51 protein-coding genes and 2 pseudogenes are annotated in these 57,671 nt (G+C 61.7%); 30 read left to right on the top strand and 23 right to left on the bottom strand.

Annotated features, from left to right (window positions below; translation table 11 throughout):
- Nucleotides 1–211 precede the first annotated feature (211 nt).
- From BFP89_RS12155 to BFP89_RS12140, 4 genes are all read left to right on the top strand, one after another.
- Entirely contained in the window at nt 212–2,662 is a 2,451-nt protein-coding gene (locus BFP89_RS12155) for a glycogen/starch/alpha-glucan phosphorylase (RefSeq protein WP_065885745.1), read from the top strand.
- 247 nt (nt 2,663–2,909) lie between these two features.
- On the top strand, nt 2,910–3,917 hold the full coding sequence (locus tag BFP89_RS12150; protein ID WP_065885744.1) for a class 1 fructose-bisphosphatase: 1,008 nt from the start codon (nt 2,910–2,912) through the stop codon (nt 3,915–3,917).
- A 207-nt stretch (nt 3,918–4,124) separates the two neighbouring features.
- The gene (locus BFP89_RS12145) at nt 4,125–4,379 is read left to right on the top strand and encodes a lipoprotein (protein ID WP_033897714.1); all 255 of its coding nucleotides are present in this window, start codon (nt 4,125–4,127) and stop codon (nt 4,377–4,379) included.
- A 30-nt stretch (nt 4,380–4,409) separates the two neighbouring features.
- Complete coding sequence (locus BFP89_RS12140; protein WP_065885743.1) at nt 4,410–4,979, top strand: lipocalin family protein; 570 nt, start codon at nt 4,410–4,412, stop codon at nt 4,977–4,979.
- Nucleotides 4,980–5,031: 52 nt separating this feature from the next.
- Here the strand turns inward: BFP89_RS12140 and BFP89_RS12135 are convergent, their stop codons facing one another.
- On the bottom strand, nt 5,032–6,396 hold the full coding sequence (locus BFP89_RS12135) for a formimidoylglutamate deiminase (RefSeq protein WP_065885742.1): 1,365 nt from the start codon (nt 6,394–6,396) through the stop codon (nt 5,032–5,034).
- Between the two features lie 147 nt (nt 6,397–6,543).
- On the opposite strand from BFP89_RS12135, the gene hutC reads away from it, so the two are divergent.
- The 19 genes and pseudogenes from hutC (at nt 6,544) to BFP89_RS12040 (ending at nt 29,642) form a co-directional block, all read left to right on the top strand.
- The gene (hutC, locus tag BFP89_RS12130; protein ID WP_170827588.1) at nt 6,544–7,254 is read left to right on the top strand and encodes a histidine utilization repressor; all 711 of its coding nucleotides are present in this window, start codon (nt 6,544–6,546) and stop codon (nt 7,252–7,254) included.
- Nucleotides 7,251–7,811, top strand: coding sequence for a HutD/Ves family protein (locus BFP89_RS12125; RefSeq protein WP_065885740.1), 561 nt, complete (start codon nt 7,251–7,253; stop codon nt 7,809–7,811). Before hutC ends, BFP89_RS12125 begins: the two co-directional genes overlap by 4 nt.
- Before the next feature lie 392 nt (nt 7,812–8,203).
- The gene (hutU, locus tag BFP89_RS12120) at nt 8,204–9,892 is read left to right on the top strand and encodes a urocanate hydratase (RefSeq protein WP_065885739.1); all 1,689 of its coding nucleotides are present in this window, start codon (nt 8,204–8,206) and stop codon (nt 9,890–9,892) included.
- A gap of 130 nt (nt 9,893–10,022) precedes the next feature.
- Nucleotides 10,023–11,468: a purine-cytosine permease family protein gene (locus BFP89_RS12115; RefSeq protein ID WP_065885738.1), complete on the top strand. Its 1,446-nt coding sequence runs from the start codon at nt 10,023–10,025 to the stop codon at nt 11,466–11,468.
- Nucleotides 11,469–11,536: 68 nt separating this feature from the next.
- Complete coding sequence (locus BFP89_RS12110) at nt 11,537–12,502, top strand: ABC transporter substrate-binding protein (RefSeq protein WP_065885737.1); 966 nt, start codon at nt 11,537–11,539, stop codon at nt 12,500–12,502.
- A gap of 71 nt (nt 12,503–12,573) precedes the next feature.
- Nucleotides 12,574–13,425 carry an ABC transporter permease gene (locus tag BFP89_RS12105; protein ID WP_065885736.1) on the top strand — a complete coding sequence of 284 codons (852 nt, stop codon included), beginning with the start codon at nt 12,574–12,576 and terminating at the stop codon, nt 13,423–13,425.
- The gene (locus tag BFP89_RS12100; protein ID WP_065885735.1) at nt 13,422–14,246 is read left to right on the top strand and encodes a quaternary amine ABC transporter ATP-binding protein; all 825 of its coding nucleotides are present in this window, start codon (nt 13,422–13,424) and stop codon (nt 14,244–14,246) included. The genes BFP89_RS12105 and BFP89_RS12100 overlap by 4 nt, the downstream gene beginning before the upstream one ends.
- Nucleotides 14,247–14,382: 136 nt before the next feature.
- On the top strand, nt 14,383–15,891 hold the full coding sequence (hutH, locus tag BFP89_RS12095; RefSeq protein WP_065885734.1) for a histidine ammonia-lyase: 1,509 nt from the start codon (nt 14,383–14,385) through the stop codon (nt 15,889–15,891).
- Nucleotides 15,892–15,919: 28 nt separating this feature from the next.
- A complete protein-coding gene (gene hutH, locus BFP89_RS12090; protein WP_141689082.1) occupies nt 15,920–17,458 on the top strand; it encodes a histidine ammonia-lyase in 1,539 nt (512 codons plus the stop codon).
- A 245-nt stretch (nt 17,459–17,703) separates the two neighbouring features.
- Nucleotides 17,704–18,909 carry an imidazolonepropionase gene (gene hutI / locus BFP89_RS12085; protein ID WP_065885733.1) on the top strand — a complete coding sequence of 402 codons (1,206 nt, stop codon included), beginning with the start codon at nt 17,704–17,706 and terminating at the stop codon, nt 18,907–18,909.
- An 11-nt stretch (nt 18,910–18,920) separates the two neighbouring features.
- Nucleotides 18,921–19,721 carry an N-formylglutamate deformylase gene (gene hutG / locus BFP89_RS12080; protein ID WP_065885732.1) on the top strand — a complete coding sequence of 267 codons (801 nt, stop codon included), beginning with the start codon at nt 18,921–18,923 and terminating at the stop codon, nt 19,719–19,721.
- A gap of 121 nt (nt 19,722–19,842) precedes the next feature.
- Nucleotides 19,843–20,814, top strand: a complete 972-nt coding sequence (gene pip, locus BFP89_RS12075) for a prolyl aminopeptidase (protein WP_065885731.1) — start codon at nt 19,843–19,845, stop codon at nt 20,812–20,814.
- On the top strand, nt 20,811–21,248 hold the full coding sequence (gene dtd / locus BFP89_RS12070) for a D-aminoacyl-tRNA deacylase (RefSeq protein ID WP_065885730.1): 438 nt from the start codon (nt 20,811–20,813) through the stop codon (nt 21,246–21,248). Before pip ends, dtd begins: the two co-directional genes overlap by 4 nt.
- Nucleotides 21,249–21,515: 267 nt before the next feature.
- Nucleotides 21,516–23,267 (top strand): glucan biosynthesis protein G, encoded by a 1,752-nt coding sequence (locus tag BFP89_RS12065; protein WP_065885770.1) that lies wholly within the window; start codon nt 21,516–21,518, stop codon nt 23,265–23,267.
- Nucleotides 23,260–25,832 (top strand): annotated as a pseudogene (mdoH, locus tag BFP89_RS12060) (glucans biosynthesis glucosyltransferase MdoH); the annotation flags it as partial. The gene BFP89_RS12065 and the pseudogene mdoH, both read left to right, overlap by 8 nt.
- A gap of 183 nt (nt 25,833–26,015) precedes the next feature.
- Nucleotides 26,016–26,816, top strand: a complete 801-nt coding sequence (locus BFP89_RS12055) for a transporter substrate-binding domain-containing protein (RefSeq protein WP_065885728.1) — start codon at nt 26,016–26,018, stop codon at nt 26,814–26,816.
- A gap of 218 nt (nt 26,817–27,034) precedes the next feature.
- Entirely contained in the window at nt 27,035–27,832 is a 798-nt protein-coding gene (locus BFP89_RS12050; RefSeq protein WP_065885769.1) for a transporter substrate-binding domain-containing protein, read from the top strand.
- Nucleotides 27,833–27,955: 123 nt separating this feature from the next.
- The gene (locus tag BFP89_RS12045) at nt 27,956–28,915 is read left to right on the top strand and encodes an amino acid ABC transporter permease (protein ID WP_065885727.1); all 960 of its coding nucleotides are present in this window, start codon (nt 27,956–27,958) and stop codon (nt 28,913–28,915) included.
- Complete coding sequence (locus BFP89_RS12040; RefSeq protein WP_065885726.1) at nt 28,908–29,642, top strand: amino acid ABC transporter ATP-binding protein; 735 nt, start codon at nt 28,908–28,910, stop codon at nt 29,640–29,642. Before BFP89_RS12045 ends, BFP89_RS12040 begins: the two co-directional genes overlap by 8 nt.
- A 113-nt stretch (nt 29,643–29,755) precedes the next feature.
- Here the strand turns inward: BFP89_RS12040 and BFP89_RS12035 are convergent, their stop codons facing one another.
- From BFP89_RS12035 to ubiE, 12 genes and pseudogenes are all read right to left on the bottom strand, one after another.
- Nucleotides 29,756–31,663 carry a methyl-accepting chemotaxis protein gene (locus BFP89_RS12035; protein ID WP_065885725.1) on the bottom strand — a complete coding sequence of 636 codons (1,908 nt, stop codon included), beginning with the start codon at nt 31,661–31,663 and terminating at the stop codon, nt 29,756–29,758.
- Nucleotides 31,664–31,798: 135 nt separating this feature from the next.
- The gene (locus BFP89_RS29715; RefSeq protein WP_370671216.1) at nt 31,799–32,503 is read right to left on the bottom strand and encodes a methyl-accepting chemotaxis protein; all 705 of its coding nucleotides are present in this window, start codon (nt 32,501–32,503) and stop codon (nt 31,799–31,801) included.
- 201 nt (nt 32,504–32,704) lie between these two features.
- Nucleotides 32,705–33,715: pseudogene (locus BFP89_RS29710) on the bottom strand (methyl-accepting chemotaxis protein); the annotation flags it as partial.
- Between the two features lie 174 nt (nt 33,716–33,889).
- Entirely contained in the window at nt 33,890–34,597 is a 708-nt protein-coding gene (locus BFP89_RS12025) for a 16S rRNA (uracil(1498)-N(3))-methyltransferase (RefSeq protein ID WP_065885723.1), read from the bottom strand.
- On the bottom strand, nt 34,594–35,385 hold the full coding sequence (gene tatC / locus BFP89_RS12020) for a twin-arginine translocase subunit TatC (RefSeq protein ID WP_065885722.1): 792 nt from the start codon (nt 35,383–35,385) through the stop codon (nt 34,594–34,596). Before tatC ends, BFP89_RS12025 begins: the two co-directional genes overlap by 4 nt.
- A complete protein-coding gene (tatB, locus tag BFP89_RS12015) occupies nt 35,382–35,786 on the bottom strand; it encodes a Sec-independent protein translocase protein TatB (RefSeq protein ID WP_065885721.1) in 405 nt (134 codons plus the stop codon). The genes tatC and tatB overlap by 4 nt, the downstream gene beginning before the upstream one ends.
- A 10-nt stretch (nt 35,787–35,796) precedes the next feature.
- Complete coding sequence (locus tag BFP89_RS12010; protein ID WP_065885720.1) at nt 35,797–36,075, bottom strand: twin-arginine translocase TatA/TatE family subunit; 279 nt, start codon at nt 36,073–36,075, stop codon at nt 35,797–35,799.
- Between the two features lie 25 nt (nt 36,076–36,100).
- Nucleotides 36,101–36,433, bottom strand: a complete 333-nt coding sequence (locus tag BFP89_RS12005; protein ID WP_057724443.1) for a phosphoribosyl-ATP diphosphatase — start codon at nt 36,431–36,433, stop codon at nt 36,101–36,103.
- 2 nt (nt 36,434–36,435) lie between these two features.
- Nucleotides 36,436–36,828, bottom strand: a complete 393-nt coding sequence (gene hisI, locus BFP89_RS12000) for a phosphoribosyl-AMP cyclohydrolase (RefSeq protein WP_065885719.1) — start codon at nt 36,826–36,828, stop codon at nt 36,436–36,438.
- Between the two features lie 41 nt (nt 36,829–36,869).
- Nucleotides 36,870–38,474 carry a ubiquinone biosynthesis regulatory protein kinase UbiB gene (ubiB, locus tag BFP89_RS11995; RefSeq protein ID WP_065885718.1) on the bottom strand — a complete coding sequence of 535 codons (1,605 nt, stop codon included), beginning with the start codon at nt 38,472–38,474 and terminating at the stop codon, nt 36,870–36,872.
- The gene (locus BFP89_RS11990) at nt 38,471–39,094 is read right to left on the bottom strand and encodes a ubiquinone biosynthesis accessory factor UbiJ (RefSeq protein WP_065885717.1); all 624 of its coding nucleotides are present in this window, start codon (nt 39,092–39,094) and stop codon (nt 38,471–38,473) included. Before BFP89_RS11990 ends, ubiB begins: the two co-directional genes overlap by 4 nt.
- Nucleotides 39,094–39,864, bottom strand: a complete 771-nt coding sequence (ubiE, locus tag BFP89_RS11985) for a bifunctional demethylmenaquinone methyltransferase/2-methoxy-6-polyprenyl-1,4-benzoquinol methylase UbiE (RefSeq protein ID WP_003171186.1) — start codon at nt 39,862–39,864, stop codon at nt 39,094–39,096. The genes BFP89_RS11990 and ubiE overlap by 1 nt, the downstream gene beginning before the upstream one ends.
- Before the next feature lie 144 nt (nt 39,865–40,008).
- Between ubiE and BFP89_RS11980 the strand changes: the two genes are divergently transcribed.
- From BFP89_RS11980 to BFP89_RS11970, 3 genes are all read left to right on the top strand, one after another.
- Complete coding sequence (locus BFP89_RS11980; RefSeq protein WP_065885716.1) at nt 40,009–40,284, top strand: polyhydroxyalkanoic acid system family protein; 276 nt, start codon at nt 40,009–40,011, stop codon at nt 40,282–40,284.
- A 104-nt stretch (nt 40,285–40,388) separates the two neighbouring features.
- Nucleotides 40,389–40,811, top strand: coding sequence for a phasin family protein (locus BFP89_RS11975; protein WP_065885715.1), 423 nt, complete (start codon nt 40,389–40,391; stop codon nt 40,809–40,811).
- Nucleotides 40,812–40,823: 12 nt separating this feature from the next.
- Entirely contained in the window at nt 40,824–41,708 is an 885-nt protein-coding gene (locus BFP89_RS11970) for a phasin family protein (protein ID WP_065885714.1), read from the top strand.
- Between the two features lie 81 nt (nt 41,709–41,789).
- Here the strand turns inward: BFP89_RS11970 and BFP89_RS11965 are convergent, their stop codons facing one another.
- The 9 genes from BFP89_RS11965 to argS all read right to left on the bottom strand — a co-directional run bounded on the left by BFP89_RS11965 (nt 41,790) and on the right by argS (nt 52,258).
- Nucleotides 41,790–42,410, bottom strand: a complete 621-nt coding sequence (locus tag BFP89_RS11965; RefSeq protein WP_065885713.1) for a TetR/AcrR family transcriptional regulator — start codon at nt 42,408–42,410, stop codon at nt 41,790–41,792.
- Between the two features lie 26 nt (nt 42,411–42,436).
- Nucleotides 42,437–44,119, bottom strand: coding sequence for a class II poly(R)-hydroxyalkanoic acid synthase (gene phaC, locus BFP89_RS11960; protein WP_065885712.1), 1,683 nt, complete (start codon nt 44,117–44,119; stop codon nt 42,437–42,439).
- Between the two features lie 89 nt (nt 44,120–44,208).
- Nucleotides 44,209–45,054 carry a poly(3-hydroxyalkanoate) depolymerase gene (phaZ, locus tag BFP89_RS11955; RefSeq protein WP_065885711.1) on the bottom strand — a complete coding sequence of 282 codons (846 nt, stop codon included), beginning with the start codon at nt 45,052–45,054 and terminating at the stop codon, nt 44,209–44,211.
- Nucleotides 45,055–45,201: 147 nt separating this feature from the next.
- A complete protein-coding gene (gene phaC, locus BFP89_RS11950) occupies nt 45,202–46,881 on the bottom strand; it encodes a class II poly(R)-hydroxyalkanoic acid synthase (protein ID WP_065885710.1) in 1,680 nt (559 codons plus the stop codon).
- 247 nt (nt 46,882–47,128) lie between these two features.
- Entirely contained in the window at nt 47,129–47,506 is a 378-nt protein-coding gene (locus BFP89_RS11945; protein ID WP_065885709.1) for a gamma-butyrobetaine hydroxylase-like domain-containing protein, read from the bottom strand.
- Between the two features lie 149 nt (nt 47,507–47,655).
- The gene (gene hslU, locus BFP89_RS11940) at nt 47,656–48,993 is read right to left on the bottom strand and encodes an ATP-dependent protease ATPase subunit HslU (RefSeq protein WP_065885708.1); all 1,338 of its coding nucleotides are present in this window, start codon (nt 48,991–48,993) and stop codon (nt 47,656–47,658) included.
- Nucleotides 48,994–49,030: 37 nt separating this feature from the next.
- Nucleotides 49,031–49,561, bottom strand: a complete 531-nt coding sequence (hslV, locus tag BFP89_RS11935; protein ID WP_065885707.1) for an ATP-dependent protease subunit HslV — start codon at nt 49,559–49,561, stop codon at nt 49,031–49,033.
- Between the two features lie 257 nt (nt 49,562–49,818).
- Nucleotides 49,819–50,520, bottom strand: coding sequence for an SPOR domain-containing protein (locus BFP89_RS11930; RefSeq protein WP_065885706.1), 702 nt, complete (start codon nt 50,518–50,520; stop codon nt 49,819–49,821).
- Between the two features lies 1 nt (nt 50,521).
- Nucleotides 50,522–52,258, bottom strand: a complete 1,737-nt coding sequence (gene argS, locus BFP89_RS11925) for an arginine--tRNA ligase (protein WP_065885705.1) — start codon at nt 52,256–52,258, stop codon at nt 50,522–50,524.
- Between argS and BFP89_RS28495 the strand changes: the two genes are divergently transcribed.
- Complete coding sequence (locus BFP89_RS28495; RefSeq protein ID WP_122463934.1) at nt 52,229–52,426, top strand: hypothetical protein; 198 nt, start codon at nt 52,229–52,231, stop codon at nt 52,424–52,426. The two genes, argS and BFP89_RS28495, sit on opposite strands and share 30 nt — an antisense overlap.
- Nucleotides 52,427–52,477: 51 nt before the next feature.
- Here the strand turns inward: BFP89_RS28495 and BFP89_RS11920 are convergent, their stop codons facing one another.
- Nucleotides 52,478–54,697, bottom strand: coding sequence for a primosomal protein N' (locus BFP89_RS11920; RefSeq protein WP_065885704.1), 2,220 nt, complete (start codon nt 54,695–54,697; stop codon nt 52,478–52,480).
- Between the two features lie 213 nt (nt 54,698–54,910).
- On the opposite strand from BFP89_RS11920, the gene rpmE reads away from it, so the two are divergent.
- The 3 genes from rpmE (at nt 54,911) to BFP89_RS11905 (ending at nt 57,418) form a co-directional block, all read left to right on the top strand.
- Entirely contained in the window at nt 54,911–55,147 is a 237-nt protein-coding gene (rpmE, locus tag BFP89_RS11915) for a 50S ribosomal protein L31 (RefSeq protein WP_003237330.1), read from the top strand.
- A gap of 14 nt (nt 55,148–55,161) precedes the next feature.
- Entirely contained in the window at nt 55,162–55,959 is a 798-nt protein-coding gene (locus tag BFP89_RS11910) for a thermonuclease family protein (RefSeq protein WP_065885703.1), read from the top strand.
- Nucleotides 55,960–56,149: 190 nt separating this feature from the next.
- Nucleotides 56,150–57,418, top strand: a complete 1,269-nt coding sequence (locus tag BFP89_RS11905) for a malic enzyme-like NAD(P)-binding protein (protein WP_014716577.1) — start codon at nt 56,150–56,152, stop codon at nt 57,416–57,418.
- The last annotated feature ends 253 nt before the right edge of the window (nt 57,419–57,671 follow it).

Here is a 57,671-nt window from a genome sequence, read left to right as displayed (position 1 = left end):
GGGCTGTATCCGGGCGCGCGATCATACCGGGATTGGTGGTTTTTTGAACAATCTTTTCAGGGTTTCTGCGCGAACGGCGATCGGGCACGACCTCTGCATCAAATTCACGCAACCGTGAATGAGTTAAAAAATTGACGAACCAGAGCGTCTACCGTCTGTCAGACCGTCTAGGCTCTAGCAACTCCTTCTATCTCGCCCGAGGTCGCAATTGATGTCTCAGGAACCACTTGCACGAGAAGCAGAGGTAGCCGCATTTCGCGATGCCGTCTTGACCAAACTCACCTACGCGGTGGGCAAGGACCCGGACCACGCCTTCGACCATGACTGGTTCGAGGCCATTGCCCTGGCCGCACGCGACCAGATGGTCGACCACTGGATGGACCACACGCGGCGCATCTACCGCAAAGGCCAGAAGCGCGTGTATTACCTCTCGCTGGAATTTCTTATCGGCCGCCTGCTCTACGACAGCCTGAGCAACCTTGGCGTGTTGGAGATCGCTCGCGAAGCCCTGTCCGAGCTTGGCGTCGACCTTGAGCGCATCCGCCTGCTCGAACCCGACGCGGCGCTTGGCAACGGTGGCCTGGGCCGCCTGGCGGCGTGCTTCATGGAAAGTATGTCGACCCTGGGCATTGCCGGTCACGGTTATGGCATTCGTTACGAGCACGGCTTGTTCCGCCAGGCAATTGTCGATGGCTGGCAGCAGGAGCAGACCGAACGCTGGCTGGATTTCGGCAACCCGTGGGAGTTCGAACGCGCCGAAGTGATCTACCCGATCGGTTTCGGCGGCAGCGTGGAAACCCTGGCGGACGCGTCCGGCAAGATGATTCAGGTGTGGTCGCCCAGCGAAACCGTACGCGCAGTGGCCTATGACACCCCGGTAGTCGGCTGGCGTGGCGCCAGCGTCAACACACTGCGCCTGTGGCGTGCCCGCGCGGTGGAAGACCTGCACCTGGAACGCTTCAACGCCGGTGACCACTTGGGCGCCGTGGCCGAGGTGGCCCGCGCCGAAAGCATCTCCCGCGTGCTTTACCCGGCCGACAGCACCGAAGCGGGGCAGGAGCTGCGCCTGCGTCAGGAATACTTCTTCGTGTCCGCCTCGTTGCAAGACTTGCTGCGCCGCCACAAGAACATGCACGGCACGGTGCTGAGCCTGGGCGAACACGCGGCCATCCAGCTCAACGACACCCACCCGTCCATCGCCGTGGCCGAGTTGATGCGCCAATTGGTCGACCTGCACGACATCCCGTGGGAGGCCGCGTGGGACGTCACCGTCGAAACGCTTTCCTACACCAACCACACCTTGTTGCCCGAGGCGTTGGAAACATGGCCTGTCGGCTTGATGGAACGCATGCTGCCGCGGCACATGCAGATCATCTACCTGATCAACGCCCGGCACATCGACTCGCTGCGCGCCAAAGGCATTCATGACTTCGACGTGCTGCGCGCGGTGTCATTGATTGAAGAGGACAACGGCCGTCGGGTACGCATGGGCAACCTGGCGTTCCTCGGTTCCCACAGTGTCAACGGTGTGTCCGGGCTGCACACTCAACTGATGCGCAGCACGGTGTTTTCCGAGCTGCATAAGCTCTACCCGGAGCGCATCAACAACAAAACCAACGGCATCACCTTCCGTCGCTGGCTGTACCAGGCTAATCCCAAGCTCACGTCGATGCTGGTGGACGCGCTGGGCCCGGACATTCTCGACACCATGGAAACGCGCCTGGGCGAGCTGGAAACCTTCGCCGAGAAGCAGACCTTCCGCAAAGCCTTCGCCGACCAACGCCTGCACAGCAAGCGCGCGCTGGCCGACATCATCCATGAGCGCCTGGGTATTTCGGTGAACCCGGCGGCAATGTTCGACGTGCAGGTCAAGCGGATTCACGAATACAAGCGTCAGTTGCTCAACCTGCTGCACACCGTGGCGCTGTACCAGGCGATCCGCGCCGAGCCGGAAGTCGATTGGGTGCCGCGGGTGAAAATCTTCGCCGGCAAGGCGGCGGCGAGTTATCACCAGGCCAAGCTGATCATCAAGCTGACCAACGACATCGCCCGCACCGTCAACAACGACCCGACCGTGCGCGACCTGCTCAAGGTGGTGTTCCTGCCCAACTACAACGTCAGCCTGGCGGAAAGCATCATTCCGGCGGCGGATTTGTCGGAGCAGATTTCCACCGCCGGTTTCGAGGCGTCGGGTACCAGCAACATGAAGTTCGGCCTCAACGGTGCGCTGACCATCGGCACCATGGACGGCGCCAACGTGGAGATGCACGAGCGCGTGGGCGCCGAGCACATGTTCATCTTTGGTCTCAGTGCCCAGCAGGTAGAAGCCCGCAAGCATGCCGGCGAATTCAATGCAGGGCCCGATATTGCCGCGTCCCATCGGTTGAGCGATGTGCTGCAAGCGATCCGTGGCGGGGTGTTCTCGCCGGATGATCCGGGCCGGTATGTGGGGTTGATCGACGGGCTGATCGACTACGACCGCTTCCTGGTGTGTGCCGACTTCGACTCCTACTGGGACGCCCAGGCGCGGGTCGAAGCGCATTGGCACGACTCCAAGGCCTGGTGGCGCTCGGCGGTGTTGAACACGGCGCGGATGGGCTGGTTCAGCTCGGACCGTACCATCCGCGAATACGCCACCGAAATCTGGAAAGCCCTCGACTAGCCAGCGCAATACAACATGTGGGAGGGGGCTTGCCCCCGATTGCGCAGTGTCAGTTTACACAGGTGTCGACTGGCACACCGCTATCGGGGGCAAGCCCCCTCCCACATTGGGTTCTGCGTAAATACAGCGCGGCCCGTTGCGCCAAGCCGTGAACTCTATTGGCGTTAAATCCTCTGATTAGAGGAAATACGCCCCGACTCGCGTTAAACTGCGCGGGTTTTCAGCCCCCCATTCTCCGGAGCCTTCCATGTCCCGCGTTACCTTGAGTCGCTATTTGATCGAGCAGACCCGCAGCAACAACACGCCTGCCGATCTGCGCTTCCTTATCGAAGTGGTGGCGCGTGCCTGTAAGGAAATCAGCCACGCCGTGTCCAAAGGCGCACTGGGTGGTGTCCTGGGCAGCATGGGCACTGAAAACGTGCAGGGCGAAGTGCAGAAGAAGCTCGACGTCATCTCCAACGAGATCCTGCTCGAAGCCAACGAATGGGGCGGTCACCTGGCCGGCATGGCGTCCGAAGAAATGGACAATGCCTACCAGATCCCGGGTAAATATCCTAAAGGCGCGTACCTGCTGGTATTCGACCCACTGGACGGCTCGTCCAACATCGACATCAACGCCCCGGTCGGCACCATCTTCTCGGTACTGCGTTGCCCGAACGAATACCTGAGCCAGAACGAAGCCCTGAACGAAAAGGCCTTCCTGCAGCCCGGCACTGAGCAGGTCGCCGCCGGTTACGCGATCTACGGCCCGCAGACCATGCTGGTCCTGACCCTGGGCGATGGCGTCAAGGGCTTCACCCTGGACCGCGAAATGGGCAGCTTCGTACTCACCCACGAAGATATCTCCATTCCTGCCTCCACCCAGGAATTCGCGATCAACATGTCCAACCAGCGTCACTGGGAAGAGCCGGTGAAACGCTATGTCAACGAATTGATGGAAGGCGAAGAAGGCCCGTTGAAGAAAAACTTCAACATGCGCTGGGTCGCGGCCATGGTGGCCGACGTGCACCGCATCCTGACCCGTGGCGGCCTGTTCATGTACCCACGTGACAGCCGCGAGCCTTCCAAGCCGGGCAAGCTGCGCCTGATGTACGAAGCCAACCCGATGTCGTTCCTGGTTGAGCAGGCGGGCGGTGCGTCCACTGACGGCCACCAGCGCATCCTCGACATCCAGCCCGAAGGCCTGCACCAGCGGGTGGCGGTGTTCCTGGGTTCGAAGGAAGAAGTTGAGCGTGTGACGGCTTATCACAAGTAGGCGCGAGCTTGCTCGCGAAAAGCTGACAGGCAACGCGGGCATCCAGACAGCCCGCGTTATCATTAACGTTCTTCTTGAAAAAGCCCCGAAACGTTTCAGCGTTTTCGGGGCTTTTTTGTTTTCGTTCGTCGGGAACCAGACACCTCTTTTCCCTTCTAAGCTTCTGGCAGATACCCCAGCTGCTTTGTCTCTCCAGGAGCTTTTTCCATGTCTTTACGCCGTCTCGCCCTGCTGGCTTTTTGCGTGCTGTTGGCCGCTTGCAGCAAGGTCAACCAAGAAAATTACCAGAAGCTGTCGGCCGGCATGGCCAAGGCCGAGGTGGAGTCGTTGCTGGGCAAGCCGACCGATTGTTCCGGCGCACTGGGCATGTCCAGTTGCACCTGGGGCGATAAAAACAGCTTTATCAGCGTGCAGTATGCCGGTGACAAGGTTCTGATGTTTTCCGGGCAAGGCCTGAAGTAAACCGGGGCGCGAGCCTACGGGAGAAGAAGAATGATGCGTTTTGTTGTGTTCCTTTGCGCCAGCCTGTTTTTGGCGGGCTGTGCCAGCCATTCTGGCGATGATCTGCAACCCAAGACCGCGAGTCACGTCAATCTCAAGCGTTACCAGGGCACCTGGTATGAGCTGGCCCGCTTGCCAATGTACTTCCAGCGCAACTGTGCGCAGTCCGAAGCGCGCTACACCTTGCTGCCCGATGGCGACATGTCGGTGTTCAACCGCTGCCTGACGCCTGAATGGAAATGGCAGGAAGCCAAAGGCACGGCCACGCCGCAGGTGCCGGGCAAGACCGACAAGCTCTGGGTGGAATTCGACAACTGGTTTACGTCGTTACTGCCCGGCGTCGCCAAGGGCGATTACTGGGTGCTGTATGTCAGCGATGACTACAAGACGGCCATCGTCGGCAGCCCTAGCCGGCGTTACATGTGGATCCTGTCGCGTACGCCGACGGTGAGCGCCGAAACTCGTGAAGACCTGCTGAGCAGGGCGCGGCAGCAGGGGTATGACACGACGCGGTTGATCTTCCGTACTCCAGATAAGCAGATGGCGAAGAGTTCGCAGTAATCAAAATGTGGGAGGGGGCTTGCCCCCTCCCACATTGGTTAGATGGTGGCCTTTAGCTCAACAAATCCCTCAAGACCTGGGTGAATGCCCGGCTGCTGTCTTCTTCGCCAGCATGATGCCCATCGCGCACCACCCACTGGCCGTTGACCAGCACATCACGTACCTGCCGATCACCACCGGCAAACAGCCAGCGATTGAGAATCCCGTCCTCACTGGCCGTGGCCAGGTACGGATCGTTACCGTCCAGCACGATCCAGTCCGCACGCTTGCCCACCTCCAGGCGGCCAACCGGCTGCCCCAGCGCTTGGGCGCCACCGTCCAGTGCCGCATCGAACAGCGTGCGGCCCACCATCGGCTGGTCGTCGCGATACAGACGATTGCGCCGTTGATCGCGCAGGCGCTGGCCGTATTCCAGCCAGCGCAATTCTTCCACCACGCTCAGTGATACATGGCTGTCGGAGCCGATACCCATGCGGCCGCCCTGGGCCAGAAAATCCACTGCCGGGAAAATGCCATCGCCCAGGTTGGCTTCGGTGGTCAGGCACAAACCGGCAATCGCCCGGCTCCTGGCCATGCGCGTCACTTCGTCGGAGTCGGCATGAGTGGCATGAACCAGGCACCAGCGTTCATTCACGTCGACATTGTCATACAGCCACTGCAATGGGCGTTTGCCGCTCCAGGCCAGGCAGTCGTCGACTTCCTTTTGCTGTTCGGCAATGTGGATGTGCACCGGACAAGCCGTGTCGCTGGCGGCCAGCACTTGCTTGATCTGTTCGGGCGTGACTGCCCGCAGGGAGTGGAAACACAGGCCCAGGTGCTGCGCAGGCTGCGCGGCGAGTATCGGCTGCAGGCGCGCCTGCAGGTCGAGATAGTGTTCGGTGCTGTTGATAAACCGGCGCTGCCCGTCGTTGGGGGCCTGGCCACCGAACCCCGAATGCGTATAAAGCACCGGCAGCAGGGTCAGGCCGATCCCGCTGCTGGCGGCTGCCTGGCTGATCTGGCGCGACAGCTCTGTGCGGTCGGCATAGGGCTGGCCGCTGACGTCGTGGTGTACATAGTGAAACTCGGCCACCGAGGTGTAGCCGGCCTTGAGCATTTCGATGTACAGCTGCCGGGCGATGATCTGCAACTGGTCCGGGCTGATTTTGCCGACCATGCGGTACATCAGGTCGCGCCAGGTCCAGAAACTGTCGTTCGGATTGCCTGCCACTTCAGCCAGGCCCGCCATGGCGCGCTGGAAGGCGTGGGAATGCAGGTTCGGCATGCCGGCCAGTACCGGCCCCCTGAGCCGCTCGGCGCCGTCTGCCGTGGCATTGGCCTCTACCTTCGTCAGCCGCCCATCGGCGCTGATTTCAAGACGTACATCATTGGCCCATCCATCAGGCAGCAGCGCGCGTTCGGCGAAGAAAGCAGACATGATCAAGTCACCCCGGTCGTGTGTTTATTTGTATATACATATACAGACGTTTGCCTGCTCGGTAAACTCCGGCAATCTATGCATCTTTTTCCCCTGCAAGGATTCCTCGTGCCGACTCCGCCTGCCAAGTCTTCGCTGGCTGCCCACATGGACGAAAGTCCGGCGCCCTTGTATGCCCGCGTCAAACAGATGATCAGCCAGCAGATCCTCAACGGCAACTGGCCGCCCCATTACCGCGTGCCGTCGGAGAGCGAGCTGGTCAGCCAACTGGGCTTCAGCCGCATGACCATCAACCGCGCGTTGCGTGAGCTGACGGCCGAAGGGTTGCTGGTGCGCATGCAGGGTGTGGGGACGTTCGTCGCCGAGCCCAAGAGTCAGTCGGCGCTGTTTGAAGTGCACAACATTGCCGATGAGATCGCCTCCCGCGGCCATCGCCATACGTGCCAGGTCATTACCCTGGGCGAGGAAGCGGCCGGTTCCGAACGTGCCGTCGCCCTGGAAATGCGCGAAGGCGGGCGGGTGTTTCACTCGTTGATCGTGCATTTCGAAAACGACATTCCGGTGCAGATCGAAGACCGTTTCGTCAACGCGCTGGTCGCCCCGGAATACTTGCAGCAGGATTTCACCCAGCAAACGCCCTACGCCTACCTCAACCAGGTCGCTCCGCTGACCGAAGGCGAGCACGTGGTTGAAGCGATCCTCGCCGATGCCGCCGAATGCAAGCTGCTGCAGATCGAAGCGGGCGAGCCCTGCCTGCTGATTCGCCGGCGCACCTGGTCCGGCCGCCAGCCGGTCACGGCCGCGCGCCTGATTCACCCCGGTTCCCGTCACAGCCTCGAAGGACGCTTCAGTAAATGAGTTCAGTCAACGTCTGGCGCGCCGCCGACTATGTGCGCATGCCGTGGAAGAACGGCGGCGGCAGTACCGAAGAAATCACCCGCGACGCGGGCACCGGCCTTGAGGGTTTCGGCTGGCGCCTGTCGATTGCCGATATTGCCGAGTCGGGCGGGTTTTCCACCTTCGCCGGTTACCAGCGCGTGATTACGGTGATCAAGGGCGCGGGCATGGTGTTGACCGTCGACGGTGAGGAGCAGCGCGGTTTGTTACCGCTGCAGCCGTTCGCCTTCGCCGGCGACAGCCAGGTGTCGTGCCGCTTGATCACCGGGCCGATCCGCGATTTCAACCTGATCTACTCGCCTGAGCGTTACCAGGCGCGCTTGCAGTGGGTGGATGGCGTGCAACGCTTTTTCAGCACGGCCCGGACGGTGCTGGTGTTCAGCGTTGCCGATGAGGTGAAGGTGCTGGGCGAGAAACTCGGCCATCACGATTGCCTGCAAGTGGACGGTAACACCGGCTTGCTGGATATCTCGGTCAGTGGTCGCTGCTGCATCATCGAACTGACACAGCGCGGTTAAAACATGTGGGAGGGGGCTTGCCCCCGATAGCGGTGTATCAGCCAAAGATCTGGTGGCTGACACTCTGCAATCGGGGGCAAGCCCCCTCCCACATTTGTTTCTGCGGCGTTTCCAACCTGTGCACCAATTTGTTACCGAATGCCCCAGCGTGACGCAAAGCCATGCTGTCGTGACTACCTTTCCCCCGTCGTAAATTCCTCTGTAAGAAATTTCATCAAGCCTGGAAGCCTTAATTTCCATGGCTCCCGCGCGCTGTGCAAAAAAATCCAAGCCCCTCTCGCGGAAAGTTGGCCGCTCGATTGCATATGCTTGTACATACAAGTAAAGGTGTGTGCGTAAGACTCTTCTTCGCACCGTCCAAGTCCGCGCATCGATCGCCGAGGAGTCCAGTTGTGACCGATTTTTCGAAAGCAAGGCCTACAAAATACCGTGACGTCGAAATCCGCGCCGCCCGCGGTAACACGCTCACCGCCAAAAGCTGGCTGACCGAAGCGCCGCTGCGCATGTTGATGAACAACCTCGACCCGCAAGTGGCCGAGAACCCCAAGGAACTGGTGGTATACGGCGGTATTGGTCGTGCGGCGCGCAACTGGGAATGCTACGACCAGATCGTCGAGAGCCTCACCCACCTCAATGACGACGAAACCCTGCTGGTGCAATCGGGCAAGCCGGTCGGCGTGTTCAAGACCCACAGCAACGCCCCGCGCGTATTGATCGCCAACTCCAACCTGGTGCCGCACTGGGCCAGTTGGGAACACTTCAACGAACTGGATGCCAAGGGCCTGGCCATGTACGGCCAGATGACCGCCGGCAGCTGGATCTATATCGGCAGCCAGGGCATCGTCCAGGGCACCTACGAAACCTTCGTCGAAGCCGGTCGCCAGCATTACGATTCGAATCTCAAGGGCCGCTGGGTGCTCACCGCAGGTCTGGGCGGCATGGGTGGCGCGCAACCGCTGGCCGCGACCCTGGCCGGTGCCTGCTCGTTGAACATCGAGTGCCAGCAGGTCAGCATCGATTTCCGCTTGAACAGCCGCTATGTCGACGAGCAAGCCACTGACCTCGACGACGCCCTGGCGCGCATCGCCAAGTACACCCAGGAAGGCAAAGCCATCTCCATCGCCCTGCTGGGCAACGCCGCCGAAATTTTGCCTGAGCTGGTCAAGCGTGGCGTGCGCCCGGACATGGTCACCGACCAGACCAGCGCCCACGACCCGCTCAACGGCTACCTGCCGGCCGGCTGGACCTGGGACGAGTACCGCGCCCGCGCCAAGACCGAACCCGCCGCCGTGATCAAGGCCGCCAAGCAGTCGATGGCCGTGCACGTCAAAGCCATGCTGGAGTTCCAGAAGCAGGGCATCCCGACGTTCGACTACGGCAACAACATCCGTCAGATGGCCCAGGAAGAAGGCGTGGAAAATGCCTTCGACTTCCCGGGTTTCGTACCGGCCTACATCCGCCCGCTGTTCTGCCGTGGCATCGGCCCGTTCCGTTGGGCGGCGCTGTCCGGTGACCCGCAGGACATCTACAAGACCGACGCCAAAGTCAAAGAACTGATCCCGGACGACGCCCACCTGCACAACTGGCTGGACATGGCCCGCGAACGCATCAGCTTCCAGGGTTTGCCGGCACGTATCTGCTGGGTTGGCCTGGGCCAGCGCGCCAAGCTCGGCCTGGCCTTCAACGAAATGGTGCGCAGCGGCGAATTGTCGGCACCGGTGGTGATCGGCCGTGACCATCTCGACTCCGGCTCGGTCGCGAGCCCGAACCGCGAAACCGAATCCATGCAGGATGGCTCCGACGCCGTGTCCGACTGGCCGCTGCTCAACGCCTTGCTCAACACCGCCAGCGGCGCGACCTGGGTTTCGTTGCACCACGGTGGCGGCGTCGGCATGGGCTTCTCGCAGCACTCGGGCATGGTGATCGTGTGTGACGGCACCGACGAAGCGGCCGAACGCATTGCGCGCGTACTGCATAACGACCCGGCGACCGGGGTGATGCGTCACGCGGATGCGGGTTACCAGATCGCGATCGATTGCGCCAGGGAACAGGGCCTGAATCTGCCGATGATCAACGGCTGACGCACTCACTGTAGGAGCGAGCTTGCTCGCGAAGGTATTCCAGGCATATCGCTGCGTTGAATGTACGTTTTTCGCGAGCAAGCTCGCTCCCACAGAAAAGCATCGAACAATCCATCAGAGGTTGAACAGCATGGCTGCGAACGACACTACCCCGTTGATCGAAAGGCGTTCGATCGACTACATCCCGGAAGCGGAAAGACATGGTCGTCTACTGAGCCAGTTCACCCTGTGGATGGGGGCCAACCTGCAAATCACCGCGATTGTCACCGGGGCCCTGGCCGTGGTGCTGGGCGGTGATGTGTTCTGGTCGTTGATCGGTCTTTTGATCGGTCAACTGATCGGCGGCGGCGTCATGGCATTGCATGCGGCGCAAGGGCCCAAGCTTGGCCTGCCGCAGATGATCTCCAGCCGGGTGCAGTTCGGCGTGTATGGCGCGGCCATCCCGATCGTGCTGGTGTGCCTGATGTACCTGGGTTTCACCGCCACCGGCACCGTGTTGTCCGGGCAGGCGCTGGGCCAGTTGTTCGGGGTCAGCGACAGCGTGGGCATCCTGATCTTTGCCAGTGTCATCGTGCTGGTCACGGTGCTCGGTTACCGGGTGATCCATTTCATCGGGCGTGTTGCCAGCGTCATCGGCGTGATTGCCTTTGTCTACCTGTTCAGTCGCCTGATGAGCCAGACCGATGTTGGCGCGCTCCTGCAGATCCGTCACTTCAGCTGGAGCAGTTTTCTGCTGGCGGTGTCGCTCGCGGCCTCCTGGCAGATCGCCTTCGGCCCCTACGTGGCGGACTATTCGCGTTACCTGCCGAGCAAGACGTCATCGGTGAAAACCTTCTTCGCCGCGGGTGCGGGCTCGGTGATTGGCGCACAGGTGGCGATGGTGCTCGGTGTGTTTGCCGCCGCCATGTCCAACGGCCAATTCGCCGGGCATGAAGTGGCCTACATCGTTGGCTTGAGCGGGACGGGGGCCACTGCGGCGTTGCTGTACTTCAGCATCGCGTTCGGCAAGGTCACCATCTCCACGCTCAACTCCTACGGCAGCTTCATGTGCATTGCGACCATCATCAGCGGTTTTCGTGGCCGCCTTGAGGTCACCCGTCTGCAGCGCCTGGTGTTCGTGCTCGTCATCGTCGGTGCGGCAACCCTGATCGCATTGCTCGGCCAGCACTCGTTCCTCGGTGCGTTCAAGTCGTTCATCCTGTTCCTGCTGGCGTTCTTCACGCCCTGGAGCGCGATCAACCTGGTGGATTACTACTGCATCACCGGCGAGCGCTACGACGTGCCGGCCTTGTCCGACCCGAACGGTCGCTACGGTCGCTGGAACCTGTTGGGGATCAGCGTCTATGTGTTCGGCGTGCTGGTGCAGTTGCCGTTCATCTCAACCAAGTTCTACACGGGGCCCCTGGTGGCTGCGCTGGGGGACGTGGATATTTCCTGGATCATCGGCCTGGTACTGCCTGCTGCCGTGTATTACGTGTGTGCGAAAAAATGGCACGGCACGGTGCCCGATCATCTGATCCTGCCGAAAGAGCAGGGCGCTTTACTCACAACAGACGGGCTGCCTGCGCAAGCCTGATGGGACGTGGACAAGGCAGGACGCCTTTTGACTGCCGTAATCCATTTCATGATTGGGAGCGTCACATAATGAAAATGCATAAGACCCTGCTGACCACGTTGCTGTCTGCGGGCTTGCTGGCAAGCGCCGGCGCCCAGGCGGCCGGCTGGTGCGAATCCGGCAAGCCGGTGAAATTCGCCGGGCTGAACTGGGAAAGCGGCATGTTGCTCACCGACATCCTGCAAACCGTGCTGGAGAAAGGCTACGACTGCAAAACCGACAGCCTGCCGGGCAACTCCATCACCATGGAAAACGCCCTGAGCAGTAATGACATCCAGGTGTTTGCCGAGGAGTGGGTGGGCCGCAGCGAAGTCTGGAACAAGGCCGAGAAGGCCGGCAAGGTCGTCGGCGTCGGCGCGCCGGTGGTTGGCGCGGTTGAAGGCTGGTACGTGCCGCGCTATGTGATCGAAGGTGACGCCAAGCGCAAGCTGGAAGCCAAGGCGCCTGACCTGAAAAACATCGCTGACCTGGCCAAGTACGCCGCCGTGTTCAAGGACCAGGAAGAACCGTCCAAGGGCCGCTTCTACAACTGCCCGGCCGGCTGGACCTGTGAACTGGACAACAGCGAAATGCTCAAGAGCTACGGCCTGGAAAGCACCTACACCAACTTCCGCCCCGGCACCGGCCCGGCGCTGGACGCGGCGGTACTGTCGAGCTACAAGCGCGGCGAGCCGATCCTGTTCTACTACTGGTCGCCGACGCCGCTGATGGGCCAGGTGGACCTGGTCAAGCTGGAAGAAAAGCCCGGCGTGGATAAAAGCGTGAGCATCAAGGTCGGCCTGTCCAAGACCTTCCACGAACAAGCGCCGGAACTGGTGGCCGTGCTGGAAAAGGTCAACCTGCCCATCGACCTGCTGAACCAGAACCTGGGCCGCATGGCCAAGGAACGGATCGAGTCGCCGAAGCTGGCGAAAATTTTCCTCAAGGAACATCCTGAAGTCTGGCACGCCTGGGTGAGCGAAGACGCCGCCAGGAAAATCGACGCGGCCTTGTAGGTAAAGCGTGTCCGGCTACCCTGAGAGGCAGCCGGACGCCTGGCCTCAACCCACTGGATCGAGAGCACGCTATGTTTCCCGAGAGTTTTACGTTTTCCATCGCCGACTGGGTCAACGGTTGGGTGGACTCGCTGGTCACCAACTACGGCGATGTGTTCCGGCACATCTCCGACACCCTGCTGTGGGCCATCGTCAATCTGGAAGGGCTGCTGCGCGCGGCGCCCTGGTGGCTGATGCTGGCCATCGTCGGCGTGATCGCCTGGCATGCCACCCGCAAGGTGGTGACCACGGCCGTGATCGTCGGTTTGTTGTTCCTCGTCGGCGCGGTCGGCCTGTGGGACAAACTGATGCAGACCCTGGCGCTGATGATGGTCGCCACGGTGATCTCGGTGCTGATCGGCATTCCCCTGGGCATCCTTTCCGCGCGCAGCAATCGCTTGCGCTCGGTGCTTATGCCGTTGCTCGACATCATGCAAACCATGCCCAGCTTCGTGTACCTGATCCCGGTGCTGATGCTGTTTGGCCTGGGCAAGGTGCCGGCGATTTTCGCCACGGTCATTTACGCCGCGCCGCCGCTGATCCGCCTGACCGACTTGGGCATTCGCCAGGTCGATGGCGAAGTCATGGAAGCCATCAACGCTTTCGGTGCCAACCGCTGGCAGCAATTGTTCGGCGTGCAACTGCCGCTGGCGCTGCCGAGCATCATGGCGGGCATCAACCAGACCACCATGATGGCGTTGTCGATGGTGGTGATCGCCTCGATGATCGGCGCGCGCGGCCTGGGTGAAGACGTCCTCGTCGGCATCCAGACCCTCAACGTCGGGCGTGGCCTGGAGGCCGGTCTGGCGATCGTGATTCTTGCAGTGGTCATCGACCGCATTACCCAGGCCTATGGTCGTCCACGGCATGAGGCGAGCAAATGACTACCGTCAGCAAAATCGAAGTCAAAAACGTCTTCAAGATCTTCGGCAACCGCTCCAGGGAAGCGCTGGCGCTGATTGGCCAGGGCAAGACCAAGGATCAGGTATTGGCCGAGACCGGCTGCGTGGTCGGTGTGAACGACCTGTCCCTGAGCATCGCTACCGGTGAAATCTTTGTGATCATGGGCCTGTCCGGCTCCGGCAAGTCCACCCTGGTGCGTCACTTCAACCGCCTGATCGACCCCACCAGCGGCGCGATCCTGGTGGATGGCGAAGACATCCTGCAACTGGACATGGAAGCCCTGCGTCAATTCCGTCGCCACAAGATCAGCATGGTGTTCCAGAGCTTCGGCCTGTTGCCCCACAAAAGCGTGCTCGACAACGTCGCCTATGGCCTGAAAGTGCGTGGCGAAACCAAGCAGGTCTGCGCCGAACGCGCCCTGCACTGGATCGAAACCGTGGGCCTCAAAGGCTATGAAAACAAATACCCGCACCAGCTCTCCGGCGGCATGCGTCAACGTGTGGGCCTGGCCCGCGCACTGGCGGCCGACACCGACATCATCCTGATGGACGAAGCCTTCAGCGCCCTCGACCCGCTGATCCGCGCCGAGATGCAGGACCAGTTGCTCGAGCTGCAAAAGACCCTGCACAAGACCATCGTATTTATTACCCATGACCTCGACGAGGCCGTGCGCATCGGCAATCGCATTGCGATCCTCAAGGACGGCAAGCTGATCCAGGTCGGCACGCCGCGCGAGATCCTGCACTCGCCGGCGGATGAGTATGTGGATCGCTTTGTTCAGCGGCGGGCGGCGGTGGTCTGATCCGGGCTTTGTGGTGAGGCTGCTGGCCTCATCGGGGGCAAGCCCCCTCCCACAGGGGAATGCATTTCAAAGGTGGGAGGGGGCTTGCCCCCGATAGGGCCGGTAAGGCTGCACAAGAATTGAAGAAGGTACGAAGATGCCCCAGGCAACAACAATCATCATCGCCGACACCCCCCTGCGCTGGCAGGACGTCGCCGCCGTCGCCCGCCACGGCGCAGTGCTCGAACTCTCGAGCCAGGCCTGGGCAAGGATCGACAATGCCCAGGCCGTCGTGCAGTGCATCGTCGCCAGCGGCGAACGCGCGTATGGCGTGAACACCGGCCTGGGCGCGCTGTGCAACGTGTCGCTCGAGGGCGAGCAACTGCGCCAGTTGTCGCGCAACACCTTGCTCAGCCACGCCTGCGGCGTCGGCCCTGTCTTGAGCGACGAGCAGACCCGCGCGATCATCTGCGCCGCCATCATCAACTACAGCCACGGCAAATCCGGCCTGCATCGGCAAGTGGTGCAGGCGCTGCTGGCGCTGCTCAACCACGGCATCACGCCCCAAGTACCGTCCCAGGGCTCGGTGGGCTACCTGACCCACATGGCCCATGTCGGCGTGGCGCTGCTCGGCGTCGGCAACGTCAGCTATCGCGGCCAGGTTGTGACCGCACAAGACGCCTTGGCCGCTGAAGGTTTGCAGCCCGTCGTCCTGGGCGCCAAGGACGGCCTGTGCCTGGTTAACGGCACGCCGTGCATGACCGGCCTGAGCTGCCTGGCCCTGGCCGATGCGCATCACTTGCTGCAATGGGCCGACGTGATCGGCGCCATGAGTTTCGAAGCCCAGCGCGGCCAGATCGATGCCTTCGACGCAGAAATCATTGCCCTCAAGCCCCATGCGGGCATGCAGGAAGTCGGGCGTAACCTGCGCGCCTTGCTCGACGGCAGCGAAGTGATCGCCGCCAGCCGGGGCATCCGTACCCAGGACGCCCTGAGCATCCGCTCGATCCCGCAGATCCACGGCGCGGCGCGCGATCAGGTGGCGCACGCCACGCGCCAGATCGAGACCGAACTCAACAGCGCCACCGACAACCCGCTGGTGCTCGGCACGCCGGACAACTACCGCGTGGTGTCCCAGGCCAACCCCCACGGCCAATCCGTGGCGCTGGCGGCGGACATGCTGGCGATTGCCATGGCCGAAATCGGCTCGGTGGCCGAACGCCGCCTGGACCGCCTGATCAACCCGCACGTCAGCGGCCTGCCGGCGTTCCTGGTGAGCAATCCCGGGGTCAACTCCGGAATGATGATCGTGCAGTACGTTGCCGCGTCGTTGTGCGGGCAGAACCGCCAATTGGCGCAACCGGCGGTGCTCGACAACTTCGTCACCTCGGGCCTGCAGGAAGACCACTTGAGCATGGGCACCAATGCGGCGCTCAAGCTGCATCAGGTATTGCTCAACGTTACCCAGATTCTGGCCATCGAATACCTGCTGGCGGCCCAGGCGTTCGAGTTTCTCAAGGGCCAGCGCTTCGGCGCCGGCACCGACCGCGCCTGGCGCCTGCTGCGCGAAGTGGTTCCGGCTTACGAGCAGGACCGCTGGCTGGCGCCGGATATTGCTGCGGCCGCCGACCTGATCAAAGACACCGCCTTACCGAATTTGTATTGAATGCCTAGAAGAACAATTCACAAGGAGAATGAATGTGACTGCGCTAACCCTGATTCCAGGCCAACTGAGCCTTGCCCAACTGCGGGCCATCTACCAGCAGCCGGTAACCCTCAGCCTGGATGACAGCGCCACGGCGCAGATCGAAGCCAGTGTTGCCTGCGTCGAGCAGATTCTCGCCGAGAACCGCACCGCCTATGGCATCAACACCGGTTTCGGCCTGCTGGCCTCTACCCGCATTGCCAGCGAAGACCTGGAAAACCTCCAGCTTTCCCTGGTGCTGTCCCATGCCGCCGGGGTGGGTGAGCCGATCAGCGATGCGCTGGTGCGGCTGGTCATGGTGCTCAAGGTCAACAGCCTGAGCCGTGGGTTCTCCGGGATTCGTCGGCAGGTGATCGACGCGCTGATCGCGCTGATCAACGCCGAGGTGTACCCGCACATTCCACTTAAAGGTTCGGTCGGTGCATCCGGTGACTTGGCGCCGTTGGCCCATATGTCCCTGGTGCTGCTCGGCGAAGGCAAGGCGCGCTACAAGGGCGAATGGCTGGAGGCGACCGACGCGCTGAAAGTCGCCGGCCTGACGCCGCTGACCCTCGCCGCCAAAGAAGGCCTGGCCCTGCTCAACGGCACCCAGGTGTCCACCGCCTATGCCTTGCGCGGTCTGTTTGAAGGCGAAGACCTGTTCGCCGGTGCTCTCGCGTGCGGTGGCCTTACCGTGGAAGCGGTACTCGGCTCACGCTCGCCGTTCGACGCGCGGATTCATGCCGCGCGCGGCCAACGTGGGCAGATTGACGCCGCTGCGGCCTATCGCGACCTGCTCGGTGAAAGCAGCCAGGTGTCCCAGTCCCACCAGAACTGCGACAAGGTGCAAGACCCTTATTCCCTGCGCTGCCAGCCGCAGGTCATGGGCGCCTGCCTGACCCAGTTCCGCCAGGCCGCCGAGGTGCTGGTGGTGGAGGCCAACGCCGTGTCGGACAACCCGCTGGTGTTCGCAGCCGAAGGCGATGTGATTTCCGGCGGTAACTTCCACGCCGAGCCGGTGGCCATGGCAGCCGACAACATGGCGCTGGCGATTGCCGAAATCGGCTCGCTCAGTGAGCGCCGTATCTCGTTGATGATGGACAAGCACATGTCGCAACTGCCGCCGTTCCTGGTGGGCAATGGCGGGGTCAACTCCGGCTTCATGATCGCCCAGGTCACCGCTGCGGCGCTCGCCAGCGAGAACAAGGCACTGGCCCATCCCCATAGCGTCGACAGCCTGCCGACCTCGGCCAACCAGGAAGACCACGTGTCCATGGCCCCGGCTGCGGGCAAGCGTCTGTGGGAAATGGCCGAGAACACCCGTGGCATTCTCGCCGTGGAATGGCTCGCCGCCTGCCAGGGCCTCGACCTGCGCGACGGCTTGAAAACCTCGCCCGCGCTTGAAAAGGCCCGTGGCCTGTTGCGTGACAAAGTGGCGTTCTACGACAAGGACCGCTTCTTCGCCCCGGACATCATCGCCGCCAGCGAACTGCTTGCCAGCCGCTGCCTGAATGAGCTGGTGCCGGCCAAGCTGCTGCCAAGTCTCTAACACGTCGCCGCCCCCCACTGTAGGAGCGAGCTTGCTCGCGAAAATCGCCAACGATGACGCGGGAAACCTGACACCCCTGGGCGTTCTCAGGTTTTTCGCGAGCAAGCTCGCTCCTACAGGTGAGGTCGTTTTTTCTCGCGATAAAAATAACCAGGGACGAGAAATGCACCCGCCAGAAAAAGGTTTGAAACGCGGGCTCAACGCTCGAATCGGCTTTGTCTCATCGATAACTTAGGGAGGCGTTAATGAAAACCCTTTGGCAACACTGCCACGTCGCAACCATGGCCCAGGGCAAATACTCGATTATCGAGGATGCCGCCATGGTGACTGCGGGCTCGCTGATCGAGTGGATCGGCCCGCGCAACCAGGCGCCAACGGCGGATTACGCCCAGGTGCATGACCTGCAAGGCGCATGGGTCACGCCTGGACTGATCGACTGCCACACCCACACCGTGTTCGGTGGCAACCGCAGCGGCGAATTCGAGCAGCGCCTTGAAGGCGTCAGCTACGCCGACATCGCGGCCCGGGGCGGGGGTATTGCCAGTACCGTGCGGGCCACCCGTGCAGCGACGGAAGATGAATTGTTTGCCAGTGCCGAAAAGCGCCTGCGCAGTCTTTTGCGCGACGGCGTGACCACGGTGGAGATCAAGTCCGGCTACGGCCTGGACCTGGCCAACGAACGCAAGATGCTGCGCGTGGCGCGGCGCCTGGGTGAAGCGCTGCCGGTGAGCGTACGCGCCACCTGCCTGGCGGCTCATGCGCTGCCGCCGGAGTACAAGGACCGCGCCGATGACTACATCGAGCACATCTGCAATGAGATGCTGCCGGCCCTGGCGGCAGAAGGGCTGGTGGATGCGGTGGATGCGTTCTGTGAATACCTGGCGTTCTCCACCGAGCAGGTCGAGCGCGTGTTTAAGGTCGCCCGGCAACTGGGCTTGCCGGTGAAGCTGCATGCCGAGCAACTCTCGTCGCTGCACGGTTCCAGCCTGGCCGCGCGTTACCAGGCGTTGTCGGCGGACCACCTGGAGTTCATGACCGAGGAAGATGCCATCGCCATGGCCGCTGCCGGCACCGTCGCCGTGTTGCTGCCAGGTGCCTTCTACTTCCTGCGCGAAACCCAATTGCCGCCGATGGACGCCCTGCGCAAACACGGTGTGAAGATTGCCATCGCCAGCGACCTCAACCCCGGCACTTCGCCGGCCCTGTCGGTGCGCCTGATGTTGAACATGGCCTGCACCTTGTTCCGCATGACCCCGGAAGAAGCCCTGGCCGGCGCCACGCAACACGCGGCTACTGCCTTGGGCATGGGCGACACCCATGGTTCGCTGGAAGTGGGCAAGGTCGCGGATTTTGTCGCCTGGCAGATCGATCGCCCTGCCGACCTGGCCTATTGGCTGGGTGGCGAGCTGGATAAACGCGTTGTGCGCCATGGCGTCGACGTCACTGTTTGAGGAGCATCGTTGTGGATAAGGTTCTGACATTCAAACAAGGCCGCGTACCGCTGCTGATCAGCATGCCCCACGCCGGCCTGCGCCTGACGCCTGCGGTCGAGGCCGGGTTGATCCCCGAGGCGCAAAGCCTGCCGGACACCGATTGGCATATTCCCTTGTTGTATGACTTTGCCGAAGAACTGGGCGCCAGCACCCTGGCGGCCGAGTATTCGCGGTTCGTCATCGACCTGAACCGGCCATCCGATAACAAGCCGCTCTATGCGGGCGCCACCACCGGCCTGTACCCGGAGACGCTGTTCGATGGCGTGCCGCTGTTCCGTGAAGGGCAGACACCGTCCGAGGCCGAGCGCGCCACCTACCTGCAGAAAATCTGGGGCCCGTATCACCGCACGCTGCAAGAAGAACTGGCGCGCCTCAAGGCCGAATTCGGCTACGCGCTGCTGTTCGACGCGCACTCGATCCGCTCGGTGATCCCGCACCTGTTCGAGGGCAAATTGCCGGACTTCAACCTCGGCACCTTCAATGGCGCCGCCTGCGATCCCGAACTGGCCGGCCAGCTGGAAGCCATCTGCGCCCGGCATCCTCAGTACACCCACGTGCTGAACGGGCGTTTCAAGGGCGGTCACATTACCCGCCACTACGGTGATCCGGCGCAGGATATTCATGCGGTGCAGTTGGAGTTGTGCCAGAGCACGTATATGGAAGAGGTTGAGCCGTTCCGCTATCGCCCCGATTTGGCCGAGCCGACCCAGGTGGTGTTGAAACAATTGCTGCAAGCCTTGCTGGCATGGGGGCAGACGCACTATCGATAAAGGCTGACGCGGGTCCAGGCGCTCAAGGACATGCTCATTGCACAATTCGGGTTTATGATGCTGGACGGCAGAATAATAGACGTCCCCCCAGGGATGAACCCGACACCCTACGGAGCGCGCAATGCAGACTTGGTACCCGCAGATCAAACCCTATGCCCGGCACGATCTGGCAGTCGATGATGTTCACACCCTGTACGTCGATGAAAGCGGCTCCCCCGAGGGCCTGCCTGTGGTGTTCATCCATGGCGGCCCCGGCTCCGGTTGCGACGCGCAGAGCCGCTGCTACTTCGATCCGAACCTGTACCGCATCGTCACCTTCGACCAGCGCGGTTGCGGACGCTCCACCCCCCGCGCGAGCCTTGAAAACAACACCACCTGGGACCTGGTCGCCGACCTTGAGCGCATCCGCGAGCACCTGGGTATCGACAAATGGGTGCTGTTCGGTGGCTCCTGGGGTTCGACGCTGTCCCTGGCCTACGCGCAAACCCACCCCGAGCGTGTGCATGGCTTGATCGTACGCGGCATTTTCCTGGCGCGTCCTCAGGACATTCACTGGTTCTACCAGGAGGGCGCGAGCCGGCTGTTCCCGGATTACTGGCAGGACTACCTGGCACCGATCCCGGTGGAAGAGCGTCACGACATGATCGCGGCGTATCACAAGCGTCTGACCGGCAACGACCAGATCGCCCAGATGCACGCGGCCAAGGCCTGGTCCGGCTGGGAAGGGCGCATGCTGGGCCTGTGTCCGAGCCCGCAGCATGTCGAGCGCTTCTCCGAGCCGCAGCGCGCCTTGTCCATCGCCCGCATCGAATGCCATTACTTCACCAATAACTCGTTCCTGGAGCCTGACCAGCTGATTCGCGATATGCACAAGATCGCCCATCTGCCCGGGGTCATCATCCACGGCCGCTACGACATGATTTGCCCGCTGGATAACGCCTGGGCGCTGCACCAGGCCTGGCCGAACAGTGAATTGCAGGTGATCCGCGAGGCGGGGCATGCGGCGTCCGAGCCTGGCATTACCGATGCGCTGGTCCGCGCAACCGGCGAAATGGCACGACGCCTGCTTGATTTACCGCCTGAGGAAGCATGAAGGGCTTGTTGCAACGGGTGCGAGGCGCCCGTGTCGAGGTGGCCGGCGAAATAGTCGGGGCGATTGACCAGGGTTTACTGGTGCTGGTGGCCGTCGAACCTTCAGATACGCCTGAAAGCGCCGACAAACTGCTGCACAAACTGCTTAACTATCGGGTGTTCAGCGACGATGAGGGCAAGATGAACCTGTCGTTGAAGGATGTCGACGGCGGGCTGTTGCTTGTATCGCAGTTCACCCTGGCGGCGGATACTAAAAGCGGGCTGCGGCCGAGCTTCTCCACGGCAGCCCCGCCGGCCCTCGGAGCGGCGCTTTTTGATCACTTGTTGTTACAAGCGCAACAATTGCATGGCAAGGTGGCATCAGGGCGTTTTGGCGCAGATATGCAGGTGCATTTGGTCAATGATGGCCCTGTGACCTTTCTCTTACAGACCTGAATGTATGAAAAACGACTTTAATGCCTAAAAACGCAGGGTTTCGCTACAAATACTTCGTTGTCCCTGATGCGTTGTCTCGCGGGCTGCTAGATAATCGCGCGCTACGGGGATCAGCGTTGTTTGGTCCATTTTTGACTTAGGTAGAGACTTGTCCGGCAAACCAGTGGGGAATCATTTTGCCCCTGCGGAGTCGGAACAATGCTCGCCAACCTGGCATATAGATAGCTGGCCGTTGGTTTTTTGATCTGTTTTCGGCGAGGGTTGCTCGTGATTGTTAGTCCCTGTAATGCACCAAAATTGTCTGCCAAACGGTTACGAAACGCACTGGTGACGGGCTCTGCCCTGTTCTGCCTGTTCGGCGCGGGTCAACTGTGGGCATTCAGTCTGGACGATGTATCGGCCAAGGCAAAAGAGCTGGCCGGGCAGAAATACGAAGCTCCGCGCAGCAATCTGCCGAACGAATTCCGCGAAATGAAATTCGCTGACTACCAGAAGATTCGTTTCCGTAATGAAAAAGCCGAGTGGGCCGATCAGAACACCCCGTTCAAGCTGTCCTTCTATCACCAGGGTATGCACTTCGATACGCCGGTGAAAATCAATGAAGTCACCGCCGACAGCGTCCAGGAAATCAAGTACGACCCTAATCGTTTCGATTTCGGCGACGTGAAGTTTGATCCGAAAGCCACCGAACAGTTGGGTTATGCCGGCTTCCGGGTGCTGTTCCCGATCAACAAGGCCGACAAGCAAGACGAAATCATGACCATGCTCGGCGCCAGCTATTTCCGCGTCGTCGGCAAGGACCAGGTGTATGGCCTGTCCGCCCGTGGCATGGCGATCGACACGGCGCTGCCGTCCGGCGAAGAATTCCCGCGTTTCACCGAGTTCTGGATCGAGCGTCCGAAGCCGGGCGACAAACACCTGGTGATCTTCGCCCTGCTCGATTCGCCGCGTGCGACGGGCGCCTACCGCCTGATCCTGCGTCCGGGCACCGACACCGTGGTCGACGTCAAGTCCCAGATGTACCTGCGCGACAAGGTGAGCAAGCTGGGCGTGGCCCCGCTGACCTCGATGTTCCTGTTCGGCGCCAACCAGCCGTCCAAGGTCCTCAACTACCGTCGTGAACTGCACGATTCCAGCGGTCTGTCGATCCATGCCGGCAATGGCGAGTGGATCTGGCGCCCGCTGAACAACCCTAAACACCTGTCGGTCAGCAATTTCAGCGTGGAAAACCCGCGTGGGTTCGGCCTGCTGCAACGCGGTCGCAACTTCAGCCACTACGAAGACCTGGACGACAACTACGACAAGCGCCCAAGCGCCTGGATCGAACCTGAGGGCGACTGGGGCAAAGGCACCGTCGACCTGGTAGAGATTCCGACCGCTGACGAAACCAACGACAACATCGTTGCCTTCTGGAGCCCGGCCGAACTGCCGGAAGTCGGCAAGCCGCTGGATGTGTCCTACCGCCTGCACTGGACGCTGGACGATTCCGCCTTCCATTCGCCGGACAGCGCCTGGGTCAAGCAGACCCTGCGTTCCACCGGTGACGTGAAGCAATCCAACCTGATCCGTCAGCCGGACGGCACCGTGGCCTACCTGGTGGACTTCGAGGGCCCGGCCCTGAAGAAACTGCTGCCTGACGCCCCGGTACGCAGCCAGGTCAGCGTTGGCGACAACGCCGAGCTGGTTGAAAACAGCGTGCGCTACAACGAGCACACCAAAGGCTGGCGCCTGACCCTGCGCATGAAGATCAAGGACGCGAGCAAGCCGACTGAAATGCGTGCGGCGCTGGTGCAGGAAATTGCACAGGCCGAGCCTGAACAGGTCTCGACCCACGTGCTCAAGGCTGACAAGGTCCTGGCCAAGCAACACGAGAAACAGGCCAAGAAAGACGCCAAAGAGGCGAAGGACAAGGACGCCAAGCAGCCAGAAGCTGCACCGGCCCCTGTCACGCCGGAGCCGGCCAAGACTGAACAAGTCCTGACCGAAACCTGGAGCTACCAGTTGCCCGCCGATGAGTAATTCACAAGTCAAGCCGGAAACTCTGACCGAGTATCTGGCGCATCTCCCCATGACGGCTGAGCAGCGCGCCGAGCTGGCGGGCTGCAGCTCCTTCAGCGAGCTGCACGAACGCCTGTCGTCCGCCACCTTCGACGCACCCACCGATGCCGCCCAGGCGTCGGTGGGCCGCAGGTTGACCCTCAGCACGGCCGAAGAGCTGCAGGACGCGGAGATGCTGGCGCTCGACGCCAGCGGCCGCGTGTGCCTGAAGGCCACGCCGCCGATCCGTCGGACCAAAGTGGTGCCCGAGCCCTGGCGCACCAACATCCTGGTACGCGGCTGGCGCCGGATGACCGGGCGCACCAACCCGCCGAAGCCGCCGAAGGACGAACGGGTACTGCCCGCCGCGCGCTGGCGTACCGTGGGTTCGATCCGCCGCTATATCCTGCTGGTGCTGATGCTGGGCCAGACCATCGTGGCCGGCTGGTACATGAAAGGCATCATGCCGTACCAAGGCTGGTCGCTGGTCGACTTCGACGAGATCCGCAACCAGACCCTGCTGCAAACCGCTACCCAGGTACTGCCTTACGCACTGCAGACCAGCATCCTGATCATGTTCGGGATTCTGTTCTGCTGGGTGTCGGCCGGTTTCTGGACCGCGCTGATGGGTTTCCTCGAGCTGCTGACCGGTCACGACAAATACCGTATCTCCGGTAAAAGTGCCGGCGACGAGCCGATTCCCAAGGATGCACGTACCGCGCTGGTGATGCCGATCTGCAACGAGGACGTGCCCCGGGTGTTCGCCGGTCTGCGCGCCACGTTCGAATCGGTGGCCGCGACCGGCGACCTGGACCGTTTCGACTTCTTCGTGCTCAGCGACAGTAATGAAGCGGATATCTGCATTGCCGAACAGCAAGCGTGGCTCGACGTGTGCCGCGAAGCCGGTGGTTTCGGCAAGATTTTCTATCGCCGCCGTCGCCGTCGCGTCAAGCGCAAGAGCGGCAACCTCGACGACTTCTGCCGTCGCTGGGGCGGTGACTACAAGTACATGGTGGTGCTCGACGCCGACAGCGTGATGAGCGGCGAATGCCTGACCAGCCTGGTACGCCTGATGGAAGCCACGCCGGATGCCGGGATTATCCAGACCGCGCCGCGTGCGTCGGGCATGGACACCCTGTATGCGCGCATGCAGCAGTTCGCCACCCGCGTTTATGGTCCGCTGTTTACCGCCGGTCTGCACTTCTGGCAGTTGGGTGAATCCCATTACTGGGGCCACAACGCGATCATCCGCATGAAGCCGTTTATCGAGCACTGCGCCCTGGCGCCGTTGCCGGGTAAGGGCGCGTTTGCCGGTGCGATCCTCTCTCACGACTTCGTTGAAGCAGCGCTGATGCGCCGCGCCGGCTGGGGCGTGTGGATTGCCTACGACCTGCCGGGCAGCTACGAAGAACTGCCGCCCAACTTGCTGGACGAACTCAAGCGTGACCGTCGCTGGTGCCACGGTAACCTGATGAACTTCCGCCTGTTCCTGGTCAAGGGCATGCACCCGGTGCACCGTGCGGTGTTCCTGACCGGCGTGATGTCCTACCTGTCGGCGCCGTTGTGGTTTTTCTTCCTGGTGCTGTCCACGGCCTTGCTGGCGGTGAACACCCTGATGGAGCCGCAGTACTTCATGGCGCCGCGCCAGTTGTACCCGCTGTGGCCGCAATGGCATCCGGACAAGGCGGTGGCACTGTTCTCCACCACGATCGTGCTGCTGTTCCTGCCTAAACTGCTGAGCATCATCCTGATCTGGGCCAAGGGCGCCAAAGAGTTCGGCGGCAAGTTCAAGGTGACCCTGTCGATGCTGCTGGAGATGCTGTTCTCCATGCTGCTGGCGCCGGTGCGCATGATCTTCCACACCCGTTTCGTACTGGCCGCGTTCCTCGGCTGGGCCGCGACCTGGAACTCGCCGCAGCGCGACGACGACTCCACGCCGTGGAGCGAAGCGGTCAAGCGTCACGGTCCGCAGACCTTGCTGGGCTTTTTGTGGGCGTTACTGGTGGTGTGGCTTAACCCAAGCTTTTTGTGGTGGCTGATCCCGATCGTCGGTTCGCTGATGCTGTCGATCCCGGTGTCGGTGATTTCCAGCCGGGTCAAGCTGGGCCTCAAGTCCCGCGATGAGAGCCTGTTCCTGATCCCCGAGGAATACAATCCGCCGCAGGCACTGCTGTCGACCGAGAAGTACACCCACGAAAACCGTTGGCACGCGCTCAATGACGGGTTCGTGCGTTCGGTGGTCGACCCGCAGCAGAACGCCCTGGCCTGTGCCCTGGCGACCTCGCGTCACCGCGAGGCGGAGCCGATCGAGTACCTGCGGGTGGAGCGTGTTCGTCACGCGTTGAAAGTCGGCCCGGCCGGCCTCACCAACAGCGAGCGCCTGGCCCTGCTCAGCGACCCGGTAGCCCTGGCTCGTTTGCATGAACAGGTGTGGAGCGAAGGCCACGCCGAGTGGCTGGATGCTTGGCGTGCTTCGATCAAGGCTGATCCGCACGCGCCATTGCTCCCGCTGCAACCACTGTCGTCCCAGGCTCAACCGGCCTGATTCAGACGCCCCCGAGGGCTCACCTCGGGGGCGTTTCAAGCGCTGGTCCTACAGCGTTTGGCGCCGCTTCCCTTCCTCCCTAACTCCTTGTTATTTCGAAACAAAAGACCTTCGCTCGAAGCGTATTGCCGTGCCTGTGGCTGGGGTAGCATCGCCCCCAAATTTGACGCGCCACGGGGGCACACATGTTCAAAAGGTATTGTTCGGCACTGCTGATAGGCGTTGTCGCATTGCTTCACACCGGCTTGCTCTGTGCCGGGGCGATTGACGACGCTGTGCGCCGTGGCGTGCTGAAAGTCGGCACCACGCCGACTTACGTACCGTTCGAAATGACGGACAAGCAGGGACGCATCATCGGCTTCGAGATCGACCTGCTCCAGGCGATGAGCCGCGCGCTGGGGGTAGAACTCGAACTGGTCGCGGTGCCTTACACGGAGTTGCTGTCGGGGCTGATGGCGGAGAAGTTCGACCTGATCGGCAGCGGCATGACGGTCACCCAGGAGCGCAACCTGTACCTCAACTTCAGCGACTCTTTTATCGTGGTGGGCCAGTCGGTCCTGCTGCACCCGCGCCTGGCCGGCAAAGCATCGAGTATCGAAGACCTGGACGAGTCAGGCTATCTGATCGCAGTCACCGAAGGCACCACCGGCGAGGCAGCGGCGCAGCGCTTCCTGGGGGCGGCCCGGCTCAAGCGTTTCACTACGCCGGAGGAGGGCGTGCGCCACGTGGTGGAGGGCAAGGCCGACGCCTTTGTCTACGATGCGCCCTACAACCTGATCGCCATGACGCGGCCCGAGAACAGCGCATTGTTGACGCTGGAGCAGCCGTTTACCTTTGAGCCCCTTGCGTTCGGCCTGAAGAAAGGTGACTACGACAGCCTCAACTGGATCAATCATTTCCTCAACCAGGTGGCCCAGGACGGCACCTACGATCAACTGCATGACAAGTGGTTCAGGGACACTGCCTGGATGGCGGAGATTGACTGATGGTCATAACTACTTACATATCAACTCATTAGCGAATCTGCGCGTCGGGCCGTCCAGGCGTTTAGTCAGGCGCAGCGCCGTAGTGCTTCTCTTACCTGCGTCGATAACATTTAGTCGTGAAACCTTTGTGACGGGCAGCGAGTGCGTTAGGATCGCACCCCGAAATGGCGCAGCCCATACTGCGCCGGCCTTACAAAAAACGTTCAGGGGTCTTGATGATGAAAAAGTATCTTTCGATGCTGATGCTCGGCGTCACCGCACTGGTGGCGGCGACTGCGGCCCAGGCTGGCGCCATCGATGATGCGGTCAAGCGCGGCACGCTGAAAGTCGGCATGGACCCGACCTACATGCCGTTCGAAATGACCGACAAGCGCGGTGAAATCATCGGCTTTGAAGTCGACATCCTCAAGGCCATGGCCAAGTCCATGGGCGTCAAGCTGGAGCTGGTGTCCACCGGCTACGACGGCATCATCCCGGCCTTCCTGACCGGCAAGTTCGACATGATCGGCAGCGGCATGACCCTGACCCAGGAACGCAATCTGCGCCTGAACTTCAGCGAACCCTTCATCGTGGTCGGCCAGACCCTGCTGATTCGCAAGGAGCTGGAAGGCACCATCAAGTCCTACAAAGACCTGAACGATGAAAAATACCGCCTGACCTCCAAGCTGGGCACCACCGGTGAGATGGTCGCCAAAAAGCTGATCGCCAAAGCCAAGTACCACGGCTATGACAACGAGCAGGAAGGCGTGCTGGACGTGGTCAACGGCAAGGCGGACGCCTTTGTCTACGACGCCCCGTACAACGTGGTGGCCGAGAAGAAAGTCGGTAACGGCAAGCTGGTGTTCCTGGAAGAACCCTTCACCTTTGAGCCCCTGGCGTTCGGCTTGAAGAAAGGCGACTACGACAGCGTCAACTTCATCAACAACTTCCTGCACCAGATCAGGAACGACGGCACCTACGATCGCATCCATGACAAGTGGTTCAAGAGCTCCGAGTGGCTCAAGGACATGGAATAAGGCTTAAGACCGAGTTGCCTGTATCGGGGGCAAGCCCCCTCCCACATTTGCAATGCGTTTCCCTGTGGGAGGGGGCTTGCCCCCGATGGCGGCCGACCAGGCAACACCTATGCGGACAGTGAAATGAAACAGAAAAAAGCCCAATGGCCCTGGCACCTGCTGACCGTGGTCGTGCTGGTCGGCCTGGCCGGCGCCTTGTACTACGCCACCTCGCTGATGTCCTACGAATGGCGCTGGAACCGCGTGCCGCAGTATTTCGCCTATCAGGCCGAAGAAGCGCAGCGTGCAGCCGATATTTCCACCGTCATCGAGCTGGTCCGCAAAGGCGATGTGGCCGAGGTGACGCTGCGCAGTGATGCCGGTGCCGAGCAAAAGGTGACGGTCGCCGACAACAGCCTGCAAGTGGCGCGTGGCGATGATGTGGCCGAAGGTGACGTCATCGGTGTCAACCGCCATTGGGCACTGGGCCCGTTGATGTGGGGCCTGTGGACCACGCTGTGGTTGTCGGTGGTGTCCGGCATCCTGGGCCTGGCGATTGGCCTGGCCACCGGCTTGTGCCGGCTGTCCAGCAACCCGACCCTGCGCGACCTGTCGACGATCTACGTCGAACTGGTGCGCGGTACGCCGCTGCTGGTACAGATCTTCATTTTCTATTTCTTTATCGGCACGGTGCTCAACCTGTCCCGGGAGTTTGCCGGGATCGCGGCACTGTCGCTGTTCACCGGCGCCTACGTGGCGGAAATCGTGCGTGCCGGTGTGCAATCGATCACCCGTGGCCAGGACGAGGCCGCGCGCTCCCTGGGCTTGAGCGCCAGCCAGTCGATGCGGCATGTGGTATTACCGCAGGCGTTCAAGCGCGTCCTGCCGCCGCTGGCCGGTCAATTCATCAGCCTGGTGAAAGACACCTCGCTGGTCTCGGTGATCGCGATCACCGAGCTGCTCAAGAGCGGGCGCGAAGTGATCACCACCTCGTTTTCGCCGTTTGAAATTCTGTTCTGTGTGGCAGGCCTGTACCTGCTGATCAACCTGCCGCTGTCGAAGATGGCCAGCCGGCTTGAGCGGAGGCTCGCGCAAAGTGATTGAAGTCCGCGATCTGGTAAAAGTCTTCGATACCCGTGGCCATGTGGTGCGCGCCGTGGACCATGTCACCACCCAGGTAGCCAGGGGCGAAGTGCTGGTGGTGATCGGCCCGTCCGGTTCCGGCAAGTCCACTTTTCTGCGCTGTCTTAATGGGCTGGAGGAATTCGATTCAGGTTCGGTCAGCATCGACGGCCTGCAACTGGCCGACCCGAAGACCGATGTGAATGCCTACCGCCGTGAAGTCGGCATGGTGTTCCAGCATTTCAACCTGTTCCCCCACATGACCGTGCTGGAGAACCTGTGCCTGGCGCAAAAGGTCGTGCGCAAGCGCGGCAAGCGCGAGCGTGAGGCCAAGGCCCTGGCATTGCTGGAGAAGGTTGGTATCGCCCAGAAAGCCAATGAGTTTCCGTCGCGGCTTTCCGGAGGCCAGCAGCAGCGGGTAGCGATTGCCCGAGCGCTGGCAATGGAGCCCAAGGTGATGCTGTTCGACGAACCGACCTCGGCGCTGGACCCGGAAATGGTCGGCGAAGTGCTCGACGTCATGAAGACCCTGGCCCTGGAAGGCATGACCATGGTCTGCGTCACCCACGAGATGGGCTTTGCCCGCGAGGTGGCGGACCGGGTGTTGTTTTTCGATCACGGCAAATTGCTGGAAGACGCGGCGCCGGCCGAGTTCTTCGATGCACCCAAGGACCCACGCGCCCAGGCCTTCCTGCGCCAGGTGCTATGACTGTAGGAGCGAGCTTGCTCGCGAAGATCGTCAACGATAACGCAGCGCACCTTAAATGAACGCGGCGGCCTTGGGCTTTTCGCGAGCAAGCTCGCTCCTACAGTGATGGTTCTTCAGAGCTTGAATTTGCCGACCAGCGTCTGCAGATCCACGCTCAACCTCGTCAATTGAACACTCGCCGCCGCCGTTTCCTCGCTGGCGGCAGCGGTCTGTTCCGACACATCCCGCACCTTCAATACGCTGCGATTGATTTCCTCGGCCACCGCGCTTTGCTGCTCGGCGGCGGCGGCAATCTGCGGGTTCATTTCCTGGATCACCGCCACCGTGCGGGCAATCGCCGCCAGGGCCTCGCCGGCGTCGCGGGTCAGGGCAACGCTGTTGTCGGTCAGGGTGCGGCTGCTGTCCATGATGTCGGCTACCTGCTGGGTACCGTTATGCAGGCCGAGGATCAGCCCTTCGATTTCTTCAGCCGATTCCTGCGTGCGTTGGGCCAGGCTGCGTACTTCATCGGCGACCACGGCGAAGCCTTGGCCGGCAGTGCCCGCGCGCGCCGCTTCGATCGCGGCGTTCAGGGCCAGCAGGTTGGTCTGCTGGGACACGGACTTGATAACGTCCAGCACGCTGGCGATCTTCTGGCTTTCCTGTTGCAAAGTCAGCATTGCGCGGCCGGACAAAGCCATTTCACTGGCCAGGTTGCCGATTTGCTCAACGGCCTGAGTGACCACCTGCTCGCCGGAGCCGGCCTGCTGATCTGCTTCGTTGGCGGCAACGGACGCGCGTTCGGCATGGCGTGCAACCTCTTGGGCGGTGGCGAGCATTTGATTCATCGCCGTTGCCACCTGGTCGGTTTCATCTTTCTGCTGGTTGAGCCCGTTGCGGGTCTGCTCAGTGACGGTGGACAACTGCGTCGCCGCACCGGCGATCTGGCGGGCGCTGTCACCGATGCCGCTGATCAGGCTGCGCAGGCTGCGGGTCATTTGCCCGATGCTGTGTTGCAGTTGGCCCAGTTCGTCGCGGCGCTCCACCTGGATGTCGTGGCTCAAGTCGCCCTCGGCCACACGGTTGGCGGCGATCAGGATGCCACGCAACGGCGAGGCGATCTGCCGGGCAATCCACCACGCGGCCAGCGCTCCCAATACCAGCGCAGCCAGAGTGACGCCGATCAGCAATGTATGAGTCTGGGCCGCCTCCTGATTGCGCTTGGTGTTCTGGCTCTGGCTCAGCAAGTCGCTTTTCTCGCGCAACTCGTTGAGCTGCTGCTCGAAGCGGTTTTGCACGGTTTCGACGCTGAGTTGGGCTTCCTTGAGCTTGACCAGTTGTGCGCGGTAGTTGGCCAGGTCGGTTTTGAGCAGTGTGGAGTCCACCGGCAGCGTGGTGACGGTGGCCTGTGCGGCATCCAGGGCGTCCAGCGTCTGGTTGGCGGCCTCGGCATAGGCTTGCAATGAGTCGGCCGCCCAGGCGGGGTTCTGGGCGCGATCCTCGGCCTGCTCCATGGCTTGACGCAATTGCTCGATGGCATCGAGCGCCTTTTCGTCATTCTGGTCGGGCAAGTCGCTGGCGAATTGGGCCAGGGTGTCACTGGCTTGCAGGGCAGATGTCTTCAGCGCCGGGCGGATGTTCTCGCGCTGCTCGATCAAGGCCGGTAGCTGCGCCAGCGCCGTCTTGAAGTCGGCTACCAGGCTTGCCGCCTCTGCAATGCGTTGCAGATCGACCGGGTCTATCAGGCGCTGCGAAAGGTCTGTCAGACGCTGGTCGATTTTCTCGATCTTCTGCGTCATCTGGTCCAGGCTGGCCTTGTCCGCCAGGGTGCGGTACACGATGCGGTCGGCGCGCATGGCCTGCGCCTGGACGGCCAGCTCGCCCAGGCTCGTCAGGCTGTCGGAGCGATAAAGGATGGCGTTCAAGGCCTGCCAGCCCGTTGCAGAGATGATGAAGCTGAGCATCAGCACCTGGCCAAAACCCAGCGCGAGCTTGAGGCGTACGCTGGCGTTCGCCAGCATGCGGGTCAGCCGAGATAACATGGCGCACCTCCCATTCAGAAAAAAGCGTTTCGCGACAGATGAACGCTAATTCGAATTGGAGTGAGGGCGGGCTGATAACCGTGTAGGAAATTTCACAAGATGCGGCAGCCGCAATCGGCTGCCGCGCAGGTTGGGTCAGATGCGGAAGCGACCGACCAGGGTTTGCAGGTAGATGCCCAGGCGCGCCAGCTCAGCACTGGACGCCGCCGTTTCTTCGCTGGCCGAAGACGTTTGCTCGGAGACATCGCGCACATTCAACACGCTGCGGTTGATCTCTTCGGCAACGGCGCTTTGCTGCTCGGCGGCGGTGGCGATCTGCGAGTTCATCGCCTGGATGGTCGACACGGTGCGAGTAATGCTCTCCAACGCGCTGCCGGCCCGGCGCGTCAGTTCGACACTGCTGTCGGTCAGGCCGCGACTATTGTCCATGATGGTCGCCACCTGCTGCGTGCCGTTTTGCAGGCCGACGATCAGCTCCTCGATCTCCTCGGTGGACTTCTGTGTGCGCTGGGCCAGGCTGCGCACTTCGTCGGCCACCACGGCGAAGCCACGCCCGGCTTCACCGGCACGCGCCGCTTCAATGGCCGCGTTAAGCGCCAGCAGGTTGGTTTGCTGGGCCACGGACTTGATGACGTCAAGCACACTGCCGATCTTGTCACTTTCGCGCTTCAGATCGCCCATGGCGATCGTCGAATTGCCGACTTCGGTGGCCAGGCGTTCGATCTGGGCGATGGCTTCACCGACCACTCTGTCACCTTCGCGGGCCTGCACATCGGCGGCCACGGCGGCTTCCGACGCTTCTTCGGCATTGCGCGCCACTTCCTGCACGGTGGCGGCCATTTCGTTCATGGCCGTGGCGACCTGGTCGGTCTCGACCTTCTGGCTGTTGACCCCGGCGCTGGTTTGCTCGGTGACGGCCGACAGTTGCTCGGCGGCGCTGGCGATCTGGGTCACGCCGTCGCTGATACCACCGATCAGCTCGCGCAGGCCCACGGTCATGCTCTGCATGGCGCGTTGCAGTTGGCCCAGTTCATCCTGGCGGGAGGACTCCAGGTTGTGGCTCAGGTCGCCCGAGGCCACGCGCTCGGCGACCTTGAGGGTTTGATTGAGCGGGATGATGATCTGGCGGGTGATGGCCCAGGCGGCGACGAGGCCAAACAGCAGCGCCAGCAGGGTAGACAGCAGCAACAGCTGTTTGGCTTGGGCGGCGTCGCTGTCGCGGACCACGGTTTGCGAGGCAGTGAGTTTGCTGCTGCGGTCCAACAGAATGTCTCCCTGGACGTTCATGATTTTCAGCGCGGCGGCGCTGGCCACCTGCGAGTCACGGTACTGGCTGACAGCGGCGCGGTAGGCTTGCAGCGAGGTGCCGGCCTGTTGCAGGTTGGTGGAAAATTGATCAGGTAGCTGGCCGTTGAGCGCGGCGATTTTCTTCAGGGCATTATCGATGGCATCCAGCGCGGGCTGCTCGGCTTCGACTTTGCCGCTGTAGGTGTAGCCGCGCACCTGGAACCGCGCCTGCTGGATCAGCTTGCTCAGGTCGACGATGCTGTTGAACTGGCTGACGCTGTCGCCCTGTAGCAGGGTCTTTTCCACTTCGCCGACTTTGAGCACCGCATTGTCAGCAGTATCGCCGAGCTTGCTGCGCGCGTTTTCGCGATTGGCACCGGCCTGGACCATGGTGTCGAAGGCGCGCTTGTACTGGTCAACGGCGGCGAGTTGGTCATCGACCAGCGCGATATCGGCGGGCTGTTCAATCAGCGCCCGGGCCGTTTTCAGGCCGCTTTCCAGCTGGCCCAGAAAACCATTGACTGCCCCCGGGCCCTGTTCGCCACGGCGCATTTCAAAGTCCAGGCGCGCGATGCGCAGTTCCTTGCTCAAATCGTTGAGGCTGGCGATGTAGCCCAGTTTGTCGCCACGGCTGATCACGCCCGAGAGCCCGGCCCAGCCGGTGAGTGTGATGATTAATGTAAGCAGCAACACCAGGCCGAAGCCGACGCCCAACTTGGTTTTGACGCTGACATTCCCCAGCTTTTCGGCTAACCAACGATACATGCTGCAAACTCCCCTGGAACAAGGCTTGGACTTATTCCGGGGTTATCGGCATGTGTATGAAATTCTGAAGCGACGCAGTACCCCTGTGGGAGGGGGCTTGCCCCCGATAGCGGTGTATCAGCCACTGAATGTGGCGACTGATACTCTGTCATCGGGGGCAAGCCCCCTCCCACATTAGAACAAGCGGGCGAGCAGGGCGGTCACGGCGGTTTCAACCCGCAGGATGCGCGCACCGAGTTGCACCGGCTGCAGGCCGGCCTTGCTCAGCAATTCGACTTCATAAGGTATCCAGCCACCTTCCGGCCCGATGGCCAGGGTCACCGCTTCATCCAGGCCACGGGGGCAAGGTGGGTAATCGCCGGGGTGGCCGATCAGGCCCAGGGTGCCCGCGGCCATGGCCGGCAAGCGATCCTCAACGAACGGCTTGAAGCGTTTCTCGATAACGATCTCGGGCAATACCGTGTCCCGCGCCTGTTCCAGGCCAAGGATGAATTGCTCGCGAATCGCTTCAGGCTCCAGGAACGGGGTCTGCCAGAAGCTTTTTTCTACGCGGTAGCTGTTGACCAGCACGACCTTCGGCACGCCCATGGCGGCCACCGTTTGCAGGACCCGACGCAGCATCTTCGGACGGGGCAGGGCCAGCAGCAGGATCAGCGGCAGTTTGCTCGGCGGCGTCTGGTCGAAGCTGACGTGCAGCTCGGCTTCCCCAGTTTCCAGGCGCAGCAGTTGAGCATTACCCATCAGCCCGCCAATGCGGCCCACACGCACGTTGTCGCCGACCACGGCGCGGTGGACCTCCTGCATATGCACCAGGCGCCGATCACGCAGCACCACCCGGTCGGCCGCGATAAAATCGGCCTCTTCCAGCAGCAGCAGGTTCACGGCTGGGTCGCTGGCGGCTGGTCGTCGTCGGCAGTCTGGTCGTCCGGGTGCTCGCCACGCTTGCTGATCAAGCCGCTGAACAGGATGCCGATCTCGAACAGCATCCACATCGGCACGGCCAGCAGGGTCTGGGAGAAGATGTCCGGCGGGGTAAGGATCATGCCGACCACGAAGCAGCCGATGATCACGTAGGGGCGGATCTTCTTCAAGTAAGCCACGTTGACGACGCCGATCCACACCAGCAACACCACCGCCACCGGAATTTCGAAGGCCACGCCGAAGGCGAAGAACAGCGTCATCACGAAGTCGAGGTAGCTGGTGATGTCGGTCATCATTTCCACGCCGGCCGGGGTGGCGGCGGCGAAGAATTTGAAGATCAGCGGGAACACCAGGAAGTAGGCGAAAGCCATGCCGGTATAGAACAGCAGGATGCTCGACACCAGCAACGGCACGGCGATGCGCTTCTCATGCTTGTACAGCCCCGGCGCGATGAAGCCCCAGATCTGATGCAGGATCACCGGGATCGCCAGGAACAGCGAGACCATCATGGTCAGCTTCAACGGCGTCAGGAACGGCGATGACACGTCGGTGGCGATCATCGTCGCGCCGGCCGGCAGATACTGGCGCAGCGGCGTGGAGACGAAGGTATAGATCTGCTGGGTGAAAGCAAACAGCCCGGCAAAGATGATGAAGATGGCCGCTACGCAACGCAGCAGGCGGGTACGCAGCTCGGTGAGGTGCGAGACCAGCGGCATGTGCTGGTCGTTTTCCGGTTTATCAGCGCTCATGGGGCTCGCGGCGGCAATGTAGGGTCATGGGGCGCGGGCGACGCAACGGGCGTCGGCGCAGGCTCGGTTGGCGCGGTCAGTGCCGGGGGCGCGGCTTCAGTCGCCGGCGCGATACTGTTCTGGGCCACAGGTTCCACCGGTTTGGCGGGCTCCTGCACCGGCGACAGAATCTTGCGCGTCTCCTGCTCCAACGACAGGATGTGCTCGTTGTGCAATTGCCGGCGGATCTCGTCGGCCCCGATTTCCCGCTCAACTTCCTGTTTGATCGCGTTGAAACTGCGTTTCAGGCGCCCGATCCACAGGCCGGCCGTGCGTGCCGCACCGGGCAGGCGTTCGGGGCCCAATACCAGCAGGGCCACGAGGCCGACGAGCAGCAGTTCAGAGAAGCTGATACCAAACATTAGTCAGTGCTCACGAGTCTTTGCGGGTCGGCTCTTCGACTTTTTCAGCCTGCACGTCGAAGGTACGACGCTCGGTGATCGGCTGGGCGGCCTGCGGGTGCACAGGCTGGGCCGGTGGAACCGGGTTTGCAGTGGGTTCGGCCGGCTTTTCGTCGTCGTTCATGGCTTTGCGAAAGCCCTTGATCGACTCGCCGACATCGGTGCCCAGGTTCTTGAGTTTCTTGGTGCCGAACACCAGTACCACGACCACCAGAATGACGATCCAGTGTTTCCAGTCAAAAATACCCATGCTGCAAATCCTCGATAAAAGTTGTTCAGGTGGACGGGCGTGCAGCCTTCTCGGCGTGCCCGGACAGGCCGAAGCGACGGTCCAGTTCATCCAGCACGGCCTGTGGATGCTGCCCCAGCTGGGCGAGCATGACCAGGCTATGGAACCACAGGTCGGCGGTCTCATAGATGACATCGCTGCAATCGCCGCTGATCTGCGCATCCTTGGCGGCAATGATCGTCTCGACGGATTCTTCGCCGAGTTTTTCCAGGATCTTGTTCAGACCCTTGTGATACAGGCTGGCGACATAGGAGCTGTCGGCATCCGCGCCCTTGCGCTCTTCCAGCACCTGGGCCACGCGGTTGAGGGTATCGCTCATGGTCAGTGTCCTGCCGAATAAATGGCGTGCGGGTCTTTGAGCACCGGTTCCACCACCTTCCATTCGCCGTTGTCGAACACGCGATAGAAGCAACTGTGACGGCCGGTGTGGCAGGCGATGCCGCCGATCTGTTCGACCTTGAGGATCACCACGTCGGCATCGCAGTCCAGGCGCAGCTCATGCAGGGTCTGCACATGCCCGGACTCTTCGCCCTTGCGCCACAGTTTGCCACGCGAACGTGACCAGTAGATGGCGCGCTGCTCGGCGGCGGTCAGGCTCAGGGCCTCGCGGTTCATCCAGGCCATCATCAGCACGCGCCCGGTCTTGTAGTCCTGGGCAATGGCCGGCACCAGGCCGTCACTGTCCCACTTGATCTCGTCCAGCCAGTCTTTCATGTTCGGCTCCGGCAATTTGCGACAGTGTATAACCGGATGGGTTATCGACGCACGATCAGATAAACGCCCACGGCGACCATGATTCCGGCCGGCCAGTGGCCCAGTTGATTCAACGGTCCGCCGATCGCCAGCATGACCCCACCCACCAGATGCGCGGCGCCGAGCAGGCGCAGGAACCAGTCGTCCTTGCGCTTGCGCCATGGCGGCTCAGGGTCCCTGGCGTGAGGCTGTGACATGCGTTCGAGCAGGTCGCGGGTCATGTTGGCCAGGTGCGGCAGCTGTTCCATCTGGCTGTGCAGGTTGCCCAGCATGGTCTTCGGGCTCATCCGCTCACGCATCCAACGTTCCAGGAACGGCTGCGCGGTGTTCCACAGATCGAGGTCCGGGTACAGCTGGCGGCCCAGGCCTTCGATGTTGAGCAGGGTTTTCTGCAGCAGCACCAACTGCGGCTGCACTTCCATATTGAAGCGCCGCGCGGTCTGGAACAGGCGCATCAGCACCTGACCGAAGGAAATATCCTTTAACGGTTTTTCAAAGATCGGTTCGCACACGGTGCGGATCGCCGCTTCGAATTCATTCAGTTTGGTTTCCGCCGGCACCCAGCCCGAATCAATGTGCAACTGCGCCACGCGGCGATAGTCACGCTTGAAAAAGGCGAACAGGTTACGCGCCAGGTAGTCCTGGTCTTCCGGCGTGAGGCTGCCGACGATGCCGCAGTCGATCGCAATGTACTGCGGGCTCCACGGGTTGACGGTGCTGACGAAGATGTTGCCCGGGTGCATGTCGGCGTGGAAGAAACTGTCGCGGAACACCTGGGTGAAGAAAATTTCCACGCCGCGCTCGGCGAGCATTTTCATGTCGGTGCGCTGGTCGGCCAGGGTCGCGAGGTCGGTGACTTGCACGCCGTAGATGCGCTCCATCACCAGCACTTTGGGGCGGCACCAGTCCCAATACACTTGCGGCACGTACAGCAGCTGCGAGCCTTCGAAATTGCGGCGCAGCTGGCTGGCGTTGGCCGCTTCGCGCAGCAGGTCGAGTTCGTCGTAAATGGTTTTTTCGTAGTCGGCCACCACATCCACCGGATGCAGCAGGCGCGCATCGGCGGAGAACCGTTCGGCGGCGCGGGCCAGAATGAACAGCCACGCCAGGTCCTGGCCGATGATCGGCTTGAGGCCCGGGCGAATCACTTTCACCACCACTTCTTCACCGCTCTTGAGCTGCGCGGCATGCACCTGCGCAACCGAGGCCGAAGCCAGCGGCTCGACATCGAAGCGGCTGAACACCTCGCTGATCTTCCTGCCCAGTTGCTCTTCGATCAGCTTCATCGACAACTGCGAATCGAACGGCGGCACGCGGTCCTGCAGCAGCATCAGCTCATCGGCGATGTCTTCGGGCAGCAAGTCGCGGCGCGTCGACAAAATCTGCCCGAACTTGATGAAGATCGGCCCCAGGTCCTGCAACGCCAGGCGCACGCGAGCGCCTCGGCTCAGTTCCAGTTTTCTGCGCGGCAACCAGCGCCACGGCAACACATAGCGCACCGCGAGCAGGAACCATGGCAGGGGCAGGGCAAACAGCAGGTCATCGAGGCGGTAGCGGATTACGACGCGCTGGATACGAAACAAACGGCGGACGGCGAGCAGCTTCATGCGTTATCGCTTGGATCAAGGGAACGGCTCAGGCGCTCGAAGCGGGCCTCGAGACGTTCCAGGTCGATTTTGGCCTTGTCGAGCTCACGAAAGCGCGCTTGCGCTTCCCGTTGCCCGACCAGGGTGCGCGATTCTTCGCTCAGGTATTCGGCGAGGTTCTGGTTGAGGCTGGCGAACCCTTGCTGGTACCAGCGCGAACGGCTGCGCAGGTGCCCGCCGAGCAACTGGGTGGCGACGGGGCCGAGCCAGCGCGAGAGTTCGTATTCCCAGTCCAGCTCCAGGTCCTGCAGCACGGCGGCCAGGTCCATCAGCACCGCGCTGTCGCCTTCCAGCGCCACTTCGGGGCTGTGCAGGATAGCGGTCTTGTTGCGGCTCAGGGCCAGGTGCACCAGGCTGGCGGCGGGCGCACGCAGGGTGCAGTCGGCCTCGGCGGCCCATTGCGACGCGAGCAGCAGGCCCTCATCGCTGTGCAGGATGAACAGCTGCAGGGCAGGGCTGCGGCAATCGACGGCGATGACTTTGCCGGTCAGGTGCGCAAGCCGCGCCAGGGCGGTGCTGTCCAGGCGCAAGACACGGTTGAGGCCGTGCTCGACGCTGGCGAGAAGGCCTGCGAGCAGCATCAGGGCTTGATGCCGCGGTGCAGGGCGACGATGCCCGAGGTCATGTTGTGGTAGGTCACGCGGTCGAAACCGGCCTCCACCATCATCGACTTCAGGGTTTCCTGGTCGGGGTGCATGCGGATCGATTCGGCCAGGTAGCGGTAGCTCTCGGCATCGTTGGTGATCAGCTTGCCCATCAACGGCATGAAGGCGAACGAATAGGTGTCGTACACCTTGGACATCAGCGCGTTGGTCGGCTTGGAGAATTCCAGCACCAGCAGGCGGCCACCCGGTTTGAGCACGCGCAGCATCGAGCGGATCGCGTCTTCCTTGTGGGTGACGTTGCGCAGGCCGAAGGCGATGGTCACGCAATCGAAGTGGTTGTCGGGAAACGGCAGTTTTTCCGCATCGGCCTGGACGAATTCGATATTGCCGGCCACGCCCTTGTCGAGCAGGCGGTCGCGACCAACCTTGAGCATCGAGCCGTTGATATCGGCCAGTACCACCTGGCCGGTAGGCCCTACCAGCTTGGAAAACTTGGCGGCCAAATCGCCCGTGCCGCCGGCGATGTCGAGCACGCGATTGCCGGTGCGTACGCCCGACAATTCGATGGTGAAACGCTTCCACAGGCGGTGCATGCCACCGGAGAGCACGTCGTTCATCAAGTCGTACTTGGCGGCTACGGAGTGGAACACCTCAGCGACTTTTTCCGCTTTCTGGCTTTCCGGGACGTTCTTGAAGCCGAAGTGAGTGGTGGGTTCGGCATCGCTGCCTTTGCGCTGATCAGTCATATCGCTGTCACCAAAAGAGAATGCGGGACATGATAATCCCCGGGGCCTGCTTTGTCTTGGCAAGGCTGAAGGTAAGATAGGTGCTTATCGAGACCTTTTGCCGCATGGAAGGTTTCCAAGCCCTCATAGAAAGGAGCCATTGCAATGGCGCGTATAACCGTTGAGCGTGAGCATTCCCTGGGTAAAGCCGCCGCACGGGCGAAGGCCGACACGCTGGCGCAGAAACTCAAGGATAAATACGGCGTGGAGTCGTCGTGGTCCGGCGATACCCTGAACCTCAAGCGGTCGGGCGTTAAAGGCACCGTTCAGGTCTTTGATGATGCATTGCGCATCGATGTGGAACTGGGCCTGTTGATGTCGGCCATGAGCGGTACCCTCAAGTCCGAAATCGAAAAAGCCCTGGATAAGGCGCTGGCCTGATTCGACGCTCTTAGGGTGCCGATTCTAATTTTTCACCCTACGTTGTGCCCAAGCCCCCAACTCCGGCGGGCGGTTCCTCCACCCGGTTCTATGTGAGGTGCACCATGGCCAACGTTATTTTGCAGAAAAAAATCGACAGTCAGACCACTGCCCTGAGTGAGGTCAAACGCTATGCCCGCAGGATCTGGCTGGCGGGTCTTGGTGCCTACGCCAAGGTCGGCAGCGAGGGCGGCGAATACTTCAATGAGCTGGTTAAGAGTGGTCAACATATTGAAAGTAAAAGCAAAAAAGTTGCCATTGAACAACTTGATGCCGCTAACAGTCAGATTGATCAAGTAAAGAGTAACGTCTCGAGTGTCGGCCGCCGGGTTGAAGTTCAACTGGATAAAGTTGAAAAAGCATTTGACTCGCGTGTTGCAAGTGCCTTGAATCGAATCGGCATTGCGTCTAAACATGACGTTGAGACACTCTCTGCTAAGCTCGAAGAGCTGACGGCATTGCTCGAACGTGTCGCGCGTAAACACTAAGGAGACATCGGGATGGCTGTTAAAAAAACTACTCAGAAAGAAAGCAGCTCGTGGGTCGGGGAAGTTGAAAAATATTCCCGAAAGATCTGGCTTGCTGGTTTAGGCGTGTATTCGAAGGTGAGCAGTGACGGCGGCAAATACTTCGAGACGCTGGTCAAGGACGGTGAGAAAGCCGAGAAGTTGACCAAGAGCACTGTGGGTAAAAAAGTCGATGCGGCCAAGGCGAGCGCAGGTTCGGCCAAGTCGAGCATTTCCGACACGTGGAACAAGTTGGAAGAAACCTTCGACAAACGCCTCAACAGTGCCATTTCGCGACTGGGCGTGCCGAGCAAGGCTGAGCTGAAAACGCTGCACAGCAAGGTCGACACCCTGACCAGGCAAATCGAAAAACTCACAGGCGCCAAAGTGGCGCCAGCCAAGACGGCTGCGGCCAAGCCTGCGGCAAAACCGGCCGCCAAACCTGCGGCTAAAACCGCAGCGGCAAAACCCGCCGCGAAAACGGCCGCCAATCCTGTGGTTAAAGCGGCCGCCAAACCGGCTGCAAAACCTGCGGCCAAGGCGCCCGCCAAAGCTGCTGCAAAACCTGCCGCCAAGCCAGCGGCGAAGACTGCAGCCGCCAAGCCAGCCGCAAAAGCTGTAGCGGCCAAGCCTGCGGTCAAGCCTGCGGTCAAGGCCGTTGCCAAACCTGCAGCTGCAAAAGCTGCCGCCAAACCTGCTGCCGCCAAGCCAGCGGCAAAGCCCGCCGCCGCGAAGAAGCCAGCGGTAGCGAAAAAGCCAGCGGCAGCTAAACCTGCGGCGGCGGCGACAACCGCTTCCACTGCCAACTCAGTGTCCGCTCCGACCCCCGCTGCTGCGACTGCGACGTCGACAACTTCGACGCCATCCAGTCAGTCCTGATTCTTTCCAGGACAACAAAAAATGCCCGACCTGCAAAGGTCGGGCATTTTTTATAACGCCGCGATCACGATCAGGGGGGCTTCAATCCACGTCATCCAGATATTTGAGTGCAAACCTCTCGGTCGCCAGCCGTGCCGGCATCAGCAGATGCGGCGCCACCAGCATCATGACCTGGTACACCACCACCCGCACCTCACCCTTGCGATCCAGGATTCGCTGGTAATCCAGGGAAAACAGCAGGGTCATGGTGATCTGCTCCACCAACTGCCCCAGCGCCTGGGTGTCACTGACCAGTTGCCCTGCGGTTTTCAACCGCGCCAACAATGAAGCCAGGGTGCGCTTGAGCGCCGTGAGCAGGTTGCGAATGCCCTTGGCCAGCTTCGGCAGACGCCCGGCCAGGTTCGACAGGTCCTGGAAGAGGAATCGGTAGTGGGCCATGCGCTCGACAATCAGGTGCAGGAACAGCCAGTAATCCTCGGCCTCCAGCTGCGCATCGGCAGGAGGGTCGAGCAGCGGCGCCAACTCGCCTTGAAAACGTTCGAACAGCCCCAGCACCAACGGCTCCTTGCCATGGAAGTGGTAGTAGAGGTTGCCGGGGCTGATCCCCATTTCATTGGCCACCTCCATGGTCGACACATTCGGCTCGCCCTTGTGGTTGAACAACTGCAGGGCACATTCAAGGATACGGTCGCGGGTCTTCATCCAGCCTCTTAGTCTGATCGTTGAGCTCAGCGCACGCGCACGTAGGTGCCTGGCGCCGCTTCCATCGGTGGGTAGTTCTGGTTGCCCAGGGCGGTGAGGGTTTCGCGTTGCACGCCCGAACGTTGCTGAATCCACGCCAGCCATTGCGGCCACCAGCTGCCTTCGACGTGGCTGGCGTCGTAGTACCAGGCGCGCGGGTCGCTGCTCAGCCTGGGGTTCTCGACGTAGTTGGCCTTCGGGTTGCCGGGCGGGTTGAGGATGCTCTGGATATGCCCGCTGTTGGACAGGACGAAGCGCCGCTCGCCGCCCAGCAGTTGGGTGGATCGGTACACCGCGTCCCACGGCGTGATGTGGTCGTTGATGCCGGCCACGCTGAAGCTGTCGACCGTGACCTTCTGCAAGTCGATGGGGGTGCCGCACACCTCAAGGCCTCCCGGATGCCTCAGCGGGTTGTGCTTGAAGAAATCCAACAGGTCGCCGTGCAGCGCGGCGGGCAGGCGCGTGTTGTCGTTGTTCCAGTACAGGATGTCGAAGGCGGGCGGTTCCTTGCCCAGCAGGTAGTTGTTGACCCAGTAGTTCCAGATCAGGTCATTGGGGCGCATCCAGGCGAACACCCTGGCCATGTCGCGACCGTCCAGCACACCTTGTTGGTAGGAGCGGCGCTTGGCGGCTTCAAGGGTCTGTTCATCGGCGAACAACATGGCCGGGCCGTCGATCTGGCTGTCGAGCAAGCTCACCAGGTAACTGGCGCTGGCGATGCGCCGCAATTGGCGCTTGGCTTGCAGATGGCCTTGCAGTGCCGCGATGGTCAGGCCGCCGGCGCAGGCGCCCATCAGGTTGACCGCGCGTGCGCCGGTGATTGCCCGGCAGGCGTTGAGGGCTTCTTCCAGCGCCGCAACGTAGGTGGACAGGCCCCATTCGCGATGCCGCACATCCGGGTTGCGCCAGCTGACCATAAAGGTCTGCAGCCCGTTTTTCAGCGCGTATTGCACAAAGCTGTTAGCCGGGCTGAGGTCGAATATGTAGAACTTGTTGATTTGCGGCGGCACCACCAGCAAGGGCTTGGCGTATTGTTTTTCGCTCATGGGCTTGTATTGGATCAGCTCCAGCAGCTCATTGCGAAACACCACCGAGCCCGGCGTGGTGGCAACGGTCTTGCCCACTTCGAAGGCATGCTTGCTGACCTGACGCGGCAGGCCGTTGTTGTGCAGCAGGTCTTCGAACAAATGGCTGACGCCGCGCACCACGCTGTTGCCGCCGGAGTTGAGCAACTCCTTGATGGCCAGCGGGTTGAGCAGCGTGTTGGAGGGCGATACGGCGTCGTTGAGCAGGGCGAACGCGAACTGTGCGCGTGCACGGTCGTCCGCGCTGAGGGTGCTGTCGTCGATCCAGTTGCGCGTGTGTTTTTGCCAGCTCAAATAGGCTTGCAGGCTGCGCCGGTACAGCGGGTTGAGCGCCCAGGTGGGGTCTTTGAAGCGGCTGTCGTTGGGGTTGGGCTCATGCACCGTGTCCCCCAGCAACACGCGGCCCAGTTGGCCGCTCAGGGCCAGGGCGTGGCGTGCGGTGTGCAGCGGGTTGCGCAGGCCATGGGCCGCCACGGTGCGCAGGGTCGACAGCAGGTCGCGACCGCGCAGGCCGGTGATCGCGTTTTGCGCGTTGATGAACGCAGCGGGGGTGGGCGCCGGGTTCGTCACGGGTCTGTCTCGCATGAGCCAACACTCCTTCGTCAAGCCATCAAGAGGCACGCCAATTCAGAACCATAGTCGGTTCCTGGCAAGTTGCGCGGCGGTGTGGTCCTTCACACCGCCGGTCGCGGATGTATCACGGCGCGCAGGCGCTCCTCCTCGAGAAACTTCATGATGATCGGTGCCACGGCTTCCGCCCGGGTGATCAGGAATAAGTGGCCATCATCGATGATATGCAACTGCGCATTGGGGATGCGCCAGGCGAGCATGCGCATGTTGATCAGCGGAATCAGCGGGTCGTCGTCTCCGGCCAGGACCAGGGTCGGCTGGCGGATCTTGTGCAGCCAATGGATGCTGGTCCAGCCCAGCCCCGCGAACAGCTGCCAGTAATAGCCCAGCTTGCCGGCCGAGCGCACTTTGCTGGCATGTTCGGCGGCCAGTTTGGCGTCGCGGCGGAACGAGCCGCCGTAAATCATCGGCGCAATGCGCACCACGTGGGACGGCTGGATATAGCGCCGGGGGCTGGCCATCAGCCACAGCACCTTGGGCTTTCCGGGCACCATAAAAGCGCCGGCAGCCGTGGCCGCCAGGATCAACTTCTTGCAGCGCTCGGGGTAGTCATGGGCGAACTGCTGCGCCAGTGCACCGCCCCAGGACACCCCCACCGCATTCACCTGGCCGTAATCCAGGTAATCGAGCATGCGCGCCGTCAGCTTGGCCAGGCCGGGGAAGCGATAGGGTCGGTTGGGCGTGGAGGAGCCGCCCACCCCTGGCACATCGAAGGCGATCACTTCCAGGTCCGGGTCCAGGGCGTGGACGAACGGAAACACCAGCTCCAGGTTGGCGCCGATGCCGTTGAAGATCAGCAGCGGGGTCAAGTGCGGCTTGCCCGGTCGTACCGCCGTGCGGATGGCTTGGCCATCCAGGTCGATGGTGCGGAAGATGAACGGTTGCGGCATGCTCAAGCCCTGTGAAGTACTACAGCCGGAGTGAGATCAACATGTGGGAGGGGGCTTGCCCCCGATGGCGGTTTACCAGGAGATACATCCTTGGCTGATCCACTGCTATCGGGGGCAAGCCCCCTCCCACATTGACCGCATTTCAATTTAGCGTTCGTGTACATAGGTGCCTGGTGCCGCTTCCGCCGCAGCGTAGGTTTTATTACCTAATGTCGTCGGGGCTTTTTTCAACTTCCCCGCCCGCTCCGCCTGCCATGCCTGCCAGTGCAGCCACCACGAATCGGTATGCTTGGTCGCGTTTTCCTGCCATTGCAGTGCCGTGCCCGCCAGGCCGTCGCTGGTCTGGTAGCGCGACTTGGGGTTGCCCGGCGGGTTGAGGATGCTCTGGATATGCCCGCTGCTGGACAGCACGAACTCCACCTTGCCGCCAAACAACTGCGCCGACTTGTAGCAGGACTGCCAGGGCGTGATGTGGTCGTTGGTGCCGGCCAGCGAATAGATATCGGCCGTGACCTGCTTGAGATCGATGGGCGTGCCGCACACTTCCAGCGCATTGGCGCGTACCAGCGGGTTGTTCTTGAACAGCTCGATCAGGTCGCCATGGAAGGCGGCCGGCAGGCGTGTGGTGTCGTTGTTCCAGAACAGGATGTCGAACACCGGCGGCTCGTTGCCCAGCAGGTAGTTGTTGACCCAGTAATTCCAGATCAGGTCGTTGGGCCGCATCCACGCAAACACCTTGGCCATGTCACGGCCTTCCAGTACGCCGGCCTGATAGGAATGGCGCTTCGCCGCTTCGAGCGTCTGCTCATCGACGAACAGCGCCACCTGGGTGTCCAGCGTGGTGTCCAGCACACTCACCAGCAGGGTCAGGGCGTTGACTTTTTTCTCTCCCAGCGCCGCGTAGTGGCCCAGCAGCGCAGTGCAGGTGATGCCGCCGGAGCAGGCGCCCAGCATGTTCACGTCCTTGCTGCCGGTAATCGCCGTGATCACATCGACGGCTTCCTTGAGCGCTTCGATATAGGTCGACAGGCCCCACTCGCGCTGGGCCTTGGTCGGGTTGCGCCAGCTGACGATAAAGGTCTGCTGCCCATTGCGCAGGCAGAAGCGCGCCAGGCTCTTGTCCGGGCTCAGGTCGAATACATAGAATTTATTGATCTGCGGCGGCACCACCAGCAGTGGTCGCTCGTGTACCTGCTCGGTGATGGGCTTGTACTGGATCAGCTCCAGCACATCATTGCGAAAGACCACGGCGCCTTCGGTGGTGCCCAGGCTCTTGCCCACTTCAAAGGCGCCCATGTTGACCTGGCTTGGCATGCCGCCGTTGTGCACCATGTCCTTGGCCAGGTGGGACAGGCCGTCGAGCAGGCTTTTGCCGCCGGTTTCAAAGAAGCGTTTGACGGCCGCCGGGTTGGCCGCGCTGTTGGTGGGGGCCATGGCTTCAGTCATCAGGTTGATCACGAAGTGGCCGCGACTGATGTCCTGTTCCGATAGATTGCTGTCACCGATCCAGTCGTGCAGCTCCTTGCGCCACGCCAGGTAAGTCTGCAGGTAGCGTTTGTAGAGCGGGTTCTGGCTCCAGGCCGGGTCATGGAAGCGACGATCATCGCTCTCCGGCACCAGCGCCGATTTGCCGAACATGACGTTCTTGAGCTCCACCCCGAAATGGGCGACGTGTTTGACGCTGTGTAACGGTTGCTTGATGGCTTGGGTGAGCACCATCTTCGCCGAGGCCAATAAGTCCTTTTTGCGTAACGCGATGATCGGGTTCAACCCCAGGGTGTTTTCCGAGGCCTGGCGTTTCAAGTCATCGTTATTCTTGTTACTCATCTACGACGCTCCATTGTCCGAAAGACGAGTACCGGCGATTTCCGCGCACCCATTTCGATACACGACACCAGCCTGGTACTGCGCTCGGGTGACCGTTGATACCACATCGTCAAATGCAGGGAACTTGCCAGTTCCATTGGTTACCCGAGTTTAATTTTTTTCGCAAGCGGGCCAATCGTTGACCACGAGACAGGGCATTCAAGCAGATGAAATTAGAAAATGCCCTCTAAAGAGCAAGAGGCCTGGACTAGAGCATCAGCCGCACGACCGACTGACTCGGGTCGCGGGTTTTTCCGGCCGTTTTCAGTTCGGCCAGGTAATCGGCCCACAGCGCGTCCTGACGCACGGCCAGTTGATAAAGGTAGTCCCAGGTGAACAATCCGCTGTCATGGCCGTCGTCGAAGGTCAATTTCAGTGCGTACTGGCCGGCCGGTTCCAGCTTGATCAACTTAACGTTGAGCTTGCCGAATTGCAGGATGGGTTTGCCGTGGCCCTGGACCTCGGCGGAAGGCGAGTGCACGCGCAGGAATTCGGCGGGCAGTTGGTAGGTTTCGTCCGGTCCGTAGGTGAGGCCCAGGGTATTGGAGGCTTTATGCAGGTTTACAGCAGTAGGAAATTTCGACATTGGAGATAACCCTGAAGGAACCGGCTTGAACAATGTGGGAGGGGGCTTGCCCCCGATAGCCGTGTGTCAGTCAGCATACATCTGTCTGACAGACCGCTATCGGGGGCAAGCCCCCTCCCACATTGAAGCGAAGCAGTTCTGTGTGAGGCTTACAGAATATAGCGCGACAAGTCTTCGTTCTCTGCCAATTCGCCCAGGTGGCTGTTGACGTAATCCGCGTCGATCTTGATCGCTTCGCCATTCTGCGCACCGGCCATGTCGCCGGCACTGAAGGACACCTCTTCGAGCAGGCGCTCAAGCAAGGTGTGCAGACGACGCGCACCGATGTTCTCGGTCTTCTCGTTGACCTGCCAGGCAATCTCCGCCAGGCGCTTGATCCCGTCCGGCTGGAATTCGATGCCCAGGCCTTCGGTTTTCAGCAATTCGCGATACTGCTCGGTCAGTGAAGCATGCGGCTCGCTGAGAATGCGCTCGAAGTCGCCCGGGGTCAGCGCCTTGAGTTCCACGCGGATCGGCAGGCGGCCTTGCAGCTCCGGCACCAGGTCGCTTGGTTTGCTCAGGTGGAAAGCACCGGAGGCGATAAACAGGATGTGGTCGGTCTTGACCATGCCCAGCTTGGTGTTGACCGTGCAGCCTTCGATCAGTGGCAGCAGGTCGCGCTGTACGCCCTCGCGGGACACATCGACGCCGCCGGAGTTGCCGCGCTTGGCCACTTTGTCGATCTCATCGATAAACACGATGCCGTGCTGCTCGACCGCTTCCAGGGCCTTGGCCTTGAGTTCTTCCTCATTGACCAGGCGTCCGGCTTCTTCGTCGCGCACCAGCTTCAGGGCCTCTTTCACCTTGAGCTTGCGGCTTTTCTTCTTGCCCTTGCCCATGTTGGCGAACAGGTTCTGCAACTGGCTGGTCATTTCTTCCATGCCCGGGGGCGCGGAAATATCGACGCCCGACACTTCGGCCACTTCGATCTCGATTTCCTTGTCGTCCAGCTGGCCTTCACGCAGGCGCTTGCGGAACAGCTGGCGGGTGTTGGAATCCGATGACGGCGCGGCGTCTTCGTTGAAGCCCATGCGAGCCGGTGGCAACAGCGCGTCGAGGATGCGCTCTTCGGCGGCATCTTCGGCGCGATGGCTGACCTTGGTCACTTCCTGCTCGCGCAGCATCTTCAGGGCGGCGTCGGCCAGGTCACGAATGATCGACTCGACATCGCGGCCCACATAGCCGACTTCGGTGAATTTGGTGGCCTCGACCTTGATGAACGGGGCATTGGCCAATTTGGCCAGGCGCCGGGCGATTTCGGTTTTACCGACGCCGGTCGGGCCGATCATCAGGATGTTCTTGGGCGTTACTTCAACGCGCAGTTCTTCGGGCAGTTGCATCCGGCGCCAGCGGTTACGCAGCGCAATGGCAACGGCGCGCTTGGCATCGTCCTGGCCGATGATATGGCGATTGAGTTCATGGACGATTTCGCGGGGAGTCATGGACATAGTGTTTGGCGGCCTCAAGCGGGAATAAGCCTACGGCTTACTCGGCGAGGTCCTGCTCCTCAATGGTGTGGTTGTGGTTGGTGAACACGCAGATATCGCCGGCGATACCCAGGGCGGTCTCGACGATTTCACGGGCCGACAGGTCGGTCTTCTTCAACAGCGCGCTGGCCGCAGCCTGTGCATAGCCGCCACCGGAACCCATGGCGATCAGGCCGTGTTCAGGTTCAACCACATCGCCGTTGCCGGTGATGATCAGGGACGCGTCTTTGTTGGCGACCGCCAGCATGGCTTCGAGGCGGCTGAGGGAACGGTCGGTGCGCCATTCCTTGGCGAGTTCGACGGCGGCGCGCACCAGATGGCCCTGGTGCTTTTCGAGCTGGCCTTCGAAGCGTTCGAACAGGGTGAAGGCATCGGCGGTAGCGCCGGCGAAACCGGCGAGCACCTGGCCGTGGTACAGGCGACGCACTTTCTTGGCGTTGCCTTTCATCACGGTATTGCCCAGGGAAACCTGGCCGTCGCCGCCCATGACGACTTTGCCGTGGCGACGTACTGAAACGATGGTGGTCAAGGGGAGAGTCTCCACGCAGCGGGGCGAAAATGCCCTGATGGAACTCATATGGGGGTGGCGAGGGGGATTTCAACCGTAGGACGGCAGTGCGGACGAGTGGTGTTTATTGATCCGACACCTGTTCAGGAACACTGCAAAACCAAATGTGGGAGGGGGCTTGCCCCCGATTGCGGTGTATCAGTCGCTGAATATATTGACTGGTCTACCGCCATCGGGGGCAAGCCCCCTCCCACATTAGTCCTGCTATGTCTTCGAGATCAGCGGCTCTGGCGTTGTTGTAACAGCAGGTTGCTAAACCCGGCGCCCGCCAATTGTTTCTGCGCCACGGTCAGCTGCTCGCGGTTGCTGAACGGGCCTACCAGCACGCGATACCAGGTCGCTTCCTTCACGGTGCCGGATTCCACCGTCACCGACTGGCCCAGCAGAATGATCTGCGCGCGTACACGGTCTGCGTCCGCCTGTTTGGGGAACGAGCCCGCCTGCAGGAAGAACTTGGTCACCGGCGCGGCCTTGGTCTCTGCCACTGGAGGCGCCGGCGGCGGGGTGATGCCGGCCAATGCCGCCTGGGCGCGTGCGGTATCGATCTTCGCCGCTTCCGCTGGGGTTACCGGCGTGGTCGGCACTTGCGGCGTCGGCAGGGTTTTCTCCGGCACGGCGTCGGGCGGCACGATCACTTCCGATTCCGGCAGCAGCGTGTAGAAATCGTACTTGGGCTTCACCGGAACCGTCGGGCTCGGCGCAGTCTTGTTGGCCTCGGCGATTTTCGTGGCTTTCTGCTGCTCCTGTTTGACGCGCTTGACGTCATCGCCCTGGCCGGGCTCCAGCTTCATCAGAAAGACAACGAATGCGCCGACCGTGAGGCCGATCGCCATCCACAGCCAACCCGGAATCGGCTGCTTGGCCGGGGCCTGGTAGCGGCTGGCGCCGCGCTTGGGTGCAGGTTTTTTCTTGGCTGCCAACTTACATGCGCTCCAGAGTTTCCAGGCCCAACAGCTCCAGGCCTTGCTTTAGGGTCCGTCCAGCCAGTGCGGCAAGGCGCAGGCGACTTTGCTTCTGGGCTTCATCGTCGGCGCTGAGGATCGGGCAGTTCTCGTAGAAGCTGGAAAACAGGCCGGCCACTTCGTACAGGTAGGTGCAGAGGATATGCGGCGTGCCTTTCTCGCCGACGCTGTTGAGCACTTCGCCGAACTGCGCAAGCTTGGCGGCCAGTTCCTGTTCATGAGGTGCGTCCAGCACGATTTGGCCTTCGACTTCGCTGAAGTCCTTGCCCAGTTTGCGGAACACACCGGCCACACGGGTGTAGGCGTACAGCAGGTACGGGGCGGTGTTGCCTTCGAAGTTGAGCATCAGGTCGAAGTTGAAGCTGTAGTCGCTGGTGCGGTGCTTGGACAGGTCGGCGTATTTCACCGCGCCAATGCCGACCACGCGGGCGATATTGCGCAGGTCGGCCTCGGCCAGTTCGGGGTTCTTTTCCTTGACGAGGCTGTAGGCGCGCTGCTGGGCTTCGGTCAGCAGGTCGATCAGCTTCACGGTGCCGCCATCGCGGGTCTTGAACGGGCGGCCATCGGCGCCGTTCATGGTGCCGAAACCCATGTGTTCCATATGCATCGGGTGGGTGACGAAACCGGCGCGGCGCGCCACTTCGAACACTTGCTGGAAGTGCAGGGCCTGGCGCTGGTCGACGAAATACAGCGCGCGATCGGCCTTGAGCACGCCGCTGCGGTAGCGCACGGCGGCCAGGTCGGTGGTGGCGTAGAGATAGCCGCCACCGGCCTTGACGATGATCACCGGCAGCGGCTCGCCATCGGCAGTCTTGAACTCCTCAAGGAACACGCACTGCGCACCGTTGCTCTCGACCAGCAGGCCTGCGGCCTTGAGGTCGTTGACCACATTGATCAGGTCGTCGTTGTAGGCGCTTTCGCCCATCACGTCGGCCATGGTCAATTTGACGTTGAGCAGTTCGTAGATTTCCTGGCAGTGGGACAGGGAGATATCGCGGAAACGCCCCCACAGCGCCAGGCATTCCTGGTCCCCGGCTTGCAGCTTGACCACCAGGCTGCGCGCGCGGTCAGCAAATTCTTCGGATTCGTCGAAGCGCTTCTTGGCGGCGCGGTAGAAGTTTTCCAGGTCGGCCAGCTCGTTGCTGGTGATCGGGTTTTCCTGCAGGTAGGCCATCAGCATGCCGAACTGGGTGCCCCAGTCGCCCACGTGGTTCTGGCGGATGACGGTGTCACCGAGAAACTCCAGGACCCGCGCCACGCCGTCGCCGATGATGGTCGAGCGCAGGTGACCGACGTGCATCTCCTTGGCCAGGTTAGGTGCCGACAGGTCGATGACCACGCGCTGGCTGTCACCGGCCTTGCGTGCACCGATGTGGGCGTCGGCCAGGGCTGCGTCCAGGCGTGCGGCCAGGGCCTGGCTGTTCTGGAAGAAGTTGATAAAGCCCGGGCCTGCGATTTCGGCCTTGGTGACACTGGCGTCGGCCGGTAGCGCGGCGATGATTTTTTCCGCGAGGTCGCGAGGCTTCATGCCCGCAGGCTTGGACAGCATCATCGCGATGTTGCTGGCGAAGTCGCCGTGGGTCTTGTCGCGGGTGTTCTCCACCTGGATCGCCGGCGACAGGCCTTCAGGCAACACACCTTCGTTGACGAGTTGGGTGAGGGCTTGTTGGATCAGCTGGCGAATGGTGTCTTTCATGGTGTTCTCTTTCGACCGCAAGCGGCGGCGCGCGATGCGCAGGTGGAAAAACTGGGCATTATCCGTGGCGAGGGCGGGCTTGCCAACCGTTCCGGACCTGTGGAGCATTTTGTAGGCGCGAGCTTGCTCGCGAAAATCGTCAACGATAACTCGGGCTTCCTGATTTAACGTGGTGTTCTTGAGTTGTTCGCGAGCAAGCTCGCTCCTGCAGGGGACGGCTTAATACAAATCGACCGGGTCTACATCCAGTGACCATCGCACCTGCCGGCCACTGGGCATTTGCTCCAGGGCCAGCAACCAGCTGCTCAATAGCCGATGCAACGGCGCGCGGGACGTTGCCTGCAAGAGTAGCTGGGCGCGATACCGCCCGGCACGGCGTTCCATGGGCGCGGGCACCGGGCCGAGCAGCTCGATGCCGCTCAGACCCAGCTCTGCCAGCAAACGTTCAGCGGCGCTGCAGGCTTCGTCCAGAAAGCCTTCGGCCTGGCCCGGTTTATGCGCCTCGGCGCGCAGCAGCGCCAGGTGCGCAAACGGCGGCAGCCCGGCGGCGCGGCGCTCGCTCAATGCCTGTTCGGCGAAGGCAAAGTAACCTTGCTCGGTCAGTTGAATCAGCAGCGGGTGGTCGGCCAGGTGCGTCTGGATAATCACCCGGCCAGGCTCTTCGGCGCGCCCTGCGCGGCCGGCGACCTGCACGATCAGTTGCGCCATGCGCTCGCTGGCGCGGAAGTCGCCGGAGAATAAGCCACCGTCCGCATCCAGGATCGACACCAGGGTCACCCGTGGAAAGTGATGCCCTTTGGCGAGCATCTGCGTGCCGACCAGGATGCACGGCTGGCCTTTCTGGATGGTGGCGAACAGTTGGTTCATCGCGTCTTTGCGCGACGTACTGTCGCGGTCCACCCGCAGCACCGGGTAATTCGGGAACAGAATGCCCAGGCGCTCTTCGGCGCGCTCGGTGCCCGCGCCGACCGGGCGCAGGTCGACCTTGCCGCATTGTGGACAGTGGCGGGGCACAGGTTCCACATGGCCGCAGTGGTGGCAGCGCAGTTCGCCGTAGCGCTGATGCACGGTCATGCGCGCATCGCAACGCTCGCATTCGGACATCCAACCACAGTCATGGCACAACAGCGTCGGCGCAAAACCGCGGCGGTTGAGGAACACCAGGACTTGCTGGCCGGCGGCGAGGGTCTGGCCGATGGCTTGCTGCATCGGCCCGGAAATACCGCTGTCCAGCGGTCGGCTTTTGACATCCAGGCGCAGGAAACGCGGTTGCTTGGCGCCACCTGCGCGTTCATTCAGGCGTAGCAGGCCATAACGACCGGTGTAGGCGTTATGCAGGCTTTCCAGGGAGGGCGTGGCCGAACCCAGCACAATCGGGATGTCTTCCTGGCGCGCACGCACCAGGGCCAGGTCGCGGGCGTGATAACGCAGGCCTTCCTGTTGTTTATATGAGCCGTCGTGCTCTTCGTCGATGATGATCAGGCCCGGATTTTTCATCGGGGTGAACAGTGCCGAGCGCGTGCCGATAATAATGTCGGCTTCGCCGTCCCGCGCCGCCAGCCACGACTCCAGGCGCTCACGGTCGTTGACCGCCGAGTGCACCAGGGCGATGCGGGCGTTGAAGCGCTGTTCGAAACGCGCCAGGGTTTGCGGGCCGAGGTTGATCTCGGGGATCAGCACCAGCGCCTGTTTGCCGGCCTGCAAGGTTTCGCGGATCAACTGCAAATACACTTCGGTCTTGCCGCTGCCGGTGACGCCGGCCAGCAGGAACGCGTGGAAACTGTCGAACCCTGCGCGGATCGCTTCATAGGCGGCGCGTTGTTCGGGGTTCAGCGGCAGCTCCGGCTGGGCCAGCCAGTGTTCATGGCGCGGGTCGGGGGCGTGCTTGCGGATTTCCACCTGCACCAGCCCCTTGGCCAGCAGCAGGTCGAGGCTGTCCTTGCTCAGCATCAGCTTGCTCAATAGCTGATGAGCCACGCCGTGGGGGTGCTGCGCCAGGGTGGCGAGGGCTTCACGTTGGCGCGGCGCGCGGGCGATGCGTGGGTCGTCCAGGCGCGCGCCGGAAACCATCGACCAGAAACGTTCCTGGCGCGCTTCGGCCAGTTCGCCCTGGCGCAGCAGCACCGGCAGCGCCCAGCTCAGGGTATCGCCCAGGCTGTGCTGGTAATACTGCGCGGTCCACAGGCACAGCTTGAACAGCGCGGGCGGCAGCGGCGCGGTGGCGTCGAGGATCGCGATGGCCGGCTTGAGCTTTTCGGCGGGCACTTCGCTGTGGTCGGTGACTTCCACCAGGATGCCGATCATTTCCCTGCGCCCGAACGGTACGCGCACGCGCATGCCGGGCTGCAACTGCGCACGCGGCACACTCGCCGGCGCCCGGTAATCGAACAGGCGGCGCAGGGGCGAGGGCAGGGCGAGGCGCAAAATGGCGTCGGGCACGCGGAGGGTCTCATCTAGGCAGGTGGTGGCGCAGGGGCGGGAGCCTAGCAGACAGGGGAGGGCTTGGGTATGCCGTGGTTTTCTGATGAAAGGCGGTTTTCGGTCGGATGCGCAGCTTGCGTGATTGAAAAGGTCTGTTAGAATTCGCGGCCTAATTACGTGCGGTATTCGACAATAGTGTCGAGTGGCGGCACGCTAGCCCGAGGAAGTGCCATGAAAGCCGATATCCATCCAGCGTACGAAACCATCGAAGTTACCTGCAGCTGCGGCAACAAGTTCGAAACCCGTTCGAACCTGTGCAAGCCACTGGGTACTGACGTATGCAACGAGTGCCACCCGTTCTACACCGGTAAGCAGAAGACTCTGGACACCGGCGGCCGTGTACAGCGCTTCGCAGATCGCTTTGGTGCTTTCGGCAAGAAGCCTGCTGCTGCTACTCCGGCAGAGTAAGGCTCAAAAGCCTTATGGGCTTTTGCCAGCTGTTGAAAAAGGCGTCCCTCGCGGGCGCCTTTTTTGTGCCTGCGATTTGGCTATCCGCCACCCAGGCCCAGGTGTTCTGCCCCGCGCCGGCGTCGGTGGCGCCTGTGCACGTGCAGCGCGTGGTGGATGGCGACACTGTGCGTCTCAAGGATGGCCGCAGCGTTCGGATGATCGGTATCAACGCGCCGGAGACCGGTAGGAAGGGCCGCTCCGACGAGCCGTTTGCGGCTGCCGCGCGCCAGCGTCTGCAGGCATTGGTCAATGCCAGTGACGGTCGTCTCGGGCTGGTGCCGGGGCGCGAGGGTAAAGATCGCTACGGGCGAACCCTTGCCCACCTGTATGGCGCCGACGGCAACAACCTTGAGGCGCAATTGCTGGCTGAGGGCCTGGGGTTTCAGGTGGGTGTCGCGCCGAATGTCGAGCTGGTCGCCTGTCAGCAGGCTGCTGAAAACAGTGCGCGTGACGCGCGGTTGGGGCTTTGGCGGCAATCGCCGGTACAGAGCGTGGCGCAACTCAAGCGGTCGGGGTTCGCCCTGGTCAGCGGACGGGTCAGCAAGATCGAACGCAATCGCGGTGGCGTCTGGATCCAGTTGCAGGGTTCACTGGTATTACGCATTGCGCCTGATCGGGTCCGTTTATTCGAGACCGCCATGCTCAATGGTCTGCAAGGCAAGACAATCGAGGCGCGTGGCTGGGTGCAGGACCGCTCCAGGCGCGGCGGGCCGAAAGACCCTCAGGCACGTTGGCTGTTGCCGCTCACCGATCCGAGCATGCTCGGCTGAGCGCAATAATAAAAAATTGTAGACATTTTTTTATGCGATTGTGAACAGTCTAGCCCTTGTATCCCGTGGCTTTAGACTAAAGTACGCCGCAGCAGGGCCTTGACACCTGTGACTGACCAGTCTTGTAGGGGCTTTACGACACGCGTATCCTCGGCGGTCCGTCGACCAACAGTAAAAGCGGAATGCCGATATGTCTGATTTGAAAACTGCCGCTCTCGAATATCATGCCAATCCTCGTCCAGGAAAGCTGAGTGTAGAGCTCACCAAGGCCACTGCCACCGCCCGTGACCTGTCGCTGGCCTACAGCCCTGGCGTTGCCGAGCCCGTACGTGAAATCGCCCGCGACCCCGAGCTGGCGTACAAATACACCGGCAAGGGCAACCTGGTTGCAGTGATTTCTGATGGCACCGCGATCCTGGGCCTGGGTAACCTCGGCCCATTGGCGTCCAAGCCGGTCATGGAAGGCAAGGGCGTGCTGTTCAAGCGCTTTGCCGGCATCGATGTTTTCGACATCGAAGTCGACTCCGAGAGTCCGCAGGCCTTCATCGACACCGTCAAACGCATTTCCATCACCTTCGGTGGCATCAACCTGGAAGATATCAAGGCACCCGAGTGCTTCGAGATCGAAAAGGCGCTGATCGAACAGTGTGACATCCCGGTATTCCACGATGACCAGCACGGCACCGCGATCGTTACCGCGGCCGGCATGATCAACGCCCTGGAAATCGCCGGCAAAACCCTGGGTGAGGCGAAGATCGTCTGCCTGGGTGCCGGCGCTGCGGCCATTTCCTGCATGAAGCTGATCATCAGCATGGGCGCCAAGCTGGAAAACATCTACATGGTCGACAGCAAGGGCGTGATCCAGTCCGAGCGTACCGACCTGAACCAGTACAAGGCGATGTTTGCCCACCCGTCCTCCAAGCGCACCCTGGCTGACGCCCTCGACGGTGCCGACGTGTTCGTCGGCCTGTCCGGTCCGAACCTGCTGAGCGCCGAAGGCCTGAAGTCGATGGCGCCGAACCCTATCGTGTTCGCCTGCTCCAACCCGGACCCGGAAATCTCGCCTGAGCTGGCGCACGCCACCCGCAGCGATGTGATCATGGCCACCGGTCGTTCGGACTACCCGAACCAGGTCAACAACGTGCTGGGCTTCCCGTTCATCTTCCGTGGTGCCCTGGACGTTCGCGCCAAGCGCATCAACGAAGAAATGAAAGTAGCGGCCGCCAACGCCCTGCGTGAACTGGCCAAGCTGCCGGTGCCGCAGGATGTCTGCGACGCCTACGGTGGCGCCAAGCTGGAGTTCGGTCGTGAGTACATCATCCCGAAACCTATGGACAAGCGCCTGATCACCCTGATCTCCGATGCCGTGGCCAAGGCTGCAATCGAGACTGGTGTGGCAACCCTGCCGTATCCGAAGAACTACCCGCTGCAAAGCGTGGATGATGTGTTCAACGGCTAAGCCTGCGTAACGCACCCACAAAAAAGCCCCGGCTCTCGCGAGTTGGGGCTTTTTGTTGGGTGGCTATTATCTCAAGGCTGGCGAAGGTCCAAATGTGGGAGGGGGCTTGCCCCCGATGGCGGCCTCTGGGCCGACCAGGGTGTTGGATTGGACCGAGTAATATCCGTTTCTGCGGTAACGGCTGCTAATGGTTCCGCTTTTACAGCGGCTCACTTTTGAAAAGCGCAAAAGTAAGCAAAACGCTCTTGCCCCA

Origin of the sequence: Pseudomonas sp. 31 R 17 (genome assembly GCF_900004915.1) — a bacterium.
GTDB lineage: Bacteria > Pseudomonadota > Gammaproteobacteria > Pseudomonadales > Pseudomonadaceae > Aquipseudomonas > Aquipseudomonas orientalis_A.
Note: the sequence above shows the minus strand (reverse complement) of the source record. Positions and strands in the feature narration are given on the sequence as shown.

Bases quoted from the DNA above. Each gene is read 5' to 3' on its own strand.
- pip (WP_065885731.1), top strand. From the start codon at position 19,843: ATGCAGACTTGGTACCCGCAGATCAAACCCTATGCCCGGCACGATCTG.
- hutI (WP_065885733.1), top strand. From the start codon at position 17,704: ATGAAAACCCTTTGGCAACACTGCCACGTCGCAACCATGGCCCAGGGC.
- BFP89_RS12135 (WP_065885742.1), bottom strand. From the start codon at position 6,396: ATGTCTGCTTTCTTCGCCGAACGCGCGCTGCTGCCTGATGGATGGGCC.
- hutC (WP_170827588.1), top strand. From the start codon at position 6,544: ATGGACGAAAGTCCGGCGCCCTTGTATGCCCGCGTCAAACAGATGATC.
- BFP89_RS12110 (WP_065885737.1), top strand. From the start codon at position 11,537: ATGAAAATGCATAAGACCCTGCTGACCACGTTGCTGTCTGCGGGCTTG.
- BFP89_RS11990 (WP_065885717.1), bottom strand. From the start codon at position 39,094: ATGCTGCTCGCAGGCCTTCTCGCCAGCGTCGAGCACGGCCTCAACCGT.
- BFP89_RS12010 (WP_065885720.1), bottom strand. From the start codon at position 36,075: ATGGGTATTTTTGACTGGAAACACTGGATCGTCATTCTGGTGGTCGTG.
- ubiE (WP_003171186.1), bottom strand. From the start codon at position 39,864: ATGACTGATCAGCGCAAAGGCAGCGATGCCGAACCCACCACTCACTTC.
- BFP89_RS12115 (WP_065885738.1), top strand. From the start codon at position 10,023: ATGGCTGCGAACGACACTACCCCGTTGATCGAAAGGCGTTCGATCGAC.
- BFP89_RS12100 (WP_065885735.1), top strand. From the start codon at position 13,422: ATGACTACCGTCAGCAAAATCGAAGTCAAAAACGTCTTCAAGATCTTC.
- tatB (WP_065885721.1), bottom strand. From the start codon at position 35,786: ATGTTTGGTATCAGCTTCTCTGAACTGCTGCTCGTCGGCCTCGTGGCC.
- BFP89_RS12105 (WP_065885736.1), top strand. From the start codon at position 12,574: ATGTTTCCCGAGAGTTTTACGTTTTCCATCGCCGACTGGGTCAACGGT.
- BFP89_RS11905 (WP_014716577.1), top strand. From the start codon at position 56,150: ATGTCTGATTTGAAAACTGCCGCTCTCGAATATCATGCCAATCCTCGT.
- BFP89_RS12055 (WP_065885728.1), top strand. From the start codon at position 26,016: ATGTTCAAAAGGTATTGTTCGGCACTGCTGATAGGCGTTGTCGCATTG.
- dtd (WP_065885730.1), top strand. From the start codon at position 20,811: ATGAAGGGCTTGTTGCAACGGGTGCGAGGCGCCCGTGTCGAGGTGGCC.
- BFP89_RS12045 (WP_065885727.1), top strand. From the start codon at position 27,956: ATGAAACAGAAAAAAGCCCAATGGCCCTGGCACCTGCTGACCGTGGTC.
- BFP89_RS12150 (WP_065885744.1), top strand. From the start codon at position 2,910: ATGTCCCGCGTTACCTTGAGTCGCTATTTGATCGAGCAGACCCGCAGC.
- phaC (WP_065885712.1), bottom strand. From the start codon at position 44,119: ATGCGAGACAGACCCGTGACGAACCCGGCGCCCACCCCCGCTGCGTTC.
- argS (WP_065885705.1), bottom strand. From the start codon at position 52,258: ATGAAAGACACCATTCGCCAGCTGATCCAACAAGCCCTCACCCAACTC.
- BFP89_RS11965 (WP_065885713.1), bottom strand. From the start codon at position 42,410: ATGAAGACCCGCGACCGTATCCTTGAATGTGCCCTGCAGTTGTTCAAC.
- BFP89_RS12155 (WP_065885745.1), top strand. From the start codon at position 212: ATGTCTCAGGAACCACTTGCACGAGAAGCAGAGGTAGCCGCATTTCGC.
- BFP89_RS12050 (WP_065885769.1), top strand. From the start codon at position 27,035: ATGAAAAAGTATCTTTCGATGCTGATGCTCGGCGTCACCGCACTGGTG.
- BFP89_RS11910 (WP_065885703.1), top strand. From the start codon at position 55,162: ATGGGCTTTTGCCAGCTGTTGAAAAAGGCGTCCCTCGCGGGCGCCTTT.
- hutH (WP_065885734.1), top strand. From the start codon at position 14,383: ATGCCCCAGGCAACAACAATCATCATCGCCGACACCCCCCTGCGCTGG.
- hisI (WP_065885719.1), bottom strand. From the start codon at position 36,828: ATGAAAGACTGGCTGGACGAGATCAAGTGGGACAGTGACGGCCTGGTG.
- BFP89_RS12125 (WP_065885740.1), top strand. From the start codon at position 7,251: ATGAGTTCAGTCAACGTCTGGCGCGCCGCCGACTATGTGCGCATGCCG.
- ubiB (WP_065885718.1), bottom strand. From the start codon at position 38,474: ATGAAGCTGCTCGCCGTCCGCCGTTTGTTTCGTATCCAGCGCGTCGTA.
- BFP89_RS11970 (WP_065885714.1), top strand. From the start codon at position 40,824: ATGGCTGTTAAAAAAACTACTCAGAAAGAAAGCAGCTCGTGGGTCGGG.
- phaZ (WP_065885711.1), bottom strand. From the start codon at position 45,054: ATGCCGCAACCGTTCATCTTCCGCACCATCGACCTGGATGGCCAAGCC.
- BFP89_RS12145 (WP_033897714.1), top strand. From the start codon at position 4,125: ATGTCTTTACGCCGTCTCGCCCTGCTGGCTTTTTGCGTGCTGTTGGCC.
- BFP89_RS29715 (WP_370671216.1), bottom strand. From the start codon at position 32,503: ATGGCCGCCACCGTGCAGGAAGTGGCGCGCAATGCCGAAGAAGCGTCG.
- tatC (WP_065885722.1), bottom strand. From the start codon at position 35,385: ATGAGCGCTGATAAACCGGAAAACGACCAGCACATGCCGCTGGTCTCG.
- hutH (WP_141689082.1), top strand. From the start codon at position 15,920: ATGAATGTGACTGCGCTAACCCTGATTCCAGGCCAACTGAGCCTTGCC.
- BFP89_RS11945 (WP_065885709.1), bottom strand. From the start codon at position 47,506: ATGTCGAAATTTCCTACTGCTGTAAACCTGCATAAAGCCTCCAATACC.
- BFP89_RS12005 (WP_057724443.1), bottom strand. From the start codon at position 36,433: ATGAGCGATACCCTCAACCGCGTGGCCCAGGTGCTGGAAGAGCGCAAG.
- hslU (WP_065885708.1), bottom strand. From the start codon at position 48,993: ATGTCCATGACTCCCCGCGAAATCGTCCATGAACTCAATCGCCATATC.
- BFP89_RS12035 (WP_065885725.1), bottom strand. From the start codon at position 31,663: ATGTTATCTCGGCTGACCCGCATGCTGGCGAACGCCAGCGTACGCCTC.
- phaC (WP_065885710.1), bottom strand. From the start codon at position 46,881: ATGAGTAACAAGAATAACGATGACTTGAAACGCCAGGCCTCGGAAAAC.
- BFP89_RS11980 (WP_065885716.1), top strand. From the start codon at position 40,009: ATGGCGCGTATAACCGTTGAGCGTGAGCATTCCCTGGGTAAAGCCGCC.
- BFP89_RS12140 (WP_065885743.1), top strand. From the start codon at position 4,410: ATGATGCGTTTTGTTGTGTTCCTTTGCGCCAGCCTGTTTTTGGCGGGC.
- BFP89_RS11975 (WP_065885715.1), top strand. From the start codon at position 40,389: ATGGCCAACGTTATTTTGCAGAAAAAAATCGACAGTCAGACCACTGCC.
- rpmE (WP_003237330.1), top strand. From the start codon at position 54,911: ATGAAAGCCGATATCCATCCAGCGTACGAAACCATCGAAGTTACCTGC.